The sequence below is a fragment of the Pseudomonas sp. Fl4BN1 genome (assembly GCF_009908285.1).
Classification (GTDB): domain Bacteria; phylum Pseudomonadota; class Gammaproteobacteria; order Pseudomonadales; family Pseudomonadaceae; genus Aquipseudomonas.
In genome coordinates this window covers 1-55,353 of sequence record NZ_JAAARM010000009.1, presented here as the reverse complement: position 1 = coordinate 55,353, position 55,353 = coordinate 1, and the positions used below count along the sequence as shown (strand labels likewise).

The window sequence follows — 55,353 nt, the reverse complement described above, 5'->3', positions numbered from 1 at the left end:
ATCCACCCAACATCACTGATGCCCAAGCGCCCAATCGGCGCCGTGGTCGCTGGCAGCTGATCCTCATCCTGCTGATGGTCATTGGCCCGATGATCCTGGCCACCGGCATGTACAAGCTGCAGTTCTGGGTGCCGGAAAGCCGCAGCTATCACGGCGAAATGATCGGCAACGGGCAGACCCGTGCCGAGATCGGCGTGCAGTCCGAGGAGGATCGCTGGCAGATCCTGGTCACCGCACCCAAGGGCTGTTCGGTGGATTGTCAGCAGTTGGTGTACCTGGCGCGGCAGATCCAGGTGGCCTTGGGGCGCGATGCCTCCCGGGCCAGCCATGCCTTGGCCAGCGCCCAGCCGCTGAGCGCCGAGTACGAAGCCAAGCTGCAGCGCGAATACCCGCAGTTGCAACGCTATCCGCTGGACCTGGCGGCTTTCAGCAAGAGTGCCAACGACAAGGATGCGCCACAGCTGTGGATCGTCGACCCCCACAGCAACCTGGTGCTGCGCTATGACGCCCGGGTCAAGGGCAAGGACCTGCTCAACGACCTGCGCCATCTGCTGAAACTGTCGAACATCGGATAAGGACTTCGTCATGGCCAAACCTGGATTTCGCCTCGCGTTGTTTGCCACCTTGCTGGCCCTGATTGTGGTGCTGCTCGGTGCTTACACCCGGCTGACCCACGCTGGCCTCGGCTGCCCGGACTGGCCCGGTTGCTATGGCTTTATCAGCGTGCCCAAGAGCGAAGCCCAGCTGGCCCACGCCGAGTTGCATTTTCCCGAGGCTCCGGTGGAAGCCCACAAGGGCTGGAACGAGATGATCCACCGCTATTTCGCCGGCACCCTGGGCCTGTTGATTGTGCTTCTGGCGGCTCGTGCCTGGACCCATCGCCGGCATCCCGGGCAGCCCCTGAAGTTACCGCTGTTGCTCTTGGCCGTGGTGTTCGCCCAGGCAGCCTTCGGCATGTGGACCGTAACCCTCAAGCTTTGGCCGCAAGTGGTTACCGCGCACCTGCTGGGCGGTTTCGCTACCTTGAGCCTGTTGTTTCTGCTGACCTTGCGCCTGTCCGGTGTGCTGCCTGCGTTGATTGTGCCGCGCCGCCTGCAATATTGGGCGACTGCGGGGCTGGTACTGGTGATCGGACAGATCGCCCTGGGAGGCTGGGTGAGTTCCAACTACGCTGCGGTGGCCTGTATCGACCTGCCGACCTGCCACGGGCAGTGGTGGCCGAACATGGATTTTGCCAACGGCTTTCACCTGACTCAGCACATCGGGCCGAACTACCTGGGTGGGCAACTGGACAGTGATGCCCGCACCGCCATCCATATGACCCATCGAGTGGGGGCGCTGCTGGTCACCCTGGTGTTGCTGGGGCTGGCCTGGCAGCTCAGGCAAACGGGCATGACTCGCCTGGCCGGGCTGGTGCTGGTGGCGCTGGCGGCGCAGATCTGCCTGGGCTTGAGCAATGTGTTCTTTCATCTGCCACTGCCGGTGGCGGTGGCGCACAACGCCGGGGGCGCCGCGCTGCTGTTGACCCTGGTGCTGGTCAATTATCACGCCCGAACCAGCTTGGTGCAGGCCCGCGATCGGCTGCCCCTGGGCTGGCGCCTCAGCCCGCGCAAACAGATGGCGGGTCCCATTACCATCAAAGGAGAGATGCCATGGCGACTCTGATTGGCGAGCGTCAGCACCCGCAGGCGATCTGGCGGGACTACCTGGAGCTGACCAAGCCCAAGGTGGTGGTACTGATGCTGATCACCTCGTTGGTGGGCATGTTCCTCGCCACCCGCGCCGGAGTACCGTGGACGGTGCTGGTGTTTGGCAACCTGGGCATTGCTCTGTGCGCCGGCGGCGCGGCGGCGGTCAATCATGTGGTGGACCGACGCATTGATGCGGTGATGGCTCGGACTCACAAGCGCCCGCTGGCTGAAGGCCGGGTTACGCCCCGGGCAGCGCTGGCGTTCGCCGTGCTCCTGGCCCTGGCCGGGCAGGCACTGTTGCTGGCGTTCACCAATCCACTAACGGCCTGGCTGACCCTGGCGTCGCTATTGGGCTACGCAGTGGTCTACACCGGCTTCTTGAAGCGCGCGACGCCGCAGAATATCGTCATCGGCGGCCTTGCCGGAGCGGCCCCGCCGTTGTTGGGCTGGGTCGCCGCGACCGGGCACTTGAGCGCCGAACCGCTGCTGCTGGTGTTGATCATCTTCGCCTGGACCCCGCCGCACTTCTGGGCCCTGGCTATCCATCGCAAGGAGGAGTACGCCAAGGCGGATATCCCGATGCTGCCGGTGACTCACGGCGAGCACTACACCAAGGTGCACATCCTGCTCTATACCTTTGCCCTGCTGGCGGTGAGCCTGCTGCCCTTTGCCATCCACATGAGCGGCGTGCTGTACCTGGTCTGTGCCCTGGCCTTGGGTGGGCGCTTCCTGCAATGGGCCTGGGTGCTGTACCGTGGCACTCGGCCGCACGCGGCGATCAACACCTTCAAGTACTCTATTTATTACTTGTTCCTGCTGTTCATCGCCCTGCTCGTAGACCATTACCTATTGTTGAACCTATGACTCGAACTCAGAAAACCGTCTTTATTCTCGTTGCTCTGGTGGCCCTGGTCCTGGGGTTGACCGTCAACAAAGTACTGTCCGGCAAGGGTCAAGGCGACCCCACTGCATTGATCGATGCCGGGATCATCCTGCTGCCACAGAGCCGTACTCTGCCGGCGGTGAAGATGCTCGACCAGGATGGTCAGCCGGTGGTGATCGACGAATTGAAGGGCAAGTGGTCGTTGCTGTTCTTCGGCTACACCTTCTGCCCGGATATTTGCCCCACCACCCTGGCCCAGCTGCGGCAGATCAAGAGCGAACTGCCCAAGGAGGCGGTGGACAAGCTGCAGGTAATCCTGGTCAGCGTCGATCCCAACCGCGACACCCCGCAGCAGCTCAAGCAGTACCTGGGTTACTTCGACAAGGACTTCAAAGGCCTGACCGCCTCCTCGGTGGAAGACCTGCAGAAGCTCGCCAATGCGGTGAGCATTCCCTTCATCCCGGCGGACACCAGCAAGCCCAACTACACCGTGGACCACAGCGGCAACCTGGCGGTGATCGGGCCGGATGGCAGCCAGCGTGGCTTTATCCGCGCGCCGTTGAACAACCAGAAGCTGGTGGCCCAGTTGCCGGTGATGTTGCAGCGCAAGTAATTCTTTATCGTTCCTCGCCGGCAAGCCGGAGAAAGGACCACTTGAAACGAAACGGGGCGCCCAAAGGCGCCCCGTTCGTGTTTCTGCAACCGATCAGAACGCCGGCACGATCGCGCCTTTGTACTTCTCGAGAATGAATTGCTTCACTTCCGGGCTATGCAGGGCGGCTACCAGTTTCTTCATGGCGTCCGAATCCTTGTCATCAGGACGGGCCACCAGGATGTTCACGTAAGGCGAGTCTTTGCCTTCGATCACCAGGGCGTCCTTGGCCGGATCCAGCTTGGCTTCCAGGGCGTAGTTGGTGTTGATCAGGGCCAGGTCGACCTGGGTCAGCACACGCGGGATGGTGGCGGCTTCCAGTTCACGGAACTTCAGATCTTTGGCGTTCTCGGTGATGTCCTTGATGGTCGCCAGGATATTGTTCGAATCCTTCAGCTTGATCAGGCCTGCCTTGTCCAGCAGCAGCAGGGCGCGGCCGCCGTTGGTGGCGTCGTTGGGGATTACCACGGTAGCGCCGCCCGGCAGTTCGGAGAGTTGCTTGTACTTGTTGGAGTAGGCGCCCAGGGGTTCAATGTGTACGCCGGCCACGCTCACCAGCTTGGTGCCCTTGGCCTTGTTGAACTCATCCAGGTACGGCTGGTGCTGGAAGAAGTTGGCGTCCAGGCGTTTTTCAGCCACTTGCACGTTGGGCTGCACGTAGTCGGTGAAGACCTTGACCTTCAGGTCCACGCCTTCTTTGGCCAGGGCCGGTTTGACGAATTCCAGGATCTCGGCGTGGGGCACCGGTGTGGCGGCCACGGTCAGGGTTTCGGCGGCGTGCGCGGAGAACGCGGCAACGGCTGCGAAAGCGACGAGTAGTTTTTTCATCGAACAAGCTCCTTGTAAGTCGCCCGACCCCGGGCGCCTGCCGGCCAGGACCGGCAATTTTATTTGCGAGAAAAGTGCACCACCAGCTTATCGCCAACGGTTTGCAGAACCTGAACCAATACCAGCAGCAACACCACGGTGACCACCATCACATCGGTCTGGAAGCGCTGGTAGCCGAAGCGGATTGCCAGGTCGCCCAGGCCACCGGCACCGACTACGCCGGCCATGGCGGTGTAGGACACCAGGGTGATCGCGGTCACGGTGATCGCGGCAAAAATGCCCGGCCGAGCCTCCGGGAGCAAGGCGTTGGTAATGATCTGCCGGGTGCTGGCGCCCATGGACTGGGTGGCCTCGATGATGCCGCGATCCACTTCCCGCAGTGCGGTTTCCACCAGTCGGGCAAAGAACGGCGTTGCCCCGACCACCAGCGGCGGAATGGCCCCGGCCACGCCCAGGGAGGTGCCGGTGATCAATACGGTGAAGGGAATCATCACGATCAGCAATATGATGAAGGGCAGTGAGCGCAGGATGTTGACGGCCAGTGACAGCAGCGCATACAGCGACTTCTGTTCGAGCAGTTGGCGCGGGCTGCAGAGGAACAGCAGGACCCCCAGCGGCAGGCCCAGGAGTATGGTGAACAGCAGCGAGCCGCAGAGCATCATCAGGGTGTCGCCGGTGGCCAGCCAGATTTCCAGCCAGTCGATATTGGTGAAGAAACTACTCAGCAGTTCCATTAGCGCAGCACCTCCATGTGGACATCTGCCGCGGTGAAGCGGGCAAAGGCCGCTTCCATGTCACCGCCGGTAATGGCCAGGGTCAGTTGCCCGTAAGGGGTGTCTTTGATGCGGTCGATGCGTCCGGCGAGGATGCTGTAGTCGACCCCGGTCTCCCGGGCCACGGTGCCCAGCAGCGGCGCATAGGTGGCATCGCCCTGGAAGGTCAGGCGCACGATGCGCCCAGGTACGTGGGCAAAGTCGTCGCGTTGTTCGTTTTCGTCGACCTGCTCGTCTTCCTGGACGAAGCGCTTGGTGGTCGGGTGCTTGGGGTGCAGGAACACCTCGGCCACCGAGCCCTGTTCGACGATCACGCCGGCGTCCATTACCGCTACCTGGTCGCAGACGCGGCGGATCACGTCCATTTCGTGGGTGATCAGGACGATGGTCAGGTTCAGCTCGCGGTTGATCTCTGCCAACAGTTGCAGGACCGACGCAGTGGTTTGCGGGTCCAGGGCGCTGGTGGCTTCGTCGCACAGGAGGATTTTTGGCTGGGTGGCCAGGGCGCGGGCGATGCCGACGCGCTGCTTCTGGCCGCCGGACAGTTGCGCCGGGTACTTCTTCGCATGGTCGGACAGGCCGACCCGGTCCAGCAGTTCGGCAACCCGCTTGTCGATTGCGCTGCGCGACAGCTCACCAGCCAGGGTCAGTGGCAAGGCAACGTTGTCGGCCACGGTCTTGGAGGACAGTAGGTTGAAGTGTTGGAAGATCATCCCGACCTGTTGCCGGAAGCGGCGCAAGCCGTTGGCATCCAGTGCAGTGACTTCCTCGCTGTCGACGATGATCTTGCCGCCGCTGGGATTTTCCAGGCGGTTGATCAGGCGCAGCAGAGTACTTTTGCCCGCGCCGGAGTGGCCGATCAGGCCGAACACCTGGCCATTCTCGACCCGAAGACTGGTCGGGTGCAGGGCGGGAATATCCTTACCGGCGACCCGGTAAGTTTTATGGACGTTTTGAAACTCGATCACGTAGCGAACCTTGTGGGGCGCGTTAGAAAAGGATCAGCGGTTAGCCGGGCGCGCATTTTAGCCTGTCCGTATAGAGGTTCTTAGCATTTATTTCGCAATCATCATGCCATTTGGCAATAACGCGATCAAAGGTCATGAAAAAGGAACGGCCGCGGTTTCTCACCATTCGCTGCTTGAGCCTCTCGAAAGCCCCAGGTGCCGTGCCAGTGGGTATTTGTTCATGAAGTCCCTCTGTCGCGCTCGCCCGCCCTGAGCCAGGCGAACCTGCTGTCGGGATGGTGTCGATGGTGCGGTCATCGAGGCCTTGAAGAAGGCACTGAAAGCCCAGGGTGCGCACGCCAAGCTGCTAGGGCCGAGTCAGCGCCGGTGACCACTGCGGATGGCCAGAGCCTGGCGGTTGATGCCTCTATGGAAGGTTTGCCATCGGTGGCGTTCGACGCCGTGTTCGTCCCGGGCGGCGGCCAATCGATCAAAGCCCTGAGCGGTAACGGCGTGGCGTTGCATTACCTGTTGGAGGCCTCAAGGCGATTGCCTTGCACGGCGAAGCCCGAGAGCTACTGCATGTGCTCAGGCTGGAAGCGGATGAGGGGTTGATCGTGGGTGTGGATGCCAAGGCATTCAAGGCGTTCTTTGCCGCCATTGCCCAGCATCGGGTCTGGGATCGAGAAGAAAAGGCCAAGGCAATTCCGGCCTTAACAACTCATCGCCAACAAGCCTGCTCCCCTGTAGGAGCCGGCTTGCCGGTGATGGCGTCATTGCGCCTTGTGTGGGCTCAGCACCATCTGTGCCGGCACGTGGCGCACGATCTGCCGGCTGATCTTCTGTTCGAAGTCGGCGTCGAGTTTTTTCACTCGTTTGCTCAGCAAGGTCGACAGCCAAGGATAATCCTCGGTGCGTGGTACCTGAATGCTCACATCGCACTGGTAATTCACCACGTCGGCAGCCAGGGCATCGAGTTGCCGACGCAGCTTGCGGATATCGGTGACATTCAGGGCAATAGTGGTGCTTTGGGCTGTAGGGTCGATCAGCTTGGCCGCTGGCCGTGCCTCGGCAGCCTTCAAGGCGGCCTCGGCCTGGTCCAGCTCGGCCTTGCGCGCATGAGCAATGGCACTGTTGACCCCGCCGGTCAGTGCTGGCGCCTTGGGCATCAGCGCTCGGGCTCGGCTCAGGGCGGTGGCTGCGGCATTCACATCGCCTTTTTGCAGGACGATCTGGCTGCGCTGCAGATAAGCTTCGGCCAACTGCCGTTGGTACTGCACCAACTGCGGATCATCAGGCGTCTGCGCCTGCAATGCGCTCAGCTGGTCTTCGGCGGTGGCCAGTTCGCTGCTGGCGATGTTTTGTTCCAGCTGCGCGATGGCCGTGGCCCGGGCATCGGGGACCTCGGTGGCCGCCGGTGGCGTGCTTTGGCAGGCCCCGAGCAGCAGGGAAAAGGCGACAAGGAGCAAATAACGGGAGGCGAACGGCTTCATTCCTGCGACTCTCTAATTGCGCAAAAAGCGAGCAAGTCTACACCCCTCGACGGGGCAGAACAAAACTCAGCAGAAACAGTGCGGCGGCCGTGACCACGATCGACGGCCCGGCCGGGGTGTCCTTGAACCAGGACAGCGCCAGTCCGCCGCAGACTGCAAGCATGCCCAGCAGGCTCGCGCCCAGGGCCATCTGCTCCGGCGAGCGGGCGTGTCGTTGCGCCGCCGCTGCTGGAATGATCAGCAGCGAGGTGATCAGCAATACCCCGACAATCTTCATTGCCACGGCGATCACTACGGCGATCAACAGCATCAGCGTCATGCGCAGCGAGGCCACGGGCAGGCCTTCGACCCTGGCCAGTTCCTCATGCACGGTGATCGCCAGCAAGGGGCGCCACAGGGCCACTAGCAGCAACAGCACCGCCGCGCTGCCGCCGAGAATCCACGCCAGGTCAGTGGGGCTGATCGCCAGCAGGTCACCGAACAGGTAGGCCATCAGATCGATCCGCACTTCATGCATGAAGCTTAGTACCACCAGGCCCAGAGACAGGGTGCTAGGCGCAAGAATCCCCAGCAGCGTGTCAGATGCCAGCGGCTGGCGTTGTTGCAGGGTCACCAGCAGCACCGCCAGCAGCAGGCAACCCACAGTGACCGCCACCGCCGGGCTGATATCCAGCAGGAAACCCAGGGCCACGCCCAACAGTGCGGCGTGGGACAGGGTGTCGCCAAAATAGGCCATGCGCCGCCAGACCACGAAGGACCCCAAGGGGCCGGCGACCACCGCCAGAGCCAAACCTGCGAGCAGGGCGTAGAGCAGAAAATCAGCCATGCTTGCAGTTTTCTCCATGAACATGGGCGTGGCCCGTTGCGGGCTGGGTCACCACCGAGCCGTGCAGATCGTGGGCGTGGTCGTGATGGTGGTGGTAGATCGCCAGGCTCGGCGCGTTCTTGCCGAACAGTTCGACGAAGGCCGGGTCGCCGCTGACCTGCTCGGGATGTCCGGAGCAGCAGACGTGACGGTTGAGGCAGACCACCTGGTCGGTGGTGCTCATGACTAGGTGCAGGTCATGGGAAACCATCAGCACGCCACAGCCGTGACGGTCCCGCAGGCGGGTAATCAGGCTGTAGAGTTCGGCCTGGCCGGCCACATCGACGCCTTGCACCGGTTCGTCGAGCACCAGCAGTTCCGGCTCGCGCAGCAGGGCCCGGGCCAGCAGCACTCGCTGCATCTCGCCACCGGAAATGCTTTGCACCGGGCTGTCGATCACCTGTTCGGCGCCGACTTCCTTGAGTGCTGCCAGTGCACGGATGCGGTCCACGCCTGGCACCAGGCGCAGGAAACGCAGCACCGACAGTGGCAAGGTTGGGTCGACATGAAGCTTCTGCGGCATATAGCCAACCCGCAGCTTGGGCTTGCGCCAGACACTGCCGCTGTCGGGCTTGAGCAGCCCGAGCACGGCACGCACCAGGGTGGTCTTGCCGGCGCCGTTGGGGCCGATCAGGGTGACGATCTGCCCGGGTTCGACGTTGAGCTGGATATTGTCCAGCACGTTCTGCCCGGCAAAGGTCACCGTGACCTGCTCAAGGCGGATCAGCGCAGTGCTCATCAAGCCCCCTGGCAACCCGAGCAGAGCCCGACCACTTCAACGGTCTGGCCTTCGACCACGAAGCCGACGTCGCGGGCGCTGCTGATGATGGCGTCGCTGATGGATTTCTGTTCGAGCTCAATGGCCGCGTGGCACTCGCGGCAGATCAGGAATTGACCCTGATGCGCGTGTTCCGGGTGGTTGCAGCCGACGAAGGCATTGAGCGAAGCAATGCGGTGCACCAGGCCGTTTTCCAGGAGGAAATCCAGCGCGCGATAAACCGTCGGCGGTGCCGCGCGACGACCGTCCTGCTCGCTGAGCACGGCGAGAATGTCGTAGGCCCCCAGGGGCTTGTGGCTTTGCCACACCAACTCCAGCACCCGCCGGCGCAAGGCCGTCAGGCGCAGGCCCTGCCGTGCGCACAGGGCGTCGGCCTCAGACAGTGCGCTGTGCACGCAGTGAGAGTGGTCGTGTGGACGGCTGGCAAGCGGTGTTTTGGGCATGAGCGGCGACGAGGTTTGTGAGAGACGTTATTATGTTACCTGTTCTTGCCTCTTCGAGTGTCCATCGTGCCCAGACTTTTTCGCCTTTTTGTTGCTTTTACCTTCAGTTTGTTTGCGATCGGCTCAGCCCAGGCCGAAGTTCGGGTACTCACCAGCATCAAGCCCCTGCAGTTGATCGCCGCGGCGGTGCAAGACGGCGTGGCGGTTCCCGAGGTGCTATTGCCGCCGGGGGCTTCGCCACACAACTACGCGCTGCGCCCTTCCGACGTACGCAAGGTGCAGACCGTGGACTTGCTGTACTGGGTCGGACCGGACATGGAGGGTTTCTTGCCGCGGGTTTTGAAAGGCCGCAGTCTGCCATCGGTGGCGGTGCAGGATCTGCCCGGAATGAAGCTTCGTCATTTTGCCGAAGATAGCCACTCCCACGCCGAAGATGCCGACGAACATGACCATGATCATCGTCCCGGCACCCTGGATGCGCATCTGTGGCTGTCGCCGGTCAATGCTCGGGTGATTGCCGCTCGCATCGCCGCTGACCTGAGCGCGGCTGAACCGGCCAACGCCGCTCGCTATCAGAGCAACCTGAAAGCTTTCAATGAACGTCTGGATGCTCTGGATATCCGCTTGAAAGCGCGCCTGGCGGGAGTCGTCGGCAAACCCTACTTTGTGTTCCACGAAGCGTTCGACTACTTCGAGGACGCTTATGGCCTCAAGCACACCGGAGTGTTCAGCGTTGCCGCAGAAGTGCAGCCGGGAGCGCAGCACGTCGCGGCGATGCGTGCACGGTTGCAACAGGTGGGCAAGACCTGCGTGTTCAGTGAGCCGCCTTTGCGTCCGCGACTGGCGGAGACATTGGTAGCTGGGCTGCCGGTGACGTTGGCGGAGCTGGATGCCTTGGGTGGCTACACACCGGCTACCGCGCAGGGGTACGAGCAGGTGCTGGAGAAGCTCGGGAATGACCTGGCGGGCTGCCTGGAGCAGTTGTAAGCGGGGATTGTGGCGGGATGCTTTCGCGGGCAATCCCGCTCCTACAGGGTTGTAGACGTAGGAGCGGGCTTGCCCGCGAAGCGTTTCAGAGGGCGAATGGCAATGGCAGGTTGACCTGTTGCCGCTGCGCCAGGTGCCGCTGGAACTCCATCGGGTCATGAATCAGTACGTCCTGCCCGGCGAAGCTCTCGGCGGCAATCAGCCGTGACAACCAGAACCGTACGCAGGCTACTCGCAGCATTGTCGGCCAGAGTTCGGCCTCCGCGGCAGTGAAGGGCCGCAGCGCCGCATAGGCACCCAGCAAGGCCCGGGCTCGCTGCCCGTCGATGACGCCCTCGGCATCGGAACACCAGTCGTTCAGGGCAATGGCTACGTCGTAGAGCATCGGCCCTGAGCAGGCGTTGTAGAAGTCGATCAGGCCGGTCAGATGGGTGCCTTCGAACATGGCGTTGTCACGGAACAGATCGGCATGGATGTTGGCCCGGGGCAGGGCGAGGATCCTGGTTTTTTTCTCGGAAATCTCCTCCAGCGCCCGTTGCAGCAGGTCTTGTGCCGTTGCATCCAGGTGAGGCAACAGTTGCGTGCCCTCTTGCTGCATCCAGTCCAGGCCACGATCAGTCTTGCGCTTGATCATGTTGTCCTTGGTGGCTACGTGCAGATGGCCGAGCAGTTCACCAACCTGGATGCAATGCTGGGCGTTGGCTTGCTTGATGTGTTTGCCCGCCAGGCGCGGTTGCAGCAGCGCCGGCTTGCCCGCCAATTCCCGCAGGGCGATGCCGTCGGTGGTGCGCAATGCGTAGGGCACCGGCAGATTGGCCTGGTGCAGCACGTCCAGCAGTTCGATGAAGAACGGCATTTCCTGGACCGGGCCGCGCTCCACCAGGGTCAGGACGAACTCGCCCTGTTCCAGGCTGATGAAGAAGTTGGTGTTTTCGCTACCAGCGGCGATCCCCTGGAAGTCAAGCAGGCGGCCGAGCCCATAGGGGGCGAGAAAGGTTTCCAGCTCGGGCCGAGCCAGGGGGGTGAACACAGACATGGTTAAAAACTGCCAGTACGGGCGCCGCTATCAAGCCAGCGCCATTGAGTTGAAGTCGGAGTGGTTTACCACTCAAAGATTTTCCACGAAGGGATCAGCATATCCGGCTGATCCGAACGGATGAAGTTGCCGTCGGAGCCATCAGCGCGCACCAGGAAATAAGGTTTGCCACCTTTTGGCGTGATCTTGATGGCATACAAAAAGCCATTTTGCCGGTATTCCTGGATGGTCTTGTCGCCTTCCGTGCGAATGGTCACTTCCGGGTCTGCTGACGGCGCATCTTCTGCGGCGATCACGGCCATTGGAGCGATTGCAATCAAGCCGGCCAGCAGCAAGCGATTTAGTGTGCGCATGATAACCTTGTCCCTTTGTCGTCAACGGTCCCGCTATTCTAGCGCCGGACCCGCCGAAAAGGTTGATCCTGCTCATGAGCCAAGCCCCCCTCGTCCTGGTGGACGGTTCTTCATATCTGTACCGCGCGTTTCACGCGTTGCCACCGCTGACCACCTCCAAAGGCCTGCCTACCGGTGCGGTCAAGGGCGTGCTGAACATGCTCAAGAGTCTGCGCAGGCAGTACCCGAACAGTCCGTTCGCCGTGGTCTTCGACGCCAAGGGCGGGACCTTCCGCGATGACATGTATGCCGAATACAAGGCCAACCGCCCGAGCATGCCCGACGATATGCGGGTACAGATCGAGCCCTTGCATGCCAGCGTGATCGCCCTGGGTTTCCCGTTGCTATGCGTTGAAGGGGTCGAGGCTGATGACGTGATCGGCACTCTGGCCCGCAGCAGCGCGGCGGCGGATCGTCCGGTGGTGATTTCCACCGGCGACAAGGACATGGCACAGCTGGTGGATGGGCACATTACCTTGGTCAACACCATGACCGGTAGCAGCATGGACGTGGAGGGCGTGAAGGAGAAATTCGGCGTCGCTCCCGAGCAGATCATCGATTACCTGGCGTTGATGGGCGACTCTTCCGACAACATCCCGGGGGTTCCGGGCATTGGTCCGAAGACCGCTTCCGGCTTGCTGGTGGGGGTCAATGGCGGCCTGAAAGACCTGTACGAGCAGCTCGATATAGTGCCGACCTTGCCGATTCGTGGGGCCAAGACCCTGCCGGCCAAGCTCGAAGAACACAAGGAAATGGCCTTCCTCTCCTATCAGTTGGCAACCATCAAGGTGGATGTGGCGCTGGATGTGGGGCTGGACGATCTGCACTTGCGCGAGCCGGATCGCGAGAAGCTGGCTGAGCTCTACAGCCTGCTGGAGTTCAAGAGTTGGCTCGACGACTTGCAGCGCGATGCCAAGCGCGTCGAACTCAGTGCAGCTGCGGTGCCGGAAGAGCTGGCAGAGCAGCCGGCAGCGGCCGAGCAGGCACCACTTGAACTGCAGTACGAAACCATCCTCGATCAGGAACGTTTCACGGTCTGGCTGGATCGGCTGAAGAACGCCAAGCTGATTGCCTTCGATACCGAAACCACCGGTATCGATGCGCAGCAGGCGCAACTGGTGGGCCTGTCCTTCTCGGTCAAGGCCGGCGAAGCGGCCTACATCCCGCTGACTCACTCCTATATGGGCGTGCCGGAGCAGCTGGACCGCGATACCGTATTGCTGGCGTTGAAGCCGTTGCTGGAGGACCCGAAGCTGCTCAAGGTCGGCCAGCATGCCAAGTTCGACATGAACATCCTGGCCAACTGCGCCATCGGGGGCGATCAGGCGAACGGCATTACCGTACGCGGTGTGGCTTTCGACACCATGCTTGAATCCTACGTGCTCAACTCCACCGCCACCCGTCATGACATGGACAGCCTGGCGCAGAAGTACCTGGACCACAGCACCGTGAGTTTCCAGGACATCGCCGGCAAGGGCGCCAAGCAGCTGACCTTCGATCAGATTCCCCTGGATCAGGCGGGACCTTACGCCGCCGAAGATGCCGACGTGACCTTGCGTCTACACCAAGCCTTGTTCGAGAAACTCACCGCCATTCCGAGCCTGGCCAGCGTGCTGACCGATATCGAGATGCCGCTGGTACCGGTTCTGGCACGCATTGAGCGCCAGGGTGCCTTGGTGGATGACAAGTTGCTGGGGGTACAGAGCATCGAGCTGGGGGACAAGATGGTTGCCCTGGAGCGCGAAGCCTTCGAGATCGCCGGTGAGGAATTCAATCTGGGTTCGCCCAAGCAACTGGGCTCGATTCTCTATGACAAGCTCGGCCTGCCGGTGCTGAAGAAGACCGCCAAGGGGCAGCCTTCCACCGCCGAGGAGGTGCTGGCAAGGCTGGCGGAGGACGACTATCCGCTGCCTCGGGTGCTGATGCAGTACCGCTCCATGAGCAAGCTGAAAAGCACCTACACCGATCGCCTGCCGGAACAGATCAACCCGCGCACCGGGCGGATCCACACGTCCTATCACCAGGCGGTGGCGTCCACTGGGCGTCTGTCTTCCAGTGATCCGAACTTGCAGAACATTCCGGTGCGCACTGCCGAGGGCCGGCGTATTCGCCAGGCCTTTATCGCCCCGGCCGGCTACAAACTGCTGGCAGCGGACTATTCGCAGATTGAGCTGCGGATCATGGCGCACCTGTCCCGGGATGAAGGCCTGCTGAATGCCTTCCGCAACAATCTGGACGTGCACACCGCTACTGCGGCCGAGGTATTCAAGGTCGAACTCAAGGATGTCACTTCCGATCAGCGGCGCAGTGCCAAGGCCATCAACTTCGGCCTGATCTACGGCATGGGCGCGCAGAAGCTGGGCAAGGATATCGGTGTCGATACCAAGCAGGCCAAGGCCTACATCGATACTTATTTTGCCCGCTATCCGGGGGTTCGCGAGTATATGGACCGCACCCGCGCCCAAGCGGCGGACCAGGGATACGTGGAGACTATCTTCGGTCGTCGGCTGTACCTGCCGGAGATCAACTCCAACAAGCCACAGGAGCGTGCTGGCGCCGAGCGTACTGCGATCAACGCGCCCATGCAGGGCACGGCGGCGGACATCATCAAGAAAGCCATGGTGGCGGTAGATAACTGGCTGGAGTCTTCGGGGCTGGACGCCAGGGTCATTCTTCAAGTGCACGACGAACTGGTGCTGGAAGTGCGTGAGGATCTGGTGGATCAGGTTCGCGAGGAAATTCGCGGTCACATGAGCGCTGCCGCGACCCTGGATGTGCCTCTACTGGTCGAGGTCGGGGTGGGAAACAACTGGGATGAGGCCCACTAAGGGCACTTTCCAGCGGTTTTTCCCGCGGCATAGTGTCGCGCCAAGAACTGGCGAAGAGCTATTAGCACGGAAAATTTCACCGATTATTACCAATAGTTTTTGCAACCCGTTGGAACTAAATCGGTGAAGCTCCACTCAGAGTTACTGAATGGGTGGTGAAGCCCTTCGATGCTCCTATGTTGTGTTAAGTGTTGGCAGATATCTGGACCCCGCCCTAGCGGTCTAGAACTTAAACCCCGAACTTCCCCTCCCCATACGAAGTCCGGGGTTTTTTTTGCCTGAAAATTGCCTGGGAAATGACCATGCTGCGTTAAAAGCGCGGCGCGAAATGCTCATTTACAGCCAGTAAACTCCGCTTTCGCACCGCGTTTTTGCCTTGCCTGATCATCCCCCAGACAATTCTCCCTACGTCTTTCAGGCCTCGGCTTCGGCGCCTTTGTCGGCCAGTTCCATCCAGTCCGCTAACACGGTGTAGGCCTCTTCCAGGCCCATGCGCTTGGGGGCCGAGAACAGTTGGATGGTGATGGTTTCGCCCCAGCCCTTGCGGATTTGCGAGTGGACCTTGAGCAGGGTGTTCTTGGCTGCGCCGTAGGTCAGCTTGTCGGCCTTGGTCAGCAGGATGTGCATCGGCATGCCGCTGGCCACTGCCCAGTCCAGCATCAGCAGGTCGAAGTCAGTCATTGGATGACGGATATCCATCATCAGAATCAAGCCTTTGAGGCTCTCGCGGCTGCCCAGGTAGGCTTCCAGGTGGCGCTGCCAGTGCTGCTTCAACGGGATCGGTACTTTGGCGTAACCGTAGCCCGGGAGGTCGACCAGACGGCGTTCGTCGTCTAGCTTGAAGAAGTTCAACAACTGCGTACGCCCCGGGGTTTTCGAGGTGCGCGCCAGGCTGGCGTGGGTCAGGGTGTTCAGGGCGCTGGATTTACCGGCGTTGGAACGCCCGGCAAAAGCCACTTCAAAGCCGTCATCGTCAGGGCATTGATCGACTTTGGCGGCGCTGAGCATGAACGTAGACTGTTGGCACAGGCCGAGGATGGGGTTCTTGAGTTGCATGGGATATCCGGTAAGGGCGATGCCGAGAGTGGGCGCGGCAAGCGGTGTCGTTTCCGTTTCAGTAACGCCAGTATATAATGCCGCAGATTTTGTGTGCGCTTTGTCCCAGCGTAGGATGAAGTTCACGAGAGCGATAAACCTTGAATGCGCAGTAGAACGCAGCACGCTCTCAACCCTGAAAAGGTCGTTTTATGACGAAATGGCTGCTAGCTGCCGGTGTCTTGATGCCGCTTTACAGCGCTCAGGCTACACAGGATCCGGAAGCTGTGTACAACCGTGTTTGTGAGGCTTGTCATTCCGGCCAACTACCCACGGCGCCCCGCAAGGGCGACCAGGAAGCTTGGGCGCCGAGGTTGGCGCAAGGTATGGAGACGCTGGTACAACACGTGACCCAGGGTTTCAAGGCGATGCCGCCGCGTGGTTTGTGCATGGACTGCAGTGCCGAGGATTACCAAGCCATCATCCATTGGATGAGCGAGTGATCCCGGCCCATAACTCTTAACCCTTAGCCGTAGTTGGATTAGCTGATGAACAAATTACTCGTGAGTCTGCTGTTGACCTTGGGCATTACAGGTGTCGCCCATGCCGCAGGCGACGCTGCTGCCGGTCAGGCGAAAGCCGCAGTATGTGGCGCTTGCCACGGTCCTGATGGGAACAGCATGGCGCCAAACTTTCCAAAGCTGGCGGGTCAGGGGGAAAAGTACCTGGAGAAGCAGTTGCACGATATCAAGTCGGGTAAACGCCAAGTACTGGAAATGACCGGTCTGCTGACCAACCTGAGTGATCAGGATATGGCTGATATCTCCGCCTACTTCGCTAGCCAGAAAGGCAGCGTTGGCGCGGCTGATCCGAAAGTCGTGGCCCGTGGTGAAGAGCTCTTCCGTGGCGGCAAACTGGATCAGGGCATGCCTGCCTGCATCGGTTGCCACTCGCCAAACGGCGCGGGTAACGCAGCGGCCGGTTTCCCTCACCTGAGTGGCCAACACGCCCAGTACGTGGCCAAGCAGTTGACTGACTTCCGCGAAGGCAACCGTACCAACGACGGCGACACCCTGGTCATGCGCACCATTGCCGGCAAGCTGAGCAACAAAGACATCGAAGCGGTGTCCAGCTATATTCAGGGCCTGCACTAAGGCTGTTTCGATCGGGCTTGCCGAGGATGCGAAGCCACGGCAATGTTAATGATCGATTAATCTGACGGTGCAAGCATAAAGGGTGGCTCAGGCCGCCCTTTTTTATGGCGTCTGCCGCTACACTAGCGAACTCAAGCCCGCCATGACCTGTCTTAATCCAGGCCGCGCGAGGCGCCAAAATTGTCCAGGAGTAAAGCATGCGTAATCTGATTCTCAGCGCCGCTCTCGTCACCGCCAGCTTGTTTGGTGTGACCGCTCAAGCCGCCGAACCGCTTGAAGCCGGTAAACAATATGTCGAGTTGAGCAGCGCCGTTCCGGTTGCGGTGCCAGGCAAGATCGAAGTGGTTGAGTTGTTCTGGTACGGCTGCCCACACTGCTACGCCTTCGAGCCGACCATCAATCCCTGGGCTGAAAAGCTCCCTGCCGATGTCAACTTCGTGCGCATCCCGGCGATGTTCGGCGGCATCTGGAATATCCACGGCCAGCTGTTCATCACCCTGGAAGCCATGGGCGTCGAGAACAAGGTTCACAAAGCGGTATTCGAAGCTATCCACAACGGCAAGAAGCTCGCCACTCCAGAAGAGATGGCTGAGTTCCTGGCAGCCGAAGGCGTCGACAAGGACAAGTTCCTGAGCACCTACAACTCCTTCGCCGTCAAAGGCAAGGTCGAGGATGCCAAGAAGAAAGCCCAGGCTTATCAGATCACTGGCGTACCGACCATGGTGGTCAATGGTAAGTACCGTTTCGACTTGGGCACCGCCGGTGGTCCTGAAGGCGCGCTGAGCGTGGCCGAACAGCTGATCGCCAAAGAGCGCGCGGCCAAGTAAGCGCCGCCTGTCATGCCGCGCTGGGGTTCGGAACGCATCGTTGGCCTGCATGATCCGCAGGTCAACGAGCATCATTTAGCGTCGACCGGCCTGCCGGCGGACAGTCGTCTGCGCTTGCTCAGTTTCAATATCCAGGTCGGTATCAGTACCGAACGTTATCGCCATTACCTGACCCGTGGCTGGCAGCACTTGCTGCCCCATAACGGGCGTGCGGACAACCTGCAGAAGATCGGTAACCTGCTGGGTGACTTTGACCTGGTGGCCCTGCAGGAAGCCGATGGCGGCAGCCTGCGCTCTGGCTACATCAATCAGGTGGAACACCTGGCCCAGCTGGGCGCCTTTCCCTACTGGTACCAACAGCTCAATCGCAACTTAGGGCGCCTGGCGCAGCACAGCAATGGCGTGCTCAGTCGCTTGCGTCCCTGGGCTATCGAAGACCACCCACTGCCCGGCCCCAAGGGGCGTGGTGCAATCCTGGTGCGTTTCGGCGAAGGGCCTGAGGCGCTGGTGGTGGTGATGATGCACCTGGCGCTTGGTGCCCGGACTCGAACCCGGCAACTGGCGTACATCCGCGAGTTGATCGGTGGCTACAAGCATCAGGTGCTGATGGGGGACATGAATACCCACGCCAGCGATCTTCTGGAGCACTCCCCTTTACGTGATCTCAGCCTGTTGGCGCCGCAACTGCAGGCGACCTTCCCCAGCTGGCGTCCGCAACGCTGCCTGGACCATATTCTGCTCAGCCCCAGCCTGACCCTGGAGCGCGTCGAAGTCCTGGCCCAACCCATATCCGATCACCTGCCGGTCGCGGTAGAGATTCGTCTGCCGGGTTCGCTCACGGCTGATGCATTGCCCGCGTTGAGTCCTGCCCCTCGCGGAACCGATGAATGAGCGACGACGCCCAGCGCTGGAAAGAGAAATACCTTAAAAGTATCGAACAGCAGGAAAAGCTTGAACGCCGTTGGGCGGCTCGCCTCGACTTGCTGCGCCGTGGCCTGGTGCGTAGCACCCTGGCGGCGGAGGGCACCGACCGCGCGGTCGACCAGTGCATGAAGGAAATGCGCGAGGTGGTGCGTACCGACGATATGGATGCTGGGCTGGCAGCCCTTCTGCCACGTCTGGAAAAAGCCGTGCTGGAGTCTGAGCAGCGGCGGGAAACCCGGATCGATCAGATGAGCAGCGCCTTGACGGCGTTGGTCAGCCAACTGCAATCGCTGCCTTTGCCTCGGGAAGTCAGCCGCCCGCTGAAGGCCTTCGCCAAGCAGTTGGACAGCCGGGTCGGTCAGGCGCGGGAGATCCCCTTGTTGCTGGGGGAGCTGAGCAATTTGCAGGGCAAGGTCCTGAGCCAGCTGGAAACCCCTGCCGAGCCAGAGCGACCGAGTTTGTTGCAGCGCCTGTTCGGTACTCGCGAAGCCGGCGATGCAACAGCTCAAGCCGAGGTGCAAGAGACTCCGGCACTCCAGCCCACTCCTGCGCCCGCGGTGGAGCCTGGTCCGCAGCCTGAAGAGGCCTCGGGCGCGGAGGAGGCGATTCGCGAGCACTATCAAACGCCGACCACCGTCTTGCCTGAAGTCGCCGAGGTCGCCCAGGCCGCGCCCGTCATACCGGCACCCCGAGAAGTGGAGCGAGCACCGGAGCCCATTTCCGCGACGCCCGCAGCGGTCGAGCCCGAGGCTGCCATCTCGCCTCCTCCAGCCCCGGTAGTAGCGTTTGTGCCCCCCGTACTGGCCCAGGAAAAAGCGTCTGAGCCTGTGCTGCGGGTCGAGACTGAAGTTGCGGCCCCAGCGCCTGTTCAGCTCGAGCCACAGGCCCCTGCCCCTGAGGTGCCAGCAGCCATGCTCGCTGAGGCGGTGCCGGTACCTGTAGCCGAGGCCCCGACCGATTCGATACCGCTCAACCCCGACGAGTTACTGCCCGCTCCGGCGAGCTCCTCTGCGGTGTTGCTCGACAGCCTGCCTTTACCGCCGGTCATGGCCGAGGCCCTGGCGGCGATTGATCCGGAGCAGCCGGAGCACGATGTGCTCTATGCGTTGCCTGACTCTCCCGAGCCTTCCTACAGTTCGGTGGCCAAACACATTGAACACACCTTGCTGGGGCTGCTTGACGACCTGAGCCTGCCCGAGCGCCACCGGCCCCAGGCCGAGGCCATGCGCGACCGTCTGCAGCACGGGCTGAACTGGTATGAGTTGCTGCCGATCCTCGATGATCTGGCGGTGCTGATGCTGGCAATCACCGATTCGGGCCAGCATGAGTTCGAGGACTACCTCAAGCAACTCAACGAGCGACTGGAAGCCTTCCAGAGCAATCTGCAGGCGGCAAGCGAGGGGCATGCAGATAGCAACTCGGCTGCGCGAGCGATGGACACGCAGATCCGCGAGCAGGTCGACGGCCTGCAGAGCAGTGTGCAGGAAGCGGCGGACCTGGATGACCTCAAGCAGGTGTTGGAAAGTCATCTGGAAGGCTTGCTGGGCACCATGGATCAGCACCAGAAGCAGCGCGACGAACGTGAGAAAGAAGTGGCTGCCCGCCTGCAAAGCCTGGCAGAAAGGGTGTCGAGCATGGAGCAGGAAGCCCAGGGCTACCGCGAGCATCTGGAGGAACAACGGCAGAAGGCCCTGATTGATCCGCTGACTGGGCTGCCCAACCGTGCCGCCTGGACCGAGCGCCTGGAGCATGAGGTCGGAGAGTGGCAACAACACGGCAATAGCTTGCTGCTGGCCATGCTCGACCTCGATCATTTCAAGCGGATCAACGACAACTACGGCCATCTGGCAGGCGACAAGGTGCTGAAGATCATCGCCAACGTGCTGCGCAAGCGCCTGCGCAGCAGCGACTTCATCGCGCGGTTCGGTGGTGAGGAGTTTGTCCTGCTGATGCCCAACACGCCTTGGCCGGTGGGCGCGCGGATAGTGGAAGCGCTGCGCGCGGCGATCGAGGCCTGTCCGTTTCACTTCAAGGGCGAGCCTGTGACCATTACCGTGTCCATCGGCCTGAGTGCGTTCAAGACCGGTGATCGCAGCGATCTGGTGATTAAAAGAGCTGATCAGGCGCTGTACCGAGCCAAGGATGCGGGGCGCAATCGGGTAGAGGCAGGCTGAAGGCTTGCCGCTTCCTGTCTGAAGCCATTGTTTTGCCCATGATGGCCGGAGCAGTACGTTACACTGTTGCATTATCGTCTTCAGCGTACTGCCTTTTGCCATGAAAATTTTTGCTCTCGCTCTTTCCCTGCTGATCATTGCCGGCTGTGCCAGTGGCCCGCGGATCGACACCAGCCATCCGTCGGTCAACTACGATCAGCGTGCCCAGTTCATCATCGTCCACTACACCTCGGCGTCCCTGGAGCGCTCCCTGGCTCTGCTGACCCACGGCCAGGTCAGCAGTCATTACCTGATTGGCGACGACAAAGCCGCCACCATCTACAAACTGGTGGACGAGCAGTACCGTGCCTGGCACGCCGGTGAGAGTCAGTGGCAAGGCCGTACCTGGCTCAATTCCAGCTCCATCGGTATCGAAATCGTCAACCCGGGGTTCCGTGACAGTCCCAGCGGACGGCTCTGGTACCCCTACAGCGAAGCGCAGATCCAGAACCTGATCGTGTTGCTCAAGGACATCAGCAAGCGCAACAACATCTCGCCGCGCCACATCATTGGCCACAGCGACATTGCCCCGTTGCGCAAACTCGACCCGGGTCCATTGTTTCCCTGGAAGCGCCTGGCCGACACCGGACTTGGCTTGTGGCCCGATGCCCAGGCGGTAACGCGCCAGCAGGCGGCATTCGCCGCGAGCCTGCCGAGCATCAGTTGGTTTCAGCAGCAACTGGCCCTGTTGGGTTATGCCACCCCGCAGACCGGCGAGCTGGATGCGCAGACCCGGCACGTCTTGGCGGCCTTCCAGATGCACTACCGCCCGACCCGCTTTGACGGAACACCGGACGCAGAAAGCGCAGCGCTGCTGAAGGTGCTCAACCAGACAAAATAATGACGCCGCCGGACGGTCCGCGCCGATAACCCAATCAGTTGCTATAACTCATTGGTAATCCTTGGGATCTCTCATGATGCCGGCCGCTCGCGAGCCCATGCGTACCTGGTTCTATCGCCCCTGGTTGCTGGCGACGTTGGCGGCTGCGCTGAGTGCGGCAGTGCTGGTGTTGGGCAGCATGGGTGTGGCCATGCATCAGGTCCAACAACGGGAAAGTGAGCAGATGAACGCCCAGGGGCAGCGCTTCCTGGAGCGCCTGGAGCAACTGTTCGGGCAACTGCGTGAAGGCTTGGACGTGCTGGAGGCCCAGCCGTTGCGCGAATGCAGCGTCGATATGGTCGCGGCGCTGCAGCAGGTCAGCTACAGCTATCGCTTCATTTATGAAGCGGCCTACATGGATGCCACTCAGAGCTGTTCGAACTGGCCACGGCAGAACCTCTTGCCGTCGGTCAGGTCGCCGGATATCCGTGGGCCAACCTACAGCTACTGGTTGAATACCTCGACCCAACCCAACGAGAACCTTGCTGCCCTGATGCTGGGTCGGGGCAACTTTCGCGTGGCCACTTCGCGTGGGCATTTGACCGACGTCGTCGACCTGCCGGTGGGTGGCAGCCTGATGGTGGTGGTCGATCATGGCAGCCGAGCGATTCCGGTACTGGGCCCAGCCCGGGCCTGGCCTCCCGTGGAACCCTGGCGGGCCAGTCACGATGGGCCATTGCAGGTCACCCAGGACCTGCTGATCTATCGCATGCCGACCCGCAATCCCGAGTATCAACTGGTGTTGATCATCCCTCGGGCCAGCCTGCAGGCTGAGATGCTCGATGGCTGGTGGTGGCTGTTGCCGATCAGCCTGTTGCTGGCCCTGTTCATTGGCGGCTTGGTGTACCAACTGGTCCGGCAGCGCCAATCCCTGGGGGCGGAGTTGCAGGGGGCATTGCGTCGCGGTGAGTTGCAGGTGCTGTACCAGCCGATCTTCGACCTCAACAGCCGGCTCTGCGTAGGTGCCGAGGCGCTGCTGCGCTGGCGTCGCCCGGATGGCACGCTGACCAGCCCCGATCTGTTCATCCCCCTGGCGGAGAACACCGGGCAGATCCGCCAGATCACCGACTTCGTCCTGCAGCGCCTGCTGGAGCAACTGGGGCATGTGCTGCGGGCCAATCCGCAGTTGTACATCTCGGTCAACCTGGCAGCCTGCGACGTGATGGTGCCGCGAATCGGGCTGGTGATGGCGCGGCTGCTGGCGCTGCACCAGGTGGCGGCGCGGCAGATTGCCTTCGAGGTGACCGAGCGTGGCCTGATCGATGTGGTGGTGGCACGCAACAACCTGCAGGCTTTGCGAGACGTGGGGCATCAGGTGCTGATCGATGACTTCGGTACCGGCTATTGCAGCTTGGCCTACCTGCAAAGCCTGCCGGTGGATTGCCTGAAGATCGACAAAGCCTTTATCGACGCCCTGGGGCATGACGCCGCCAGCAGTGGCGTGGCGCCGCACATCATTCGCATGGCTCACGCGCTGAAGCTCAAGGTGATTGCCGAAGGCATCGAGTTTGAAGACCAGGCGCTGTTGCTAAGCAGCGAGGGGGTGAGCTTTGGCCAGGGCTGGTTGTTCGCCCATGCCCTGAGCGCATTGCAGTTCACCGAGTTGATCACCCGTGGGCGACGCCTGGTGGCCAGGCGGCTGGACGATGAAGCGTGATCTCCTACAGCGGCAGAGCTAGGTAGAACTGGGTGCCCTGCCCCGGTCGTGAGTACACACCCATGCGCCCCCCATGGAGCTGGACGATTTCCTTGCATAGGGCCAGCCCGAGCCCGGCACCGCCCTTCTTGCGCCCCACTTGGACAAAGGGCTCGAAGATCCGCCCCTGCTGGCCATAGGCGATGCCTTCGCCATTGTCCTCGACACTGACAATCACGCGTTCGCCATGGCGCCGGGCCTGCAGGCGGATCTGGCCGCCGCTGGCGGTATGGCGTAGCGCGTTGTCGATCAGGTTGTCCATGACTCGCTCCAACTGCGGCTGGTCGGCCTGCAGTCGTGGCAGCGGCGCCTGGATCTCCAGCATTAGGCTGATCTCTCGTCGTTGCGCCTGTTCGACGAAGCGCTCCTGGGCCTGCTCCAGCAGCTCTTCCAGGGAGCAGGGCGACAGGGTGAGTTTCTGCAGGCCATTCTGGTAGCGGGAAAAATTCAGCAGATCGTTGATCAGTTGCATCAAGCGCTGCATTTCTTCGTTGACCGTATTGAGCAGGTCGGTTTCCCGAGACTCCTCGGCAAAGTGCAGGCGCTCCTGGAGCAGGCCGAAGGCCATGTGCATGCCGGTGACCGGGGTCCGCAGTTCGTGGGAAGCACGCAGCACGAACTCACTGCGCACCCGTTCGAACGCCCGTTGCTCGGTGACATCGTGGAGCACCATAACGGCGCCGAGAATATGCCCCTGGGTATGACTCACCGGGGTCAGGCTGTAGGTCAGCAGGCGCGATTCGCCGTCGACCTCGATGTCCAGGTCATCCGGAGCCCGTTCCAGGCTGCCGCCGCGCAGCACCAGCTGCAGCTGTTCATCCAGCTCCGGGCGCTGCAGAGCGCTACCCAGGCCCTGGCCGAGGCGTTCCTGGTCCCAGCCCAGTTGGCGCTGAGCCACCGGGTTGAGGTGTTCCAGGCAGCCTTGGCGGTCGATCATCAGCAAGCCGTCGTCGATGCTGTCGAGCACCGCCTGCAAGCGTTGCTGGCCGGCCAGCAGTTCATCGACGTTGGTTGCCTGATGCTGGCGCAGGGCTTCGGCCATGATGCCGAAACGCCGGGTCAGCAGGTTCATCTCTGCCGCCGCCGAGATCGGCAGGGTAACGTCGAAATTACCTTGGCCGATCTTGTCTGCCGCCTTGGCCAGAGCTTCGATCGGGCCACCAAAGCGCCGGGCGATGGCGTGGGCGGTGATGAAGCCGATGATCAGTACCGCCAGGCCGACAATGCCCAGCAGGCTGGCCACCAGCAGTGCCCGGTCGCGGGCTTGGCGTTCCACTTGGCTGATGTTGTCCAGGGCGCGCTTGTGTTCGTTGATGAGCCCACTGCGCAAGGTATTGAAGCGTTCGGTCAACTCGTTGTTCTGACTCAGCCCAGAGGCTGAGCTGTTGCGTTCAAAGGCCTGAAAGAAACTCAGGTAGTCGTCGCGGGCCTGTTGGAAGCCGCTTAGCCCCTGGTTCTGCTGTTCGTGGGCTATGCCTTGGTCGAGCAATTCCAGGTAGTGCTGCCTGGAGGCTTCCAGGGTTGTGGGATCAGGCTTGTTGCTGAGCATGAGGATCAGCTGGTCACCCAGGGTCTGGCGCAGCTTGAGCCCCAGGTCCAGGGTGATGAAGTTGTTGCGGATTAGCGATTCCTGGGTGTTGGCCATCTGCATCACGCTGACCAGCCCGAGCACCAGCCCCAGCAAGGCTACGGTGATCAGGGCCGAAATGCTGAGAAACAGCCGGGTCCGCAGTTTCATCGCCAACTTCATAAGATGTCGCTCACAGGTTGTACTGTTTACGCTTGCGGTACAGCGTCGAAGCATCGATGCCCAGGGTCTTGGCCGCTTGATCCAGGGTGTCGCTGGTGGCCAGGACGGCACCGATATGAGCCTTTTCCAACTCGTCGAGGCTCAATGCGGCGCCGATCCGCGGGGCGTTGTTGGTGGGCTGCTCGGCCATGCCCAGATGGCTGATTTCCACCCGCTCCTGAGGGCAGATAATGCTCGCCCGCTCCACTACGTTGCGCAGTTCGCGGATGTTGCCCGGCCAGCGGTAGTTCAGCAGGGCCTCTCGGGCCTCGTCGCTGAAGCCGCGCGCCGGCCGCGAATACTCTTTGACGAAGCGTGCGAGGAAGCGGTCGGCCAGGGTCAGGATGTCTTCGCTGCGCTCGCGCAGGGGGGGCAGGTGCAGGGTGATCACGTTCAGGCGGTACAGCAAGTCTTCGCGAAAACGCCCTTCGCGCACCATGTCCTCGAGGTTGAGGTTGGTGGCGGCGAGGATGCGCACATCGGCGCGGCGGGTTACCGGGTCGCCGACGCGCTCATATTCCTTGTCCTGGATAAAACGTAGCAGCTTGGGTTGCAGGGTCAGCGGGAAGTCGCCGATCTCATCGAGGAACAGGGTGCCGCCATCGGCTTGGTTGACCCGGCCCAGGGTACTTTCGCTGGCCCCGGTGAAGGCGCCGCGGCTGTGGCCGAAGAGTTCGCTTTCCATCAGTTCAGCAGTCAATGACGGGCAGTTGATGGTTACACAGGACTTTTTCGCCCGTTTGCTCCAGCCGTGGATGGCCTGGGCCAGTTCGCCCTTACCGGTCCCGGATTCGCCGAGGATCAGGATATTGGCGTCGGTGGCGGCGACCTGACGCGCGGTTTCCAGTACCACCTTCATGGCCGGGCTGTGGGAGTCCAGGCCATCCTTGGGTTTGCGCACTTCGCCCTCCAGGGCTTCCAGGCGCGCCGAAAGCTGGCGAACTTCCAGTTGCTTGGCAGTGGCCAGACGCAGTTGGTCGGGGCTGCAAGGCTTGACCAGGTAGTCGGCGGCGCCGGCCTGGATCGCGTCCACCGCAGTGTCCACGGCGGAGTGCGCGGTGACGATCACCACCCGCATCCAGGGTGCCTGGATCCGCATCTGTGCCAGCACATCGAGGCCGTTGTCTTCACCCAGGCGCAGGTCGAGGAAGCACAGGTCAAACACCTGGCGTTGCAGCAGGGCATCCGCCTGGGCCGCGCTGTTGGCGGTGGCCACGGTATAGCCCTCATCTTCCAGGCAGTAGCGGAAGGTGCGAAGGATTGCGGATTCGTCATCCACCAGAAGGATGCGGCCTTGATTCTCCGGCGCTGACTCCATTTCCCGGGCTCCTTTAATGAATGGTCTTATTTAGTCCCGGAAAGATCGGGCAAGTTGCAAGGTTGATTCTGATTCATTCCACGACATGCAGGTTAGATATCTCCGGCTGAAATGGTTAACAGGCTGCGTAGATCTGTATCAGGCCATTCGCCGATCGGCAAAGTTCCCCCTGTGATCAAAAAGCGTCCAAGGCAGATCTGGTGGATCGTGCATTTCGCACGGTCAGCCAGGAGGCATCGTGCAGGATGCGTATCGACAGTTGTCGTTTAAATATCATAACTAGTTGATTTTATTGATTTTTATCCTCGTTAAAAAGCTGGCATGCAGACTGCAATAACCCTCTTATCGAGGAGTGCAGGTAATGGCTTCCATAACAACATCACCACCAATGTGGGAGGAGCTTCAGGATGAATCGCCAACGTTTTACCCAATTGCGTATTGCACCACTGCATCTCCAGCAAGGCCTGTTTGCCAGCCTTGCATTGTTGGTCACCCTGATCGCCGGGCAACAGTTCCAACGCTGGCAAGACAGTCAGGTGCCTGCGCCACGTGTGCCGGTTCATCACTTCACCCAGACCCATTTCAGCTCGGTCAGCAGTCAGCTCACCGATACCACTCCCATGCAACTGATGGTCGTCGACCAGGCGCAGCCGGCGCTGGACGCGCCACGTCAGGAACGCTGGGTGTTCTAGGCATCAAGGTCGGGCCCGCAATCGGCGGCACCCGGCTGGCTCCACACGCAGTACCACTAATAGAAGAGTAAGGAGAATCATCATGCTGAGCTGGGCAATCACATTCCTGATCATTGCCATTGTCGCTGCCGTTCTGGGCTTCGGTGGTATCGCGGGCACCGCCACGGGTATCGCCAAGATCCTCTTTGTGGTGTTCCTGGTGATGTTTATCGCTTCGTTCTTCTTTGGCCGTCGTGGCCGAGGCTGACCATGAGTCTCTTGTTCAAGACATTGGCCGCCACGCTGCTGCTGGGCGCCAGCGCCCTGGCGTCGGCGGCCAATGATGGCCAGGCACGAGCCAACGAGTTGCTGGGTACGGATCCGCAGTTTCGTGAAACCTGGCAGGGGGTTGTGCACAAGGAAGAGCGCCTGCCCGAGTGGGTGATGAACCTCTCGGGTGATGCTCAACAAATGAACGCCATTGCAGAGGACGGCGACCAATACCTGGTCGGGCCGTTGTGTGAAACCGCGCAGAGCTGCCAGAACCAGCGCTTGATTGTCGCCTTCGGTTTCGACAAGAAGCATGCCTACGCCATGCTGGTGGACGTGCCGGCGGGGCTGCCCGTGGACAAGTCGCCCACCCGCCATGCCAATTACCGTTTCCTCGGCAAGCCCGATGAAGGTATGCAGGCCTTGCTCAAGGAGCAGTTGAGGAAAGACCCGAACTGGTACTGAGTTCGAGTCTGCCGCTGTTGCGTAATCGATAGTGGAGCGTGCCGCCAAGGCGCTTTCGACTGTGCACTGCCCGAGAAAGGCGTGTGCCTGACCAAGCGGCCGGGACTTTCTGATCCGCAGGTGATCGGGGTGTAGGGGTACAGGGAGTTCCTCCGCCAAGGGCGGGTCAGGAAAGAGCGGCGGTGCAGGTTTCCAGGTCGGCATCGACTTGACGAGCTTGCGGCGTGCTTGAATACGCAAAGTCCTGTACTAGAGCCATCGGCTCACCTTCATCGGCTTTCCCTTAGAAAATCTTCCTTTGACCCCGGTCAAACGTTTCTTCTTGTTTCTCTGCGACCGTATATCGAGAAACTTCGTAGGAAATCCTGATCGGTCTTAGGCTTTTTATTCAGGACATTTCTGAGTTATTTAAGGCCTTTTCCTGACCCCCCCGACAACCCTGGACGCCGCCTGAAATGGCCGTTTCACGGCATTTCTGCCTGCCGAAATGGCGTATTCGAACCGGTTGGGACGCTCGTTTTGTTTGTAAAAGCTCATGCCGATTCGGCATAGGGTAGGCGTTTACGGCATTAGACGTGCTCCCCTTGCATCGGAATAGTTGCGCCTTTTTTCGCCCGCAGAGAGCCGTAAATGCTCGTTCGGGATGACCTTATACGGGGGCCGATGCCCAAACTATTCCGCCATTGAGCGTTCCAGTTCGCGCATCAGCCCGAGTCCAACTGAAGTAAGGGTAATGATATGAAGAAGGCAAAATTAAGCCTCGCCTGGCAGATCCTCATCGGTCTGGTCCTGGGGATTGCGATTGGCGCTCTGCTCAATCATTTCAGTGCTGAAAAAGCCTGGTGGGTCAGCAACGTCCTGCAACCTGCGGGCGATATCTTTATCCGCTTGATCAAGATGATCGTGATCCCGATCGTCATCTCCTCGCTGATCGTCGGCATCGCCGGTGTTGGTGACGCCAAGAAGCTCGGCCGCATCGGCCTCAAGACCATCATCTACTTCGAAGTGGTGACCACCATCGCCATCGTCGTCGGTCTGCTGTTGGCCAACCTGTTCCATCCGGGCGCAGGCATCGACATGAGCACCCTGGGTACCGTGGATATTTCCAAGTACCAGGCCACTGCTGCTGAAGTGCAACATGAACACGCGTTCATCGAGACCATCCTCAACCTGATTCCGTCGAACATCTTCGCGGCCATGGCCCGCGGCGAAATGCTGCCGATCATCTTCTTCTCGGTGCTCTTCGGCCTGGGCCTGTCGAGCCTGCAGTCCGATCTGCGCGACCCGCTGGTGAAGATGTTCCAGGGCGTCTCGGAAAGCATGTTCAAAGTCACCCATATGATCATGAACTACGCGCCTATCGGTGTGTTTGCGCTGATCGCGGTGACCGTTGCCAACTTCGGTTTCGCCTCCCTGCTGCCATTGGCCAAGCTGGTTATCCTGGTATACGCGGCCATCGCCTTCTTCGCCTTCGTGGTCCTCGGCCTGATTGCCCGCCTGTTCGGCTTCTCGGTGATCAAGCTGATGCGCATCTTCAAGGACGAGCTGGTGCTCGCCTACTCCACCGCCAGCTCGGAAACCGTGCTGCCGCGTGTGATCGAGAAGATGGAAGCCTACGGTGCGCCGAAGGCCATCTGCAGCTTCGTGGTGCCGACCGGCTACTCCTTCAACCTCGACGGTTCGACTCTGTACCAGAGCATCGCGGCGATCTTCATCGCCCAGCTGTACGGCATCGATCTGTCCATTGGCCAACAACTGCTGCTGGTGCTGACCCTGATGGTCACCTCCAAAGGCATCGCCGGTGTTCCGGGCGTATCCTTCGTGGTGCTGCTGGCTACCCTGGGCAGTGTGGGCATTCCCCTGGAAGGCCTGGCGTTCATCGCCGGCGTCGACCGTGTGATGGATATGGCACGCACCGCGTTGAACGTGATCGGCAACGCGCTGGCGGTCCTGGTCATCTCTCGCTGGGAAGGCATGTACGACGATGCCAAGGGCCAGCGCTACTGGAACTCCCTGCCGCACTGGCGCAGCAAAGAGCAACTGCCGGCGGGTGAAGCCACCAAAGGCTGAGACATCCCGCAGGAGCCGGCAAGCCGGCGCTGAGCTTCAGACAAACCCCGGTCAATCCGGGGTTTGTCGTTTCTGCCCGCCCCGCTATCATTCGCCGCATCTTCCGAGGGATATGACTGATGCTCAATGGCCTGTGGCTTGGCTTCTTTATCGTTGCGACCGTTTCCGCCCTGGCGCAGTGGCTGGTGGGGGGCAACGCCGGGATTTTCGCCGCCATGGTGGAAAGTATCTTCGCCATGGCCAAGCTGTCGGTAGAAGTCATGGTGCTGCTATTCGGCACCCTGACCCTGTGGCTGGGCTTCCTGCGGATCGCCGAAAAGGCCGGGATCGTCGAGTGGCTGGCCAAGGTGCTGGGCCCGCTGTTCAAGCGCCTGATGCCGGAAGTGCCGCCCGGGCACCCGGCACTGGGGCTGATCACCCTGAACTTCGCCGCCAACGGCCTGGGCCTGGACAACGCGGCCACGCCCATCGGCCTCAAGGCCATGCGTGCCCTGCAAGAGCTCAATCCCAGTAGCACCACCGCCAGTAACGCGCAGATCCTGTTTCTGGTGCTCAACGCTTCGTCCCTGACCCTGCTGCCGGTGACCATCTTCATGTACCGCGCCCAGCAAGGTGCGGCGGACCCGACGTTGGTGTTCCTGCCGATCCTCCTGGCCACCAGCGCGTCAACCCTGGTGGGCCTGCTGTCGGTGGCGGTGATGCAGCGCCTGCGCCTGTGGGACCCGGTGGTGCTGGCCTACCTGATTCCCGGTGCCCTGGCGTTGGGCGCGTTCATGGCGCTGCTGGCGACCCTATCGGCCAGCGCTCTGGCGTCGCTGTCGTCGATCCTCGGCAACCTCACGCTGTTTGGCCTGATCATGCTGTTCCTGGTGATCGGCGCGTTGCGTAAGGTCAAGGTCTACGAGGCCTTTGTCGAGGGCGCCAAAGAGGGCTTTGACGTTGCCAAGAACCTGTTGCCGTACCTGGTGGCCATGCTCTGCGCGATTGGCGTGCTGCGGGCTTCCGGCGCGCTGGATTTCGGCCTCGACGGGATTCGGCATCTGGTGTCCTGGGCCGGCTGGGATACGCGCTTCGTCGATGCCCTGCCCACTGCCATGGTCAAGCCGTTCTCCGGCAGCGCGGCCCGGGCGATGCTGATCGAAACCATGAAGACCCAGGGCGTGGACAGCTTTCCTGCTTTGGTCGCAGCGACCATCCAGGGCAGTACCGAAACCACCTTCTATGTATTGGCGGTGTATTTCGGTGCGGTGAGCATCCAGCGGGTGCGGCACGCCGTGGGCTGTGCCTTGTTGGCGGAGTTTGCTGGCGTGGTGGCGGCGATTTGCGTCTGCTACTGGTTCTTTGGTTGAGTTGAAGGACTGCTCGCCGGCCAGCCGGCTCCTGCTGAGGAGCCGCTGGCCGGTGAATCGGGCCTCAATGCTTTATCTGTAGATTGCCCTGCCCCACTGCCCAATCCACTACCTGGCGGGTCAGCGTATCGCTGGCTTGGCCGAACCCCGCCACCACCGCTGGCACCTGGGTCTCGCTCAGCGGCTGACGTACTTCAAAGCGCCGGCTAGCGAGAATCTTCTGGTCATTGCCACGGATCAGGCGTGCATCCAGGCGTATCACCACCTGGGCGGCATTGCCCTGGTATTCGGTCTGGAAGGCTTGCAAGTCTCCGCCCAGGGCCAGGTCGGTCTGCAGGTTGCTGTCGTCGGTGCTCAACAACTGCACCCGGCCATCGCGCTGGAAGCCATCCAGCAGACGGTTGCGCAGCAGCACCGGGGCCGGATCGCTCCAGCGTGAGGCCTTGTAGTTGCTGATCAGGTTGCCCTGGGGAATCACCGCAATCCGCGCACTGTTCAGGGCATCGCCGGCCTGGGGCTTGAGTAGCTGCAATGACCACGACAGCACTTTGCCCGGGACCGGAGTGCTGCTCTGGCCTACCGGCAGTCGATAGATATCCAGCGGCTCGGCCTTGGGCAGGATCGAGCAGGCGCTGGTCAAGGCCAGGGCGCCACTCAGGGCCAGCGGGGCAAACAGACGATTGGCACGCTTCATGGCGTGAACTCCTTGTTCTTCTCGTTACCCAGCAGATAACCGCCGGGGTTGGCTTCCAGGCGGCGGGTGATGGCCCGTAGCGAGCTCATGGTCTCGCGCAGTTCGCGCACCGCCGGCGCCAGGCCATTGAGCCCTTGCATGCCATTGTTCAGTGAGTCCTGGTTGTCGTTCAGCAGTTTGTTGAGGGTGGCGCTGCTCTGCTCCAGGGAGCGCATGGCGTGCTCGGCACTGCCAAACATCTGCTTGCCCTGGTCGTTGAGCAGGCCGTTGGCATTGCGCATCAGTGCGGTGGTCTGTTCCAGCATGGCACTGGTCTGCTTGCTGATGGAGCCCAGCTGCTGCATCAGTTGGCGCAGGTCGTCTCGCTGCTCTGCGATGCTCGCGGTGGTCTTTTGCAGGTTGTCCAAGGTGCTGCTGACGCGGGAAACGTTGTCCGGGGAGAACATCCGGTTGGCGTTGTGCAGCAGCAGGTTGACTCCGGTCATCAGGTCATTGCTGTTGTTCAGCAGGCGGGCGATGGGCGACGGAGAGGCAATGATGGTTGGCAGTCGACCGTCCTTACCCTTGAGGGCCGGACTTTGCGGCGTGCCGCCACTGAGCTGGATGATCGAGGTGCCGGTGATGCCGGTCAGGGCCAGCTTGGCCTGGGTGTCCTCCTTGATCGGGGTTTCGCCGCCGAGGCGGATCTGCGCCAACACCCGACGCGGGTCCTTGGGGTCCAGGCGCAGGTTGACCACGTCACCGACCTTGATCCCGCTGTATTGCACGGCGCTGCCCTTGGATAGACCGCTGACCGCCTCATTGAAGACAATCTCGTAGTCCTGAAAGGCGCTGTCGACGCTGGACTTGGCCAGCCACAGGCCGAACAGCAAGGCGCCGGCCACCACGATCACGGTGAATAGGCCGATCAGTACATGATGGGCTCGGGTTTCCATGTCATCCCTCGTAGGTCTGTGTAGCTGCCTGGTAGGCGGCGCGGCCGCGTGGGCCGTGGAAGTATTCGTGAATCCACGCATCCGGGGTTTCGGCGACGATATCGATGGCGTCCGCCACCAGTACTTTCTTCTGCGCCAGCACCGCCACCCGATCGGTGATGGTGTAGAGGGTGTCGAGGTCGTGAGTGACCAGGAACACGCTCAGGCCCAGCGCGTCACGCAGGGTCAGGATCAGTTGGTCAAAGGCGGCAGCGCCTACCGGGTCGAGGCCGGCGGTGGGTTCGTCGAGAAACAGGATGTCCGGGTCCAGGGCCAGGGCACGGGCCAGGGCTGCGCGCTTGATCATGCCGCCGGACAGCGAGGCCGGGTACTTGTCGGCCGCCGACAGCGGCAACCCGGCCAGGGCCAGCTTCACTGCCGCCAGGTGCTCGGCATCGCTGCGTGACAGCCCCGCATGTTCGATCAGCGGCAGGGCAACGTTCTCGGTCACCGTCAGTGAGGTGAACAGTGCGCCCTTCTGGAACAGTACGCCGAAGCGTCGTTCGATCAGCGAGCGTTGCTGTTCCGGCAGGCTCGGCAGGTCCTGGCCGAAGACCCGCACCGAGCCCTCGCTGGGCTGGCGCAGGCCGACGATGCTGCGCAGCAGCACGGACTTGCCGCTGCCCGAACCGCCGACCACGCCGAGAATTTCACCCTTGTACACATCCAGGTCGAGGTTCTCGTGCACGCTCTGCTTGCCGAAACGGTTGCACAGCCCGCGGACCTCGATCACCGCCTCGGCGGGCGCACGGGGCAGGCGGCTCACCAGCCCATCTCCATGAAAAACAATGCTGCCACAGCGTCGATCACGATCACCACGAAGATCGACTGGACCACGCTGGAGGTGGTGTGGGCGCCAACGGACTCGGCGCTGCCGCTGACCTTGAAGCCCTCCAGGCAGCCGATGGCGGCGATCAGGAAGGCGAAAATCGGCGCTTTGACCAAGCCCAGTAGGAAGTGCTTCACGCCAATGTCCGAATGCAGCAGCGAGAGGAACATCGCTGGCGAGATATCCAGGGACAGGGCGCAGACCACGCCGCCGCCGATGATTCCCGAGAGCATGGCCAGGAAGGTCAGCATCGGTAGCGATACCAGCAACGCCAGGACTCGGGGCAGTACCAGCAACTCCACCGGGTCCAGGCCGAGCGTGCGGATTGCGTCGATCTCTTCGTTGGCCTTCATCGAGCCGATCTGTGCGGTGAAGGCGCTGGCGGTACGACCGGCCATGAGAATCGCGGTGAGCAGCACGCCAAATTCCCGCAGGAAGGAAAACGCCACCAGGTCCACGGTAAAGATGCTGGCGCCGAAACTGGCCAGCACCGTGGCCCCGAGAAAGGCCACCACCGCCCCCACCAGGAAGGTCAGCAGGGCGACGATGGGCGCCGCGTCTAGGCCGGTCTGCTCGATATGCGCTACCACTGGCGTCAGGCGCCAGCGCTTGGGGCGCAGCAGGCCACGGGCCAGGGTCTCGAGAATCAGACCGATGAAGCCCAGCACCTTGAGGGTGTCTTGCCAGACGGTGTAGACCGCGCTGCCAATGCGCGAGAGCAACTGCACGCTGACCGAGACCTGGGGTTCCTTGACCGGCACACAGAAGTCGTTGAGCGAGGTATAGACCGTGTGCAGCAGCGCACGGTCGGCGGCAGACAGGGTGCAGTCGGCATGTTCCGCGGACTGGCCCAGGCGCTCGGCGCCCAGCAGCTCCACCAGCAGCGAGGCGCCGGCGGTGTCGAGGGCGCCAAGGTTGTTGAGATCGATATGGGTGCTGCTGTCGTAGTGGCCGTGCAGGGATTGGCTGAGGCGCTTGAGGTCGCTGTAGTGCGCCAGCGTCCAGTCCCCGGAGATACGCAGTTGCGCCGGAGAGTGGCCAAGATCCAATTGAGCAGTGCCGGGCGTCACGCTGGTAGTCATAAGCTCCAAGCTTGTGTGGCGATTACGCAGTGCTACGTAATAGCACGATCCCGACTACTTTGCCTCGCCGGTCTTGGCCGCGTCTTGATCTGGGTCGGTGATCTCGAAGCGCAGCACGCCGATTACTTGACCGTCCTCGGTGATCACCCGCACTTGCCAGTGGCCCGCTGGGTTGGCAGGAAAATTCTGCTTGTGGGACCAGGCACGGTAGCCCTCCTTGCGCCCGCCGTGAATGTCCAGGGCGATGCGGTCCACTTCGCTGCCGTTGAACTGCCAGACGTGGTAGATGCGTTCGTCCAGGCCTCGCGGTGCGTTGATTGCGGTATAGGCGTACAAACCGTTGCTGCGCACCTGGCTGGTGCTGACCTGTTCCAGGCTGTCTCCCGGCGTGCGGTCCTGGAGTTGGGTGCTGATGGCGTCCTCGGTCAGCCACAGGGTGGCCGGCGGTACCCAGGAGCGCAGCAGCCAGCCGGTGCTGCCGATGACCAGGGTGATGCTCAACACGGTCAAGGCACTGCGCAAGCTGCGGATCGGCAGGATCGACGCCAGGCTCGGGAAGGACAGGAGCATGGCGGTGCCCAAGGCCAGCTTGAAGCTCTGGGCAGTGGTCAGGTGGAGGATCAGCGGCAGTGCAGTGAGCAAGGCGGCGAACAGCGTCAGGGTGTGCAGCGCAAGGAATAGCCAACGCTTTGGGGCCAGCCATTTGTAGTACAGCGGGTCGATGATGGAAATCAGCGCCGCGGCCCCGAGCAATCCGGTGAACACCAACTGGCCGCTGTTCCAACTGGTGGTGATGAAGAAGAACGGCAGGACGAAGAACAGGCTTTCCTGGTGAATCATCTGCGTGGCATAGCGCAGCAGCGGCTGTGGGATCTCGCGCTTGAAAACCTTGGTGAACAGCTGAGTCAGGCTGTTTTCCAGCATCAGCCAGACCCAGCTCACCAGCAGGATCACGGCGATCCACGAGGCCAGGCTCTGCTGCCGGTCTACCAGGATGAAGCTGCCGACTCCGGAGATGAAGCCGCCGAGCGCAATGATCCCCGGATAGCGCTTCATCAGTTCCAGAAGGCGCTGTATGTATTGGGTCCAGTTAGGCATCGGGCGGGGTCACAGTCATGGCAGGAAAAAACCGCGACAGGATACCGTCGGCGCGAGCCTGTGGCGAGGGAGCAGGGTCCCTCGCCAGAGGTTATGCAGCTCGGCGGCGCAGGATCAGGTAACCACCAAGGCTGCCTAGGACGATCAGGGCCAGCAGGCCGACGCTCAACCAGAGCAGTTGCTCATCCCCCAGCAGGGGTGCTTCGATCCGCAGGTAGCCGGGTTGTTGCAGCAGTTGGCGCAGGGCCAGGTTGGCGTGTTCCAGGCTCACCGTTTGCAGGCGCTTGGCCGGATCGCTGAAGCGACCATTGTCGAAGTCGCCCAGGGCACTCCAGTAATAGTCCGCCAGGGCGCTGTTGCCCTGCACCGCCCAGGCCTGGCGGTCGATGGCGGCCTGTTTGAGGCGGGCAAAGGTGGCGGGGTCGAGGCCGTTCTTGAGCAACTGCGCCTTGAGCTGCTCGATCACTTGCCGCGCTTGGGGCAGATCATCGCGTTCAACGTCGGCATTGAGGCTGAGAAAGCCGACGCCACCGAAAACCTCCCGTTCGCTCCAGGGACCGTAGGACAGTTCATGTTCCAGGCGCAATTGACGGTACAGCGCCCAATCCAGGTAGTCCTTGAGCAGGTCGAAGGTCTCGTCGTGCTGCTGGTCCAGCAGGGGCTCGGGGAATAGCCAGTGCAGTTGCGCGTTCTGCCCTACCCAACCGCGCAGCAGCGTGCGTTCGATCGCCGCCGTGCCGTGGATTTGCGGCAGTTCGCGGTGTTCGCTGGGCTCCACCGGCTCAAGCTCGCCGTAGGTGCGTTGCAGATAAGCCGGTAGCAGGCGGTCCAGCTCACCCACGATGATCAGGCTCATGTTGTTGGGGGCATACCAGTCTTTGCGCACCTGTTCCAGTTGGGCCAGGGTCAGGTGCCCGACTTCGGCGCGTTCGGCGCATTTGAGCCCCAGCTCCACCGCCAGCTGGTTGCCGGCCTTGTGGCCCAGATCCTGACGGTCGAGCCAGCGTTGCAGGTGCGAGTAATGGCCACCGCCTTCGCGTTCCACCACCTGCTTGGCAGCGGCCACGGCATTGTCGTCGAGGCGGGTATGGGTCAGTAGCGACAGCAGCAGGTCGAGGACCTTGCGCTGGTTCTTCGCCGGAGCCTCGATGACGAAGGTGGTGTCGGCGTTGCTGGTGTAGGCGTTCCACTCGCCGCCCAGGGCTTGCATGCGCTCTTCCAGGCCACCTTCGCCGCTGGCGTCGATGCCGCTGAACAACAGGTGCTCAAGCAGGTGCGGCAGTTCCTTGTCGGCGCAGGCGAAGTCGTCCAGGCCCACACCCACCACCAGGCGGATCGCCACGTGGCCCCGCTCGCTGCTGGGCTTGAGCAGCACTTGCAGGCCGTTGGACAGGGTATAACCTTCGGCCTGAAAGCGATCCAGGGCCCATCCATGTGCACTGCCCAGCAACAGGCAGGCGAATAACAGACAACGCATAACAAGCTTCCTTACGGCGTGCGTAGTCTCTACAGACTTCGGGTAACGCTGGACGTTCAGGGTGAATGAGTGATGTCGGCGATGTCTTCGACTTCAAGTGCACCGGTGTCCGAGGTTTCCAGGACCACATAGGCGCTGCTGCAGAACAGTGAATTGAGGCGTTTCATGTCGGCGATCAGCTCCAGGTGCAGCGAGCTGGTTTCGATGCTCTGGACGATCTTGCGCTGCAGGCGACTCACATGGGCGTGGGCCAGGCGCCGCTCCTGGGCGCGGAAGCGGCGTTTCTCCCGCAGTAGCTGACGGGCGCTTTCCGGGTCGGCACTGAGGAACACCGAGAGCCCCAGGCGCAGGTTGGCAATCAGCTGTGCATGCAGCCCGGTCAACTCTTCCAGGCCGACCTCGGAGAAGGAGCGGCGCTGAGAGGTCTTCTGTTGCTGGACCTTGCGCAGCATGCGTTCGATCAGGTCGCTGGCCAGCTTGAGGTTGATCGCCAGCTCGATGATCTCCGCCCAGCGCCGGCTGTCCTGGTCGCTGAGGTCTTCTCGGGGCATCTGCGCCAGGTACAGCTTGATGGCGCTGTACAGCGCTTCGACGTCGTCGCTCAGCAGGCGCATTTCCTGGGTGATGGCGGTCTGTTTGCCGCGCAGCACATCGCGCATCGCCTCGAGCATGTTGTCGATCAGGTCGCCGATGCGCAGGGTTTCCCGGGCGGCGTTGGCCAGGGCCAGGCTCGGGGTTGCCAGGGCAGTGGGATCGAGGTGTCGCGGCCGTGCGCGGCCATTGTCCTGGGCACGCTCCGGCAGCAACCAGGCACAGAGCCGGGCCATCGGGCCGACGCTGGGCAGCAACAACAGGCAGCGTGCGGTGTTGTACAACAGGTGGAAGCCGATCACCACTTCTTGGGGGCTGAAGTCCAGGCTGTCCATCCAATGGGCCAGCGGGTTGAGCACCGGGATGATCAGCAGCAAGCCAATGAGCTTGTACAACAGGCTGCCCAGGGCTACCTGGCGCCCGGCGGCGTTCTGCATGCTGGTGCTGAGGAAGGCCAATACCCCGCTGCCGATGTTGGCGCCGATCACCAGGCCGATGGCCACTGGCAGGCTGATCACCCCGGCGCCGGCCAGGGTGGCGGTGAGCAGTACTGCCGCCAGGCTGGAGTAGGACACCATGGCGAATACCGCACCCATCAGCGCATCCAGGAGGATGTCGCCGGTGAGCGAGGCAAACAGGACCTTTACCCCTTGGGCGTGGGTGATCGGGGTGGCAGCCTCGACGATCAGTTGCAGGGCCAGGATGATCAGGCCCAGGCCGATGCCGACCCGGCCCAACTGGCCGGCGCGGGTCTGTTTGCGCGAGAGGAAGAAAATCACCCCGAGGAAAATCAGCAGCGGTGACAGCCAGGACAGGTCGAAGGTCAGCACCCGGGCCATCAGCGCGGTACCGACATCGGCACCGAGCATGGTCGCCAGTGCTGGCGTCAGGGCCATCAACCCCTGGCCGACAAAGGAGGTCACCAGCATCGCCGTGGCGTTGCTGCTCTGGACCATCGCGGTCACCAGAATCCCGGCGACGAACGCCAGCGGTCGCTTGGCCATGTTCTGGCCGATGACATGGCGCAGGTTGGAACCGTAGACCCGCAGGATCCCCGTCCGGACTATGTGTGTGCCCCAGATCAGCAGGGCCACGGCAGAAAGCAGATTGAGCAGGGTCAGCATGAAAGCCCCCCCCTGGGGTGAAGAGCCCGAAAACAGGGCCAGTGGCGTTGTTGCGCGAGGTTCTACGTTATGTATTTAAGCTGTAGTTGGTTAACGCACAGGACGCCAGCATCGCATAGCTAATCTGCTGAATGAAACAAAACCGTCATGAAAACAGCATGCTGCAGAGGTGAAAAAGGGGCTCGAGAGCCCCTTTTTGCTTTGGTGCATTCCCGATTTATTGACCGGGAATATCCTTGCGCAGCTTCACCGGATCCTGCTGTTTCTTCTTTTTCGCGATGGCGGTGCGCAGCTTGATGTTGATGGCTTCCACCGCCAGGGAGAAGCCCATGGCGAAGTACACGTAGCCTTTGGGCACATGCACGCCGAAGGCTTCGGCGATCAGCACCGTACCTACCACCAGCAGGAACGACAGCGCGAGCATCTTCAGTGACGGGTGCTTGTCGATGAACTCGCTGATGGTGCCCGAGGCCAGCATCATCACCAGCACCGCGACGATGATCGCCGCGACCATGACCGGTACATGGGACACCATGCCCACGGCGGTGATCACCGAATCCAGGGAGAACACGATGTCGATGATCGCGATCTGGATGATGGTGTAGATGAAGTTACCGCCCTTGCCTTTCGGTTCGTCGTTGGTTTCGTCTTCGCCTTCCAGGGCGTGGTACATCTCCTGGGAGCTTTTCCACAACAGGAACAGGCCACCGAAGAACAAAATCAGGTCACGTCCGGAGATGCCTTGGCCGAGGAGCGTGAACAGATCGTCGGTGAGGCGCATGACCCAGGTGATCGACAACAGCAGCAGGATCCGCGTGATCATGGCCAGGGCCAGGCCAAAGATCCGGGTCCGCGCCTGCATATGCTTGGGCATGCGGCTGACCAGGATCGAGATCATGATGATGTTGTCGATGCCCAGGACAATTTCCAGGGCGGTCAAGGTGAAGAAGGCAACCCAGATTTCCGGGTTGGTCAGCCATTCCATGTGTAGTCCTTTGAGCGAGTGTTATGGCCCGGGTCGGGAAGCCGGCCCGGGCGGAGAATCAGTGCTTTAAAGAGTGCTGAACAACGGAAAGATCCCCATCAGCAAAGCGGCGAACATTATGCACAGGCAGACCAGCACTGCCCACTTGAGGGTAAAGCGCTGGTGATCGCCGAACTCGATACCGGCCAGGGCTACCAGCAGGTAGGTCGAGGGTACCAGTGGGCTGAGCAGGTGCACGGGTTGGCCGACGATCGAGGCGCGGGCCATTTCCACGGCGGTGATGCCGTAGTGGCTGGCGGCTTCGGCCAGCACGGGCAGCACACCATAGTAGAAGGCGTCATTGGACATGAAGAAGGTGAACGGCATGCTCACCAGCGCAGTGATGACTGCCAGGTACGGGCCGAGGGCCTCGGGGATCACCGCGAGCAGACTCTTGGACATGGCGTCGACCATGCCGGTACCGGACAGGATGCCGGTGAAGATGCCCGCCGCAAAGATCAGCCCGACTACCGCCAGTACGCTGCCGGCGTGGGCCGCGACCCGGTCTTTCTGCTGCTGCAGGCAGGGGTAGTTGACGATCATGGCGATACTGAAGGCCACCATGAACAGCACGGGCAGTGGCAGCAGGCCGGCGATCAGCGTGCACATCAGGGCGAAGGTCAGGGCAGCGTTGAACCAGATCAGCTTCGGCCGACGGGCATCGGGGTATTGCGACACGCTGATTTCACTGTGGTCGATCTCGTCGCCGGCCAGGTGCAGTTCACCCAGGCGTGCACGCTCACGCTTGCCGTACAGATAGGCGATCGCCAGGATCGCTACCACGCCGGCCAGCATCGCCGGGATCATCGGTACGAAGATCTCCGATGGGTCTACATGCAGCGCACTGGCGGCGCGCGCGGTCGGGCCACCCCAGGGCGTCATGTTCATCACCCCGCCGGCGAGGATGATCAGGCCGGCCATGATCCGCGGGCTCATGCCGATGCGGCTGTACAGCGGCAGCATGGCGGCCACGCAGATCATGTAGGTGGTGGCGCCGTCACCGTCCAGGGACACCACCAGGGCCAGGACCGCGGTGCCGACGGAGACTTTCAGCGGGTCGCCCTTGACCAGTTTGAGGATCTTGCGCACCGCCGGGTCGAACAGGCCGGAGTCGATCATCAGGGCGAAATACAGGATGGCGAACATCAGCATCACGCCGGTGGGCGCCAGCTTGGTGATGCCTTCGAGCATCATCGGGCCGATTTTCGGCGCGAAACCGCCAAACAGGGCGAACAGGATAGGCACGATGATCAGGGCGATCAGCGCCGACAGGCGCTTGGTCATGATCAGGAACATGAACGTGATGACCATGGCAAAGCCAAGGAAAGTCAGCATGGGAGTACTCCAGGCGTAGCGCGGCTAGGGAATGGCGAACCGGGTGGGATCAGCGCAGAACGGCAAGCACGAGGCGTACGGGAGGAGTTGTAGCGAACAGGCGGGAACGAGCAGACATCAGAATCACCATTGTTGTTGTTAATAGGGCCGACAGCGCAGATACGCTCGCTGTGGCCAACCGGTCTGTTGCCGGTGGTGGAGGCGATCCTAATCGGGGAAGCTTTCAGCCAGCTTTCGCCGTTGAAAGGAATGAGTGGATGTTCAATCAGCTGATGGACGGCATAAAGTCGTCAGCATCACGCCAATGGAGAGACGCACATGAGTGAATTGCACATTGGAGGCTGCCATTGCGGCGGGTTGCGCTATCAGTTCAGCGGCCCTTTGCGGGACATTGCTCATTGCCACTGTTCGATCTGTCGACGGGTCAGTGGCGGCCTGGTGACCACCTGGATCACCTTGCCCGCCTCGGCTTTTTCCTGGGTGAAGGGAACGCCTGCCCGTTATGACTCGTCCAGCAGCTGTGCGCGTTACTTCTGTGGGAACTGTGGCGCCCAACTGGCACTGGTCACCCACCTGAGCCCGGACAGCATCGACGTCACCGTCGCCACCCTGGATCACCCTGAGCTGGCGCCGGCGGACCGGCATATCTGGACCGACAGCCAGCTGCCCTGGCTGCACCTGGATGAGCAGTTGCCGGGTGAGGCCGGGGAGACTTTGTAGCTCTATGGGTGCTGTTCCGGGCCTGGGCCGCCCGTTGAGCCTGCGGCCTTCAGCGGCAAGAATCCCTTGAGAGCAGGCGGCAATTACGGATACAGCGGTTCAAGCCGGCTGCGGACAAGCCGGACATCAGGGCAGCTCCAACCCGCCTGCGGCCTTGTGCAGCTCCCGCAAATGCTCGCCCACCAACTTCAGGTTGGCTTCGTTGGCGGCAATCTCCGCTGCCCGTGCGGGTTCCAGCAAGGCCCGAACCTCCTTGTCCAGTTCCCCGGTCAAGGATTGCAGCTGCTTCTGCCGCTGGCTGCTTTCGGACTCCAGGCGCTGCCATTCAGCGGGCTGCGGCAGGCCATAACCGCTGCTGCCCAGCAGTTCCGCCGGGCGGCTGAGGAAGCCGCTGTTGGCGAGAATTTCCTGCAGGGTCTTGTTGGCCTTTTCCATGCCGCCATTCTTCAGCTCGCGAGCCCCCAGATAACGCTGCTTGACCTCGTCCTGGGCCAGCAGCAATTGCCGGCGATAGCTGGCCTGCTCCAGCAGCAGCAAGGCGGCACTGGTGCGCAGGTCGGCCTGGTCGACCCACTGGCGGCGTTCTGCGGCGCTCAGCGACAGCCAGTCTTCGACGCTGGCCTGCTTGATGGGCAGGTGTTTGCGGATGACTTCGAACATCGCTTGGTAGCGGTCGCGGAAGGAGTCGAAGCGATAGCCCAGGCGCAGCGCCTCCCGCGGATCATCGAGCACGCTGGTGTCTGCCAGCCCCCTGCCCTTCAGTACCTCCAGCAAGCCATTGGGCATGATGCTGTCGAGGCCGATCAGCTGTTTATTGTTGCTACCGCTGCGCAGCAGCTTGAGGCTTTCCACCGCACAGTTGTTGGACAGGAAGTAATAGTTGCCGTCGTAGCTCCAGTGCATCTCGGCGGCGTGTTCCACCACCTCCTCGATCTCGCTGCGCGACAGCTTCAGGGGCACCGACGCCAGGCTGCGCAGTTCGGTCTTGGTGTATTCGTCGATCACTTGGGACAGCGGCAGGACAAACAGCCGCGATGGGTATTTGCCCACTAGGCCATCCCAGCTGGACAACTGCACATCACCGACAAAGGCTCGATAGGACAGCACCAGATGTTGGTCCAGGTCCAGTCGGCAATCCGGCCCCCGAGGTCTGCCTGGAGCGCAGATCACCAGGCGCAGCATGCTGTGGCCCCAGCGGCTGACCCAGTTCTGGTTGGCCTCTGCCAGCAGGTAGTCCACTGCGTAGACCCGTTCCGGATCCACCTGCCCCAGGGGCGTCTTGGCGAAGTCGTTGCCGGCATTGAGGAAGGCGAAGGACTTGGTGCAGGAGTCCTTGGCGGCGGGCGCCCAGCCGAAATGCTCCTGGTAGTAGCGGTATAGCGCCGGACGCCGGCAGGCGTAGCTCGGGTCGAGGAGGAAGTACTCCATGTTCACCGCCACGAATTCTTTCGGGTTGGTGATCTCGTAAAGGTCCGGGCTGCGGGCGATCTGCCGGTTGTGCTGCTCGCGCTCTCCCCTACGGCCGACGTATTGCGGCCAGCCCGCCAGGTCCAGCAGGCGTGGATCATCGCTGAGGGTGAAGCGACGGTCGTTCTGGCCGCGGCATTCATCTGGCAGGCCGATCAGGCCGGAGGTGTTGTTTTTGCGCGTGCAGCGCTGGATCAGGCTGCGTTCGGCACTGGGCCATAAACGTGCACGATCGTAAATGTGGGTTAGCTCATGGAGCACGGTGGCAAGCATTTCCCGGCGCACAGTGCCATGGGGGCGGCTGGTCTTCTGGGTTGCCGCGGAACCATCGGCCAGGCTCGGCAGTAGCGCGCGGTTAAGGTCCAGCTCCGACACTAGAGAGGCTTCGCCATAGGCGTTGTCGGGCATCTGGTCGGTCCAGCCGACGTCAATGGTGCGGTCCAGTTGCTGGATGAAGCGCGGCGGCAGCGCCTGCATCGCTTCATCCAGCAGCACCTGGCTGGCGTGCTGTTGCGCCGGGGTCAAGCCATCGGTCTTGAGGCGCAATTGCAGATCGGCCTGGGCGCTGTTGCAGAGCAGCGCCAGGGTTCCGGCCAGCAGCCAGGCGAGGAGTGGTTTCACAGCGCGAGGATGGCTTCGGCCAGCACCTGATCGCTGGCGTCCCGGGCTTCCGGTACGTGGGTACGCAGGGCATCGAATGCGGCTTCCAGCTGCGCGCCACGGATATCACCGTTGCTGGCAACGAAACTGGCAGCATCGTCGTGGGCTTCGCGTACGACTTTAGAGTCACGGATCGAGGTGGTGGTGTCTGAAGTGAAATCGATCGTGCGGCCGGAGGCACGGACGATGATGTTACTGGTGGCCACCAGGGTGTGTGCCTGGGCCACATCGGCCAACAACAGCAGGCCAAGGGTGGCGGCAATCAGCGGGCTACGCATGGAACGACTCCGGAATAACAGGGATGGTTATTGGACGAGAATTGCCTGCGCCAGTTCAAGGTCGCTGGCATGAAGTTTTGCCGGGTCCTGGCGCAGGTAGTTCAGTGCGGACTCCAGGCGGGCACCGCGCAGTCTACCGTCGGTTGCAATGAAGGCGGCGGCATCATCCTGGGCGGCGAGCAGCAGTTTATGGTCGAAGGGCGCCGAGGTCACCTGGCTTGTGGCGTACACGGTGACGACCGTGCTTTGGGTGGTCAGGTCGAATGCCTGCGTTGAGCCGGCCCAACAGACGATGATCAATAGCGGAGCAAAAAGCGCAATTCGGAACAAACCCATGAGTCTCGACAGCTGAAAACCAGCGCCAAGGCTAGCGCAATGCCCCGGACAGGGCCAGAGCAGAGAGCTTCAGGTGCGCGTACGCACCTGAAACAGGCGGTCTTCAGATCGCCAGGATTGCCTGGGCAAGTTGTGCGTCAGTGGCGTGCAACTGAGGTGCCTGCTGGCGGATGTGGGCAAAGGCACTTTCCAGTTTCACCCCGCGAATAGCGCCATCGGTGGCGACGAAGCTGGCGGCGTCATCCCGTGCGGCACGGACAATCTTGTGGTCGCGCAGGGATGATGTGGCATCGGATGTGGCATCGCTGGTGGCCTTGAGTGCACCGACAATGGCGTCGGTGGTCACGATCAGGCTAGTGGCGTGGGCATTGGCGGCCAGGGCCAGCAGTGCGGCAGCGCTGAGCAGACGAAGACGGGACATGGGTAACTCCTGTGAATGAACAGACAATTAAAAGGCGCTGAGTGAGACGCCGGACAGCCACTGCGAGGTGCTGTGTCTGCTTGATCTGACGCAGCTCGGAGAAGAATCGCTACGTCGCATCAGATATTAGGCTGAGCTGATCTGTTCGCACAGACCTGCGTCAGAGATTAGCGCCAGAAGGGTTTGCGCAGTTCTTCTGTCTGTTCACAGTGGCTGATGCCGCTGTCCGACAGTTCTCGTTCGTCCATCTGTGACAACAGTCGTCGAGTTCGTGCCCTCTCCTGCATGTTTCTGAGCGCATGTATCCAGCTTCGCACAGTGCTGAAGCGTGGTGATACCTGGGACGAGTTGCTGGTTTGCCTGAGTGATGAGTTCATGACGCAATCCTCGCTGGAAAGTCGAGCAATTGGCTCGTAGCGTCATGGTGTTGAGTTGTGGCACGACTAAACAGATACACCGGCGTTAAATTGTACTGGTATAGATGTTGTTATTTTAAAACTGTACCTATAGTGAGTAGCTGAAGCTGTACTCCAATTCCGAAAGCTTTTTTCCAGGCCATAACGACAAAACCCGTCGCGGTTTCCCACGACGGGTTTTGTGTGTGCAATTCGGGGTGCTGGCGGTGGACCCGGTGGGTCAGAGCCAGCGACGCTGAGTTAGCGCCAGAACGGCTTGCTCAGCTCTTCGTAGCGTTGTGCTTCGCTGATCCCGGCATCGGCCAGCAGACGCGAGTCCAGGCGAGCCAATTGATGGCGGCTGGAGATGCGGCGCTGCCACAGCATCAGGTTGGCGATAACGCGCAGAGGCATGGAAGCCTGGGTCTTTGCAGCTTTGTCTTCGAAGAACAGTTCGGAACTGAGTGTACGTTCCATGATGTGCATCCTTCCGCTTGTGGCGGGATTAGGTAGTGGTTTAACTGGTGCCCATGATCCTCCTCCGACGCAAGACTCTGTAGATACAGTTCATCTGTATTGTGATGGGCCAGTTAACTGTTTATAGGGGCTGTACTGTTCAGAAATGGCGCAACTGTACCTGTCGGCACTATATTGGTGCGTTTCTGTTGTTTTTGACTGAGGAATGGTGTGCTAGGAAGGGAAATCAACCAGTACAGCAGTACAGTTTTTTCAGGTTTGTGGCGAGTGGTCGGCAGGCTGACGAAACTGTGTTTGCGTCAGCTGCCAACTGTATCAATTACTCGGCGAGCATTTTCCCGGTTTCTTCCAGGTTGATGTGCCAGCTCAGGGCTTCGCGCAGGATGTGTGGCGTATGACCACCCAGGGCGCAGGCCTTGGTGAAGTAGTCATTCAGCGCGTCGCGGTAGGCTGGATGCACGCAGTTGTCGATGATTACCCGTGCCCGCTCCCGCGGCGCCAGGCCACGCAGGTCAGCCAGGCCGATCTCGGTCACCAGGATGTCGACGTCATGCTCGGTGTGGTCCACATGGCTGACCATCGGTACCACGCTGGATATGGCTCCGCCTTTGGCAATCGATTTGGTGACGAAGATCGCCAGATGCGCGTTGCGGGCGAAGTCGCCGGAACCGCCGATGCCATTCATCATCCGCGTGCCGCAGACGTGGGTGGAGTTGACGTTGCCGTAGATGTCGAACTCCAGCGCGGTGTTGATCCCGATAATGCCCAGGCGGCGCACCACTTCCGGATGGTTGGAAATCTCCTGGGGACGCAGCACCAGTTTGTCCTTGTAGCGCTCCAGGTTGCCGAACACGTCGGCATTGCGTCGGCTCGACAGCGTGATGGAGCTGCCGGAGGCGAAGCTCAGCTTGCCGGCATCGATCAGGTCGAAGGTCGAGTCCTGCAGCACTTCGGAGTACATGGTCAGGTTTTCGAAGGGGGAATCGATCAGGCCGCACATCACCGCGTTGGCAATGTTGCCGATACCCGCCTGCAGCGGACCGAGCTTATTGCTCATGCGCCCGGCATCCACTTCCTGCTTGAGGAAGTCGATCAGGTGATTGGCAATGCCCTGGGTCTCGCTGTCCGGGGTCGATACCGTGGACGGTGAGTCGGACTGGTTGGTGATGACAATGGCGACGATCTTTTCCGCAGGAATCGGAATCGCGGTGCTACCGATGCGATCGTCGACCTTCACCAGCGGGATTGGTGTGCGGGTCGGACGATAGGTCGGGATATAGATGTCGTGCAGGCCTTCCAGGTTCGGATTGTGCGCCAGGTTGATCTCGACGATCACCTGCTTGGCGAAGATCGCGAAGCTGGCGGAGTTACCCACCGACGTGGTCGGCACGATATGCCCCTGCTCAGTGATGGCCACAGCTTCGATCACCGCGATATCCGGTAGCTTGAGCTGCTGGTTACGCAGTTGCTCGACGGTTTCCGACAGGTGCTGGTCGATGAACATCACCTCGCCGGCGTTGATCGCCTTGCGCAGGGTGCTGTCCACCTGGAACGGCATGCGCCGGGCCAGGACGCCGGCCTCGGTGAGTTGCTTGTCCAGGTCGTTGCCCAGGCTGGCGCCGGTCATCAGGCTGATTTTAAGCGGCGTTACCTTGGCCCGTTCGGCCAGGGCATGGGGGACGGCCTTGGCTTCACCGGCGCGGGTAAAACCGCTCATGCCGACGGTCATGCCGTCCTCGATCAGAGCGGCAGCATCGGCGGCGCTCATCACCTTATCCAACAACGAAGGCAAGCGGATACGATCACGGTACATGGATTGTTATCTCGGGCAACGAAAGCAAGAAGCGCAGTCTAGTGATTTCAAAAAAAAACGCCCCGCGACAAAGGTCGAATGAAAGGCCCTGATCTAGAGCCTTCTGTCGGCTTTGTGGGGTAAATAAAAAACCCCAGCCTACTAAAGACTGAGGTTTTGGGTATTGCGCTACGGCAGGGTTACTCGACGGCCTTGACCATGTCCTCGATGACTTTCTTCGCGTCGCCGAAGACCATCATGGTTTTGTCGAGGTAGAACAGTTCGTTGTCCAGGCCGGCATAACCGCTGGCCATGGAGCGCTTGTTGACGATGATGGTCTTGGCCTTGAAGGCCTCGAGAATCGGCATGCCGGCGATGGGCGATTTCGGATCGTTCTTCGCCGCCGGGTTGACCACGTCGTTGGCGCCCAGTACCAGCACCACGTCGGCCTGGCCGAACTCGGAGTTGATGTCTTCCATCTCGAACACCTGGTCGTAAGGCACTTCGGCCTCGGCCAGTAGCACGTTCATGTGGCCGGGCATGCGACCCGCTACGGGGTGAATCGCGTACTTCACGGTCACGCCGCGGTGGGTCAACTTCTCGGTCAACTCCTTCAGCGCATGCTGGGCCCGGGCCACCGCCAGGCCGTAGCCGGGAACGATGATCACAGTGTCAGCATTGGTCAGCAGGAAGGTTGCGTCGTCAGCCGAACCAGATTTCACCGGGCGGGCTTCTTTCGAGCCAGCAGGTCCTGCGGCGTCGGCGGTGTTGCCGAAACCACCGAGCAGTACGTTGAAGAACGAACGGTTCATCGCCTTGCACATGATGTACGAGAGGATGGCACCGCTGGAGCCTACCAGGGAGCCAGCGATGATCAGCATTGAGTTGTTCAGGGAGAAGCCGATCCCCGCTGCTGCCCAGCCCGAGTAGCTGTTGAGCATCGACACCACCACCGGCATATCGGCGCCGCCGATCGGGATGATGATCAGCACGCCCATGACGAAGGCCAGGGCCAGCATCAGGGCGAAAGCGCCCAGGTTGCCGGTGAACATGAAGGTTACGCCCAGGCCCAGGGTGGCCAGGCCCAGCACCAGGTTCAGCTTGTGCTGCCCGGCGAACTGTACTGGTGCGCCCTGGAACAGGCGGAACTTGTACTTGCCCGACAGTTTGCCGAAGGCGATCACCGAACCGGAGAAGGTGATTGCACCGATGGCCGCACCAAGGAACAGCTCCAGGCGGTTGCCGGCCGGGATTGAGTCGCCCAGGTGTTTGACGATGCCCAGGGACTGAGGTTCGACCACCGCAGCAATGGCAATAAACACCGCAGCCAGGCCGATCATGCTGTGCATGAAGGCTACCAGCTCCGGCATCTTGGTCATCTCGACGCGCTTGGCCATGATCGAACCGGCGGTACCGCCGATCAGCAGGCCGACGATCACGTAGCCGATACCGGCGGTGGCCAGTTCGGCGCCCAGCTTATAGATGAGGCCGATGGTGGTCAGTACCGCCAGTGCCATGCCCAGCATGCCAAACAGGTTGCCGCGACGGGACGTGGTGGGGTGCGACAGGCCTTTGAGGGCCTGGATGAAGCAGATGGACGCGATCAGGTAGAGCGTCGTTACCAGGTTCATGCTCATTACTTGGGCGCCTCTTCTTTTGCTTTCGGGGCTTTTTTCTTGAACATCTCAAGCATCCGGCGGGTGACCAGGAAACCACCAAACACGTTGACCGCAGCCAGGGCCACGGCCAGGGTGCCCATGGTCTTGCCCAGCGGGGTCACGGTCAGGGCGGCGGCCAGCATGGCGCCGACGATGACGATCGCGGAAATGGCATTGGTCACCGCCATCAAAGGCGTGTGCAGTGCGGGTGTGACGTTCCAGACCACGTGGTAACCGACATAGATCGCCAGTACAAAGATGATCAGGTTGTAGATACCGGGGGAGATAAGCTCTTCCATCGTCTGAATCCCTGCTTAGGCGTTTTTGCGGATGACTTGGCCGTCGCGGCACATCAGGCACGCGGCGACGATGTCGTCTTCGAGGTTGACTTCGAACTGCCCTTCTTTGGTGAAGACAAGCTTCAGGAAGTCCAGCAGGTTGCGGGCATACAGCGCCGAGGCATCAGCGGCTACCGCGCCGGCCAGGTTGGTGGGACCGGCAATCGTCACGCCGTTCTCGACCACCACCTGGTCAGCCACGGTCAGCGGGCAGTTGCCGCCTTGGGCGGCAGCCAGGTCGATGACCACGGAGCCGGGCTTCATCTGGGCTACGGTCTCGGCGCTCAGCAGCGTCGGCGCCTTGCGGCCCGGAATCAGCGCGGTGGTGATGACGATATCGGCCTGCTTGGCGCGCTCATGCACCGCCAGGGCCTGGCGCTGCATCCAGCTGGCCGGCATGGGGCGGGCATAACCGCCGACACCAACGGCGCACTCGCGCTCTTCATCGGTCTCGTAAGGCACATCAACGAACTTGGCTCCCAGGGACTCGATCTGCTCCTTCACTGCCGGGCGCACGTCTGAGGCCTCGATCACCGCTCCCAGGCGTTTGGCCGTGGCGATGGCCTGCAAACCTGCAACACCGGCGCCAAGAATCAGCACGCGGGCGGCTTTCACGGTACCGGCGGCAGTCATCAACATCGGCATGAAGCGTGGGTAGTAGTGGGCTGCCAGCAGCACAGCCTTGTAGCCGGCAATGTTGGCCTGGGATGAAAGCACATCCAGGCTCTGGGCCCGGGAAGTGCGTGGCGCGGCTTCCAGGGCAAAGGCGGTGATCCCGCACTCGGCCAGCTTGGCAATGGTCTCGTTGCTGAACGGATTGAGCATGCCTACCAACACAGTGCCGCTCTTGATCAGCGTCAGCTCTGCGTCGCTCGGGGCTACTACCTTGAGGATCAGTTCAGCGCCAAAGGCATCGTTGGCGCTGCCAATGGTTGCCCCTGCCGCTTCATAGGCACTGTCGACCACGCTGGCGTTAATGCCGGCGCCGCTTTGCACAGTGACTTTATGACCCTGGCCGATCAGCTTCTTGATGGTTTCCGGGGTTGCAGCAACCCGTGTTTCACCCGTCTGGGTTTCGAGAGGAACACCAATGTGCACGTCAAATCTCCTGCTTGATCTTATTGCTTTCGATCTTTCTTAGAAGGCCAGTGCACTGCGGAGGGTGCAACTGGGGCGGCCGATCAGCACGATCCCGCTGAAATCACAGCGGGGCGCGGCATTTTGCAGGCGAACTTTGAGGCCTTCAAGGGATTCTGACTAGTGACGGAAAATTAACTACAAGTCACCCCGTGACCGAATGTCGCAACGTACCGGGTTAAACCCTTGTAAGCCGTGCCTTTCAAGGCCTAGGCCTTGAAATCAAGATTTTTCTCATCGGAGGTGTGAATAGTCCTGCATTACCTCTCAATAAACCCTACAAGCCGCGTGGTTAGGCGCTTGTAGGACGATTGTGCAAGGTGTCGGTACAGTCTGTCTAAATGCGACAAATAATTATATCTGTAGTGCTTTATTTTATTTGACTACTGGGTCAGCTAATCGCCGTGGGCCCCTACTGCTCTAGGTTGTAGCTATTCGCCTGGTTCACCAGCCAATCGCGGAATGCCCGCAAAGAGGCCGATTCCACCTTGCGCTCGGGAATGATCAGGTAATACGCCTTGATGCTCGACAGCGCCTGAGGGTTGGCGATCACCAGGCGTTTCTCTGCCAGTTCGCGCTGAATAAGGAAGGGAGGAATCAGCGCGATGCCCATATCGTGCATGGCAGCCTGGGCGAGCATGGAGAATAGCTCGTAGCGCGGACCTGTCATGTCGCGGGGGATGTTCAACTGTTGGGAGTTGAACCATTGTCTCCAGGCGTAGGGGCGCGTGGTCTGTTGTAGTAGCGGCAACTCGGCAATGGCTGTGGCGCTTAATTGGCCGTTGTTGCCCAGCATTTCCGGGCTGCACACCGGCATGGGATTCTCGCCCATCAGGCGGTGGGACTGGGTGCCGGACCAGTCGGCATCGCCGAAGTAGATGGCGGCGTCGAAGGGCGTGTCGGCAAACAGAAAAGGGCGCGTGCGGTTGGTCAGGTTGACCGTGACTTCGGGGTGTTGCTGCTGGAAGTCCTTGAGGCGTGGCAAGAGCCACTGGGTGCCGAAGGTTGGAACCACCGCTAGCTCAATGACGTTGGCACCCTGTTGCCCCATGACTGAAAGCGTGTCGCGCTCCACCGCATCCAGTTGAGTGGCCACCCGGCGGCTATAGGACAGGCCTGCCTCGGTGAGTTTGACTCCGCGTCGTGAACGTCGGAAGAGTTCCACGCTGAGAAACTCTTCCAGGCTGGCGATCTGCCGGCAGACGGCGCCCTGAGTCAAGGAAAGCTCCTGCGCGGCCTTGGTAAAGCTCTCGTGGCGAGCGGCGGCTTCGAAGCTGATAAGGGCGGCGGTGCTGGGGATCTTTCTGCGCATGTACGGCTATCTCACTAATGGAGGCTGTAAAAGGCACTTTTTGCCATTACGGAGTGAGAAATTAGCACAACAATATGCGAAATCCTCGTTTGCCTGGGGGCTCCAGCTGCGCCTAGGATCAGCTCACGATAGTTGACCTAATTCACGAGGACTTACTCATGGGCGGCAAAGCAAGCTTCAACTGGATCGATCCCCTTCTGCTGGACCAGCAACTCACCGAAGAAGAGCGCATGGTTCGCGACAGTGCCGAGCAGTTCGCCCTGGGCAAGTTGGCGCCGCGGGTTCTGGAAGCTTTCCGTCATGAGAAGACTGATCCAGCCATCTTCCGTGAGATGGGTGAGATCGGACTGCTGGGGGCGACCATTCCAGAGCAATACGGTGGCAGTGGCTTGAACTACGTGTGCTATGGCCTGATCGCTCGTGAAGTGGAGCGTGTGGATTCCGGCTACCGTTCGATGATGAGCGTGCAGTCGTCCCTGGTAATGGTGCCGATCAACGAGTTCGGGACTGAAGCACAAAAACAGAAGTACTTGCCGAAACTGGCGTCTGGCGAGTGGATTGGTTGCTTTGGTCTGACCGAGCCGAATCATGGTTCTGACCCGGGTGCGATGATTACTCGTGCGCGGAAAGTGGACGGCGGCTATAGCCTGACTGGCAGCAAGATGTGGATCACTAACAGTCCGATCGCCGATGTGTTCGTGGTCTGGGGCAAGGACGACGCCGGTGATATTCGGGGTTTCGTTCTGGAGAAGGGCTGGAAAGGCCTGAGTGCTCCGGCTATCCACGGCAAGGTCGGTCTGCGAGCGTCGATCACTGGTGAGATCGTCATGGACAACGTATTTGTACCGGAAGAGAACATCTTCCCGGACGTGCGTGGCCTGAAAGGTCCTTTCACCTGCCTGAACTCGGCGCGTTATGGCATCTCTTGGGGTGCGCTGGGTGCTGCAGAGTTCTGCTGGCACACCGCACGTCAATACACCCTGGATCGTCAGCAGTTTGGTCGGCCCTTGGCTGCGACTCAGTTGATCCAGAAGAAACTGGCGGACATGCAAACTGAAATCACCCTCGCCCTTCAGGGTTGCCTGCGTCTGGGACGGATGAAGGATGAAGGCACTGCAGCGGTGGAAATCACCTCGATCATGAAGCGCAACTCTTGCGGCAAGTCCCTTGATATCGCGCGTATGGCTCGTGACATGCTGGGCGGTAATGGTATCTCCGATGAGTTCGGGGTTGCCCGCCACCTGGTGAACCTGGAAGTGGTCAATACCTACGAAGGTACCCACGACGTGCATGCGCTGATTCTAGGGCGTGCGCAAACCGGTCTCCAGGCGTTCTATTAATAGGAGAGCGACCATGGGCGCGTTATCGCATCTGCGGGTACTGGATTTGTCGCGGGTATTGGCTGGGCCCTGGTCTGGGCAGATTCTGGCGGACCTTGGGGCCGAGGTCATCAAGGTCGAGCGTCCAGGCAATGGTGACGATACGCGCGCCTGGGGGCCGCCCTTCCTTAAAGATGCGTATGGCGAGAACACCACCGAGGCCGCCTATTACTTGTCGGCCAACCGTAACAAGCAGTCGGTGACCATCGACTTCACTCGTCCTGAGGGGCAGCAGCTGGTGCGTGAGCTGGCGGCCAAGTCAGACATTGTCATCGAGAATTTCAAGGTTGGTGGGCTGGCGGCATATGGCTTGGACTATGACTCGCTCAAGGCCATTAACTCGCAGTTGATCTATTGCTCGATCACCGGGTTTGGTCAGACCGGTCCCTATGCCAAGCGGGCGGGTTATGACTTCATGATCCAGGGGTTGGGTGGGCTGATGAGTCTCACCGGAAGACCTGAGGGGGATGAGGGAGGTGGACCGGTGAAGGTCGGTGTGGCCTTGACCGATATCCTGACGGGGCTTTATTCGACGGTGGCGGTTCTGGCGGCCTTGGCTCATCGGGATCAGGGTGGTGGCGGGCAGCACATTGATATGGCGTTGCTGGATGTGCAGGTCGCGTGTCTGGCTAACCAGGCCATGAACTATCTGACGACGGGAGTTGCCCCCAAGCGTCTGGGTAATGCTCATCCGAATATCGTTCCTTATCAGGACTTTCCAACGGCGGATGGTGACTTCATTCTTACCGTGGGTAACGACGGACAGTTTCGCAAGTTTGCCGAGGTGGCAGGTCAGCCGCAGTGGGTGGATGATCCTCGGTTTGCCACTAATAAGCTGCGGGTGGCTAATCGGGCGGTGTTGATTCCGCTGATTCGTCAGGCGACGGTGTTCAAGACTACAGCTGAGTGGGTGAGCCAGCTGGAGCAGGCTGGGGTGCCCTGTGGGCCGATCAATGATCTGGCACAGGTGTTTGCTGATCCACAGGTCGTGTCTCGTGGCCTGGCTATCGAGTTGCCTCATGCATTGGCTGGGATGGTGCCCCAGGTGGCGAGTCCGATTCGCCTCTCCGAGACTCCAGTGGAGTACCGTAATGCCCCTCCTCTATTAGGTGAGCACACCGCGCAGGTTCTGCAGCGGGTACTGGGGATGCCGGTCGAGGCGGTGGGTGCGTTGCGGCAGTCGGGAGTGCTGTAGGGTTCTCTTCTATATAGAGGTGCGTAATACCCCTCTATATATAGCCTTGCGAAAGCCCCTGTTTCAGGGGGTTTTGATCTTATTCATAGAAAATTCAAATTAAGTGTTGACGGCAGATTCTACACGTCTATAATTCGCCCCACTTCCGGCGCAGTCGAAACGGAAAACTCCTTGAGATTCAACGAGTTACGCAGTTTTCGGCAGCGGTTACGCTTCAGTTCATCGAAGCCAGAAGGAGTTGGTAAGGCAGTGAGTTTTAGCCTTATTAACGATTCGATCCTCTCGGTCGAAAGCGGTGAAAAA

General features: G+C 61.1%; 55 protein-coding genes and 1 pseudogene (2 of these 56 cut by a window edge). 23 read left to right on the top strand and 33 right to left on the bottom strand.

All coding sequences use genetic code 11. From position 1 onward, the window contains the following. A protein-coding gene (locus tag GV818_RS12420; protein WP_161776683.1) for an SURF1 family protein crosses the window boundary here: on the top strand, nucleotides 1–19 show its end. Its footprint begins 722 nt before the window's first position; only the last 19 of its 741 coding nucleotides appear in the window; its start codon lies off the left edge, out of view; the stop codon is at nucleotides 17–19. After that, nucleotides 1–575, top strand: partial view of a hypothetical protein gene (locus GV818_RS12415; RefSeq protein ID WP_161776682.1) — the 3' portion only. It extends 16 nt beyond the left edge of the window; only the last 575 of its 591 coding nucleotides appear in the window; its start codon lies beyond the left edge, outside the window; it ends in the stop codon at nucleotides 573–575. The genes GV818_RS12420 and GV818_RS12415 overlap by 35 nt, the downstream gene beginning before the upstream one ends. 10 nt (nucleotides 576–585) lie before the next feature. Then, nucleotides 586–1,665 carry a COX15/CtaA family protein gene (locus GV818_RS12410; protein ID WP_161776681.1) on the top strand — a complete coding sequence of 360 codons (1,080 nt, stop codon included), beginning with the start codon at nucleotides 586–588 and terminating at the stop codon, nucleotides 1,663–1,665. After that, nucleotides 1,653–2,555, top strand: a complete 903-nt coding sequence (gene cyoE, locus GV818_RS12405; protein ID WP_161752369.1) for a heme o synthase — start codon at nucleotides 1,653–1,655, stop codon at nucleotides 2,553–2,555. Before GV818_RS12410 ends, cyoE begins: the two co-directional genes overlap by 13 nt. Beyond that, complete coding sequence (locus GV818_RS12400) at nucleotides 2,552–3,187, top strand: SCO family protein (RefSeq protein ID WP_161752367.1); 636 nt, start codon at nucleotides 2,552–2,554, stop codon at nucleotides 3,185–3,187. The genes cyoE and GV818_RS12400 overlap by 4 nt, the downstream gene beginning before the upstream one ends. Nucleotides 3,188–3,280: 93 nt before the next feature. On the opposite strand, the gene GV818_RS12395 is transcribed toward GV818_RS12400, so the two are convergent. Genes GV818_RS12395 through GV818_RS12385 form a run of 3 tightly spaced genes read right to left on the bottom strand, consistent with a single transcriptional unit; the run spans nucleotide 3,281 to nucleotide 5,795 of the window. Further along, a complete protein-coding gene (locus tag GV818_RS12395; protein WP_161752365.1) occupies nucleotides 3,281–4,054 on the bottom strand; it encodes a MetQ/NlpA family ABC transporter substrate-binding protein in 774 nt (257 codons plus the stop codon). Nucleotides 4,055–4,113: 59 nt separating this feature from the next. Then, nucleotides 4,114–4,788, bottom strand: a complete 675-nt coding sequence (locus tag GV818_RS12390; protein ID WP_161752363.1) for a methionine ABC transporter permease — start codon at nucleotides 4,786–4,788, stop codon at nucleotides 4,114–4,116. Next, complete coding sequence (locus GV818_RS12385) at nucleotides 4,788–5,795, bottom strand: methionine ABC transporter ATP-binding protein (RefSeq protein WP_161752361.1); 1,008 nt, start codon at nucleotides 5,793–5,795, stop codon at nucleotides 4,788–4,790. Before GV818_RS12385 ends, GV818_RS12390 begins: the two co-directional genes overlap by 1 nt. Nucleotides 5,796–6,017: 222 nt before the next feature. Between GV818_RS12385 and GV818_RS12380 the strand changes: the two are divergent. Beyond that, nucleotides 6,018–6,487 (top strand): annotated as a pseudogene (locus GV818_RS12380) (DJ-1/PfpI family protein); the annotation flags it as partial. A 60-nt stretch (nucleotides 6,488–6,547) separates the two neighbouring features. Here the strand turns inward: GV818_RS12380 and GV818_RS12375 are convergent. From GV818_RS12375 to zur, 4 genes are read right to left on the bottom strand one after another with little or no spacing between them, the layout of a single operon-like run. Beyond that, nucleotides 6,548–7,267, bottom strand: a complete 720-nt coding sequence (locus GV818_RS12375; RefSeq protein ID WP_161752359.1) for a PA5502 family lipoprotein — start codon at nucleotides 7,265–7,267, stop codon at nucleotides 6,548–6,550. Between the two features lie 37 nt (nucleotides 7,268–7,304). Continuing rightward, nucleotides 7,305–8,093, bottom strand: a complete 789-nt coding sequence (gene znuB / locus GV818_RS12370; RefSeq protein WP_161752357.1) for a zinc ABC transporter permease subunit ZnuB — start codon at nucleotides 8,091–8,093, stop codon at nucleotides 7,305–7,307. Then, the gene (znuC, locus tag GV818_RS12365) at nucleotides 8,086–8,871 is read right to left on the bottom strand and encodes a zinc ABC transporter ATP-binding protein ZnuC (protein WP_161752355.1); all 786 of its coding nucleotides are present in this window, start codon (nucleotides 8,869–8,871) and stop codon (nucleotides 8,086–8,088) included. Before znuC ends, znuB begins: the two co-directional genes overlap by 8 nt. Next, nucleotides 8,871–9,353 (bottom strand): zinc uptake transcriptional repressor Zur, encoded by a 483-nt coding sequence (gene zur / locus GV818_RS12360; protein ID WP_011058466.1) that lies wholly within the window; start codon nucleotides 9,351–9,353, stop codon nucleotides 8,871–8,873. The genes znuC and zur overlap by 1 nt, the downstream gene beginning before the upstream one ends. A 66-nt stretch (nucleotides 9,354–9,419) precedes the next feature. Between zur and GV818_RS12355 the strand changes: the two genes are divergently transcribed. Continuing rightward, nucleotides 9,420–10,340: a zinc ABC transporter substrate-binding protein gene (locus GV818_RS12355; protein ID WP_161776680.1), complete on the top strand. Its 921-nt coding sequence runs from the start codon at nucleotides 9,420–9,422 to the stop codon at nucleotides 10,338–10,340. A gap of 85 nt (nucleotides 10,341–10,425) precedes the next feature. On the opposite strand, the gene GV818_RS12350 is transcribed toward GV818_RS12355, so the two are convergent. Then, the gene (locus GV818_RS12350; RefSeq protein WP_161752351.1) at nucleotides 10,426–11,376 is read right to left on the bottom strand and encodes a homoserine kinase; all 951 of its coding nucleotides are present in this window, start codon (nucleotides 11,374–11,376) and stop codon (nucleotides 10,426–10,428) included. Between the two features lie 65 nt (nucleotides 11,377–11,441). Continuing rightward, entirely contained in the window at nucleotides 11,442–11,729 is a 288-nt protein-coding gene (locus GV818_RS12345) for a DUF2782 domain-containing protein (RefSeq protein WP_161752350.1), read from the bottom strand. A 74-nt stretch (nucleotides 11,730–11,803) separates the two neighbouring features. On the opposite strand from GV818_RS12345, the gene polA reads away from it, so the two are divergent. Then, nucleotides 11,804–14,596 (top strand): DNA polymerase I, encoded by a 2,793-nt coding sequence (polA, locus tag GV818_RS12340; RefSeq protein ID WP_161776679.1) that lies wholly within the window; start codon nucleotides 11,804–11,806, stop codon nucleotides 14,594–14,596. Between the two features lie 414 nt (nucleotides 14,597–15,010). On the opposite strand, the gene yihA is transcribed toward polA, so the two are convergent. Next, nucleotides 15,011–15,652, bottom strand: coding sequence for a ribosome biogenesis GTP-binding protein YihA/YsxC (yihA, locus tag GV818_RS12335; protein WP_161776678.1), 642 nt, complete (start codon nucleotides 15,650–15,652; stop codon nucleotides 15,011–15,013). A 191-nt stretch (nucleotides 15,653–15,843) separates the two neighbouring features. Here yihA and GV818_RS12330 point away from each other — a divergent pair, with 191 nt between their 5' ends. The 7 genes from GV818_RS12330 to GV818_RS12300 all read left to right on the top strand — a co-directional run bounded on the left by GV818_RS12330 (nucleotide 15,844) and on the right by GV818_RS12300 (nucleotide 23,286). Then, a complete protein-coding gene (locus tag GV818_RS12330) occupies nucleotides 15,844–16,134 on the top strand; it encodes a c-type cytochrome (protein WP_161752344.1) in 291 nt (96 codons plus the stop codon). 45 nt (nucleotides 16,135–16,179) lie between these two features. After that, nucleotides 16,180–16,785 (top strand): c-type cytochrome, encoded by a 606-nt coding sequence (locus GV818_RS12325; RefSeq protein WP_161752342.1) that lies wholly within the window; start codon nucleotides 16,180–16,182, stop codon nucleotides 16,783–16,785. Between the two features lie 197 nt (nucleotides 16,786–16,982). Beyond that, entirely contained in the window at nucleotides 16,983–17,612 is a 630-nt protein-coding gene (locus tag GV818_RS12320) for a thiol:disulfide interchange protein DsbA/DsbL (protein WP_161752340.1), read from the top strand. Nucleotides 17,613–17,624: 12 nt separating this feature from the next. Continuing rightward, the gene (locus GV818_RS12315) at nucleotides 17,625–18,503 is read left to right on the top strand and encodes an endonuclease/exonuclease/phosphatase family protein (protein ID WP_161752338.1); all 879 of its coding nucleotides are present in this window, start codon (nucleotides 17,625–17,627) and stop codon (nucleotides 18,501–18,503) included. Beyond that, a complete protein-coding gene (locus GV818_RS12310; RefSeq protein ID WP_161776677.1) occupies nucleotides 18,500–20,710 on the top strand; it encodes a GGDEF domain-containing protein in 2,211 nt (736 codons plus the stop codon). The genes GV818_RS12315 and GV818_RS12310 overlap by 4 nt, the downstream gene beginning before the upstream one ends. Before the next feature lie 100 nt (nucleotides 20,711–20,810). Continuing rightward, the gene (locus tag GV818_RS12305; protein ID WP_161776676.1) at nucleotides 20,811–21,590 is read left to right on the top strand and encodes an N-acetylmuramoyl-L-alanine amidase; all 780 of its coding nucleotides are present in this window, start codon (nucleotides 20,811–20,813) and stop codon (nucleotides 21,588–21,590) included. A gap of 73 nt (nucleotides 21,591–21,663) precedes the next feature. Beyond that, a complete protein-coding gene (locus GV818_RS12300) occupies nucleotides 21,664–23,286 on the top strand; it encodes an EAL domain-containing protein (protein ID WP_161752332.1) in 1,623 nt (540 codons plus the stop codon). A 4-nt stretch (nucleotides 23,287–23,290) separates the two neighbouring features. Here GV818_RS12300 and GV818_RS12295 read toward each other — a convergent pair whose 3' ends face one another. Both GV818_RS12295 and algB read right to left on the bottom strand, forming a co-directional pair. Continuing rightward, on the bottom strand, nucleotides 23,291–25,075 hold the full coding sequence (locus GV818_RS12295; RefSeq protein WP_161776675.1) for an ATP-binding protein: 1,785 nt from the start codon (nucleotides 25,073–25,075) through the stop codon (nucleotides 23,291–23,293). Between the two features lie 10 nt (nucleotides 25,076–25,085). Continuing rightward, nucleotides 25,086–26,432 carry a sigma-54-dependent response regulator transcription factor AlgB gene (gene algB, locus GV818_RS12290; protein ID WP_161752328.1) on the bottom strand — a complete coding sequence of 449 codons (1,347 nt, stop codon included), beginning with the start codon at nucleotides 26,430–26,432 and terminating at the stop codon, nucleotides 25,086–25,088. Between the two features lie 407 nt (nucleotides 26,433–26,839). Here algB and GV818_RS12285 point away from each other — a divergent pair, with 407 nt between their 5' ends. From GV818_RS12285 to GV818_RS12265, 5 genes are all read left to right on the top strand, one after another. Continuing rightward, nucleotides 26,840–27,124 (top strand): hypothetical protein, encoded by a 285-nt coding sequence (locus tag GV818_RS12285; protein ID WP_161776674.1) that lies wholly within the window; start codon nucleotides 26,840–26,842, stop codon nucleotides 27,122–27,124. 82 nt (nucleotides 27,125–27,206) lie between these two features. Continuing rightward, the gene (locus GV818_RS12280) at nucleotides 27,207–27,371 is read left to right on the top strand and encodes a DUF1328 domain-containing protein (protein ID WP_003170804.1); all 165 of its coding nucleotides are present in this window, start codon (nucleotides 27,207–27,209) and stop codon (nucleotides 27,369–27,371) included. 2 nt (nucleotides 27,372–27,373) lie between these two features. Beyond that, nucleotides 27,374–27,838 (top strand): inhibitor of vertebrate lysozyme family protein, encoded by a 465-nt coding sequence (locus tag GV818_RS12275; RefSeq protein ID WP_161776673.1) that lies wholly within the window; start codon nucleotides 27,374–27,376, stop codon nucleotides 27,836–27,838. A 738-nt stretch (nucleotides 27,839–28,576) separates the two neighbouring features. Further along, complete coding sequence (gene gltP / locus GV818_RS12270; protein WP_161752322.1) at nucleotides 28,577–29,908, top strand: glutamate/aspartate:proton symporter GltP; 1,332 nt, start codon at nucleotides 28,577–28,579, stop codon at nucleotides 29,906–29,908. A 119-nt stretch (nucleotides 29,909–30,027) separates the two neighbouring features. Then, entirely contained in the window at nucleotides 30,028–31,257 is a 1,230-nt protein-coding gene (locus GV818_RS12265) for a nucleoside recognition domain-containing protein (RefSeq protein WP_161752320.1), read from the top strand. A 64-nt stretch (nucleotides 31,258–31,321) separates the two neighbouring features. Here GV818_RS12265 and GV818_RS12260 read toward each other — a convergent pair whose 3' ends face one another. The 9 genes from GV818_RS12260 to GV818_RS12220 form a co-directional block, all read right to left on the bottom strand. Then, nucleotides 31,322–31,951, bottom strand: a complete 630-nt coding sequence (locus GV818_RS12260; RefSeq protein WP_161776672.1) for an ABC-type transport auxiliary lipoprotein family protein — start codon at nucleotides 31,949–31,951, stop codon at nucleotides 31,322–31,324. Continuing rightward, nucleotides 31,948–32,886, bottom strand: coding sequence for an MlaD family protein (locus GV818_RS12255; RefSeq protein WP_161752317.1), 939 nt, complete (start codon nucleotides 32,884–32,886; stop codon nucleotides 31,948–31,950). Before GV818_RS12255 ends, GV818_RS12260 begins: the two co-directional genes overlap by 4 nt. Before the next feature lies 1 nt (nucleotide 32,887). Next, on the bottom strand, nucleotides 32,888–33,691 hold the full coding sequence (locus tag GV818_RS12250) for an ABC transporter ATP-binding protein (RefSeq protein WP_161776671.1): 804 nt from the start codon (nucleotides 33,689–33,691) through the stop codon (nucleotides 32,888–32,890). Beyond that, nucleotides 33,688–34,836: an ABC transporter permease gene (locus GV818_RS12245; RefSeq protein WP_161752313.1), complete on the bottom strand. Its 1,149-nt coding sequence runs from the start codon at nucleotides 34,834–34,836 to the stop codon at nucleotides 33,688–33,690. Before GV818_RS12245 ends, GV818_RS12250 begins: the two co-directional genes overlap by 4 nt. A gap of 54 nt (nucleotides 34,837–34,890) precedes the next feature. Continuing rightward, the gene (locus tag GV818_RS12240) at nucleotides 34,891–35,934 is read right to left on the bottom strand and encodes a DUF5924 family protein (protein WP_161776670.1); all 1,044 of its coding nucleotides are present in this window, start codon (nucleotides 35,932–35,934) and stop codon (nucleotides 34,891–34,893) included. Nucleotides 35,935–36,025: 91 nt separating this feature from the next. Beyond that, the gene (locus GV818_RS12235; RefSeq protein ID WP_161776669.1) at nucleotides 36,026–37,411 is read right to left on the bottom strand and encodes a M16 family metallopeptidase; all 1,386 of its coding nucleotides are present in this window, start codon (nucleotides 37,409–37,411) and stop codon (nucleotides 36,026–36,028) included. Nucleotides 37,412–37,467: 56 nt separating this feature from the next. Beyond that, a complete protein-coding gene (locus GV818_RS12230) occupies nucleotides 37,468–39,126 on the bottom strand; it encodes a Na/Pi cotransporter family protein (protein ID WP_161752307.1) in 1,659 nt (552 codons plus the stop codon). Nucleotides 39,127–39,343: 217 nt separating this feature from the next. Then, on the bottom strand, nucleotides 39,344–40,111 hold the full coding sequence (locus tag GV818_RS12225; protein ID WP_161776668.1) for a TerC family protein: 768 nt from the start codon (nucleotides 40,109–40,111) through the stop codon (nucleotides 39,344–39,346). A gap of 66 nt (nucleotides 40,112–40,177) precedes the next feature. Further along, nucleotides 40,178–41,485, bottom strand: a complete 1,308-nt coding sequence (locus tag GV818_RS12220; RefSeq protein WP_161776667.1) for a CitMHS family transporter — start codon at nucleotides 41,483–41,485, stop codon at nucleotides 40,178–40,180. Nucleotides 41,486–41,803: 318 nt separating this feature from the next. On the opposite strand from GV818_RS12220, the gene GV818_RS12215 reads away from it, so the two are divergent. Then, nucleotides 41,804–42,205: a GFA family protein gene (locus GV818_RS12215; protein ID WP_161752301.1), complete on the top strand. Its 402-nt coding sequence runs from the start codon at nucleotides 41,804–41,806 to the stop codon at nucleotides 42,203–42,205. A 126-nt stretch (nucleotides 42,206–42,331) separates the two neighbouring features. Here the strand turns inward: GV818_RS12215 and GV818_RS12210 are convergent, their stop codons facing one another. From GV818_RS12210 to GV818_RS12160, 11 genes are all read right to left on the bottom strand, one after another. Next, nucleotides 42,332–44,293, bottom strand: coding sequence for a DUF4105 domain-containing protein (locus tag GV818_RS12210; RefSeq protein WP_161776666.1), 1,962 nt, complete (start codon nucleotides 44,291–44,293; stop codon nucleotides 42,332–42,334). Next, nucleotides 44,290–44,610, bottom strand: a complete 321-nt coding sequence (locus tag GV818_RS12205; RefSeq protein ID WP_161752296.1) for a DUF2388 domain-containing protein — start codon at nucleotides 44,608–44,610, stop codon at nucleotides 44,290–44,292. Before GV818_RS12205 ends, GV818_RS12210 begins: the two co-directional genes overlap by 4 nt. Before the next feature lie 27 nt (nucleotides 44,611–44,637). Next, the gene (locus GV818_RS12200; protein ID WP_161752294.1) at nucleotides 44,638–44,946 is read right to left on the bottom strand and encodes a DUF2388 domain-containing protein; all 309 of its coding nucleotides are present in this window, start codon (nucleotides 44,944–44,946) and stop codon (nucleotides 44,638–44,640) included. A gap of 103 nt (nucleotides 44,947–45,049) precedes the next feature. After that, a complete protein-coding gene (locus GV818_RS12195) occupies nucleotides 45,050–45,367 on the bottom strand; it encodes a DUF2388 domain-containing protein (RefSeq protein WP_161752292.1) in 318 nt (105 codons plus the stop codon). Between the two features lie 167 nt (nucleotides 45,368–45,534). Then, on the bottom strand, nucleotides 45,535–45,744 hold the full coding sequence (locus tag GV818_RS12190) for a DUF1127 domain-containing protein (protein ID WP_161776665.1): 210 nt from the start codon (nucleotides 45,742–45,744) through the stop codon (nucleotides 45,535–45,537). 279 nt (nucleotides 45,745–46,023) lie between these two features. Next, nucleotides 46,024–46,239, bottom strand: a complete 216-nt coding sequence (locus GV818_RS12185) for a DUF1127 domain-containing protein (protein WP_161752288.1) — start codon at nucleotides 46,237–46,239, stop codon at nucleotides 46,024–46,026. Between the two features lie 319 nt (nucleotides 46,240–46,558). Then, nucleotides 46,559–48,052, bottom strand: coding sequence for an acetyl-CoA hydrolase/transferase family protein (locus tag GV818_RS12180; RefSeq protein ID WP_161752286.1), 1,494 nt, complete (start codon nucleotides 48,050–48,052; stop codon nucleotides 46,559–46,561). A gap of 179 nt (nucleotides 48,053–48,231) precedes the next feature. Continuing rightward, complete coding sequence (locus GV818_RS12175; RefSeq protein WP_161752284.1) at nucleotides 48,232–49,668, bottom strand: NAD(P)(+) transhydrogenase (Re/Si-specific) subunit beta; 1,437 nt, start codon at nucleotides 49,666–49,668, stop codon at nucleotides 48,232–48,234. Then, a complete protein-coding gene (locus GV818_RS12170) occupies nucleotides 49,668–49,988 on the bottom strand; it encodes an NAD(P) transhydrogenase subunit alpha (RefSeq protein WP_003220416.1) in 321 nt (106 codons plus the stop codon). Before GV818_RS12170 ends, GV818_RS12175 begins: the two co-directional genes overlap by 1 nt. A gap of 15 nt (nucleotides 49,989–50,003) precedes the next feature. Then, nucleotides 50,004–51,125, bottom strand: a complete 1,122-nt coding sequence (locus GV818_RS12165) for a Re/Si-specific NAD(P)(+) transhydrogenase subunit alpha (RefSeq protein WP_161752282.1) — start codon at nucleotides 51,123–51,125, stop codon at nucleotides 50,004–50,006. A gap of 451 nt (nucleotides 51,126–51,576) precedes the next feature. Further along, nucleotides 51,577–52,476 carry a LysR substrate-binding domain-containing protein gene (locus GV818_RS12160; protein WP_161776664.1) on the bottom strand — a complete coding sequence of 300 codons (900 nt, stop codon included), beginning with the start codon at nucleotides 52,474–52,476 and terminating at the stop codon, nucleotides 51,577–51,579. 158 nt (nucleotides 52,477–52,634) lie between these two features. On the opposite strand from GV818_RS12160, the gene GV818_RS12155 reads away from it, so the two are divergent. Next, entirely contained in the window at nucleotides 52,635–53,816 is a 1,182-nt protein-coding gene (locus GV818_RS12155) for an acyl-CoA dehydrogenase (RefSeq protein ID WP_161776663.1), read from the top strand. A gap of 13 nt (nucleotides 53,817–53,829) precedes the next feature. Further along, nucleotides 53,830–55,050 carry a CaiB/BaiF CoA transferase family protein gene (locus tag GV818_RS12150; protein ID WP_161776662.1) on the top strand — a complete coding sequence of 407 codons (1,221 nt, stop codon included), beginning with the start codon at nucleotides 53,830–53,832 and terminating at the stop codon, nucleotides 55,048–55,050. 119 nt (nucleotides 55,051–55,169) lie between these two features. On the opposite strand, the gene GV818_RS34225 is transcribed toward GV818_RS12150, so the two are convergent. Then, the coding region (locus GV818_RS34225) for a hypothetical protein (RefSeq protein WP_218586300.1) at nucleotides 55,170–55,353 on the bottom strand (184 nt) is incomplete at its 5' end.

Coding starts and splice junctions, on each gene's coding strand:
- GV818_RS12410 (WP_161776681.1), top strand. CDS start 586: ATGGCCAAACCTGGATTTCGCCTCGCGTTGTTTGCCACCTTGCTGGCC.
- cyoE (WP_161752369.1), top strand. CDS start 1,653: ATGGCGACTCTGATTGGCGAGCGTCAGCACCCGCAGGCGATCTGGCGG.
- GV818_RS12400 (WP_161752367.1), top strand. CDS start 2,552: ATGACTCGAACTCAGAAAACCGTCTTTATTCTCGTTGCTCTGGTGGCC.
- GV818_RS12395 (WP_161752365.1), bottom strand. CDS start 4,054: ATGAAAAAACTACTCGTCGCTTTCGCAGCCGTTGCCGCGTTCTCCGCG.
- GV818_RS12390 (WP_161752363.1), bottom strand. CDS start 4,788: ATGGAACTGCTGAGTAGTTTCTTCACCAATATCGACTGGCTGGAAATC.
- GV818_RS12375 (WP_161752359.1), bottom strand. CDS start 7,267: ATGAAGCCGTTCGCCTCCCGTTATTTGCTCCTTGTCGCCTTTTCCCTG.
- znuB (WP_161752357.1), bottom strand. CDS start 8,093: ATGGCTGATTTTCTGCTCTACGCCCTGCTCGCAGGTTTGGCTCTGGCG.
- znuC (WP_161752355.1), bottom strand. CDS start 8,871: ATGAGCACTGCGCTGATCCGCCTTGAGCAGGTCACGGTGACCTTTGCC.
- zur (WP_011058466.1), bottom strand. CDS start 9,353: ATGCCCAAAACACCGCTTGCCAGCCGTCCACACGACCACTCTCACTGC.
- GV818_RS12350 (WP_161752351.1), bottom strand. CDS start 11,376: ATGTCTGTGTTCACCCCCCTGGCTCGGCCCGAGCTGGAAACCTTTCTC.
- GV818_RS12345 (WP_161752350.1), bottom strand. CDS start 11,729: ATGCGCACACTAAATCGCTTGCTGCTGGCCGGCTTGATTGCAATCGCT.
- polA (WP_161776679.1), top strand. CDS start 11,804: ATGAGCCAAGCCCCCCTCGTCCTGGTGGACGGTTCTTCATATCTGTAC.
- yihA (WP_161776678.1), bottom strand. CDS start 15,652: ATGCAACTCAAGAACCCCATCCTCGGCCTGTGCCAACAGTCTACGTTC.
- GV818_RS12330 (WP_161752344.1), top strand. CDS start 15,844: ATGACGAAATGGCTGCTAGCTGCCGGTGTCTTGATGCCGCTTTACAGC.
- GV818_RS12325 (WP_161752342.1), top strand. CDS start 16,180: ATGAACAAATTACTCGTGAGTCTGCTGTTGACCTTGGGCATTACAGGT.
- GV818_RS12320 (WP_161752340.1), top strand. CDS start 16,983: ATGCGTAATCTGATTCTCAGCGCCGCTCTCGTCACCGCCAGCTTGTTT.
- GV818_RS12315 (WP_161752338.1), top strand. CDS start 17,625: ATGCCGCGCTGGGGTTCGGAACGCATCGTTGGCCTGCATGATCCGCAG.
- GV818_RS12310 (WP_161776677.1), top strand. CDS start 18,500: ATGAGCGACGACGCCCAGCGCTGGAAAGAGAAATACCTTAAAAGTATC.
- GV818_RS12305 (WP_161776676.1), top strand. CDS start 20,811: ATGAAAATTTTTGCTCTCGCTCTTTCCCTGCTGATCATTGCCGGCTGT.
- GV818_RS12300 (WP_161752332.1), top strand. CDS start 21,664: ATGATGCCGGCCGCTCGCGAGCCCATGCGTACCTGGTTCTATCGCCCC.
- GV818_RS12295 (WP_161776675.1), bottom strand. CDS start 25,075: ATGAAGTTGGCGATGAAACTGCGGACCCGGCTGTTTCTCAGCATTTCG.
- algB (WP_161752328.1), bottom strand. CDS start 26,432: ATGGAGTCAGCGCCGGAGAATCAAGGCCGCATCCTTCTGGTGGATGAC.
- GV818_RS12285 (WP_161776674.1), top strand. CDS start 26,840: ATGAATCGCCAACGTTTTACCCAATTGCGTATTGCACCACTGCATCTC.
- GV818_RS12280 (WP_003170804.1), top strand. CDS start 27,207: ATGCTGAGCTGGGCAATCACATTCCTGATCATTGCCATTGTCGCTGCC.
- GV818_RS12275 (WP_161776673.1), top strand. CDS start 27,374: ATGAGTCTCTTGTTCAAGACATTGGCCGCCACGCTGCTGCTGGGCGCC.
- gltP (WP_161752322.1), top strand. CDS start 28,577: ATGAAGAAGGCAAAATTAAGCCTCGCCTGGCAGATCCTCATCGGTCTG.
- GV818_RS12265 (WP_161752320.1), top strand. CDS start 30,028: ATGCTCAATGGCCTGTGGCTTGGCTTCTTTATCGTTGCGACCGTTTCC.
- GV818_RS12260 (WP_161776672.1), bottom strand. CDS start 31,951: ATGAAGCGTGCCAATCGTCTGTTTGCCCCGCTGGCCCTGAGTGGCGCC.
- GV818_RS12255 (WP_161752317.1), bottom strand. CDS start 32,886: ATGGAAACCCGAGCCCATCATGTACTGATCGGCCTATTCACCGTGATC.
- GV818_RS12245 (WP_161752313.1), bottom strand. CDS start 34,836: ATGACTACCAGCGTGACGCCCGGCACTGCTCAATTGGATCTTGGCCAC.
- GV818_RS12240 (WP_161776670.1), bottom strand. CDS start 35,934: ATGCCTAACTGGACCCAATACATACAGCGCCTTCTGGAACTGATGAAG.
- GV818_RS12235 (WP_161776669.1), bottom strand. CDS start 37,411: ATGCGTTGTCTGTTATTCGCCTGCCTGTTGCTGGGCAGTGCACATGGA.
- GV818_RS12230 (WP_161752307.1), bottom strand. CDS start 39,126: ATGCTGACCCTGCTCAATCTGCTTTCTGCCGTGGCCCTGCTGATCTGG.
- GV818_RS12225 (WP_161776668.1), bottom strand. CDS start 40,111: ATGGAATGGCTGACCAACCCGGAAATCTGGGTTGCCTTCTTCACCTTG.
- GV818_RS12220 (WP_161776667.1), bottom strand. CDS start 41,485: ATGCTGACTTTCCTTGGCTTTGCCATGGTCATCACGTTCATGTTCCTG.
- GV818_RS12215 (WP_161752301.1), top strand. CDS start 41,804: ATGAGTGAATTGCACATTGGAGGCTGCCATTGCGGCGGGTTGCGCTAT.
- GV818_RS12205 (WP_161752296.1), bottom strand. CDS start 44,610: ATGCGTAGCCCGCTGATTGCCGCCACCCTTGGCCTGCTGTTGTTGGCC.
- GV818_RS12200 (WP_161752294.1), bottom strand. CDS start 44,946: ATGGGTTTGTTCCGAATTGCGCTTTTTGCTCCGCTATTGATCATCGTC.
- GV818_RS12195 (WP_161752292.1), bottom strand. CDS start 45,367: ATGTCCCGTCTTCGTCTGCTCAGCGCTGCCGCACTGCTGGCCCTGGCC.
- GV818_RS12190 (WP_161776665.1), bottom strand. CDS start 45,744: ATGAACTCATCACTCAGGCAAACCAGCAACTCGTCCCAGGTATCACCA.
- GV818_RS12185 (WP_161752288.1), bottom strand. CDS start 46,239: ATGGAACGTACACTCAGTTCCGAACTGTTCTTCGAAGACAAAGCTGCA.
- GV818_RS12180 (WP_161752286.1), bottom strand. CDS start 48,052: ATGTACCGTGATCGTATCCGCTTGCCTTCGTTGTTGGATAAGGTGATG.
- GV818_RS12175 (WP_161752284.1), bottom strand. CDS start 49,668: ATGAGCATGAACCTGGTAACGACGCTCTACCTGATCGCGTCCATCTGC.
- GV818_RS12170 (WP_003220416.1), bottom strand. CDS start 49,988: ATGGAAGAGCTTATCTCCCCCGGTATCTACAACCTGATCATCTTTGTA.
- GV818_RS12160 (WP_161776664.1), bottom strand. CDS start 52,476: ATGCGCAGAAAGATCCCCAGCACCGCCGCCCTTATCAGCTTCGAAGCC.
- GV818_RS12155 (WP_161776663.1), top strand. CDS start 52,635: ATGGGCGGCAAAGCAAGCTTCAACTGGATCGATCCCCTTCTGCTGGAC.
- GV818_RS12150 (WP_161776662.1), top strand. CDS start 53,830: ATGGGCGCGTTATCGCATCTGCGGGTACTGGATTTGTCGCGGGTATTG.